Source organism: Streptomyces sp. NPDC031554, assembly GCF_055580685.1.
Map to the genome: position 1 here is coordinate 1 of NZ_JBVIKX010000014.1, position 56294 is coordinate 56294.

The following is a 56294-nucleotide window of genomic DNA, read 5'->3' on the forward strand; positions in this document are numbered from 1 at the left end:
GCCGGACGAACTCCCACTCAGCATCGGACAGTTCATGACGACGTATCACCCGACCATGATCCACCACGCAAGATCAATTGAAGACACCGCCTAGGGCCGCGACAGGCGACGTCCGCCCCGTCGCGCCGCTCCGGGGGCCCGGCCGGATGCGTCGGCGCGGCCGCCCGCGCGGTGGCGCGCGGGCGGCGGGCCCCGCCGCGGCGCCCCGGGCCGTCGGCGCGGCCCCGTAGAATCACCACGTGGCAGGACGGATCAACGACGAGGACGTGAAGGCGGTACGGGACGCGGTCCCGATCGACGCCGTCGTCTCCGAGTACCTCCAGCTGCGCAACGCGGGCGGCGGCAACCTCAAGGGCCTGTGCCCCTTCCACGACGAGAAGTCGCCGTCCTTCCAGGTCAGCCCGAGCAAGGGGCTCTTCCACTGCTTCGGCTGCCAGGAGGGCGGCGACACCCTCACGTTCGTGATGAAGGTCGACCACCTCACCTTCTCCGAGGCCGTCGAGCGCCTCGCCGCCCAGGCCGGCATCACCCTGCGTTACGAGGAGGGCGGCTACAACCCCTCCCACCAGCGCGGTGAACGCATCCGCCTGGTGGAGGCGCACAAGATCGCCGCCGAGTGGTACGCCGAACAGCTCGCCGTCGCCCCGGAGGCCGACGCCGGCCGGGTCTTCCTCGCCGAACGCGGCTTCGACCAGGCCGCCGCCGTCCACTTCGGCGTCGGCTACAGCCCCCAGGGCTGGGACCACCTCACCCGCTTCCTGCGCGGCAAGGGCTTCAGCGACAAGGAGCTGATCCTCTCCGGCCTCGCCCAGGACGGCCGCCGCGGCCCCATCGACCGCTTCCGCGGCCGGCTGATGTGGCCCATCCGCGACATCGGCGGCGAGGTCGTCGGCTTCGGCGCCCGCAAGCTCCACGAGAGCGACAACGGCCCCAAGTACCTGAACACGCCCGACACGGCCATCTACCGCAAGTCGCAGGTCCTCTACGGCATCGACCTCGCCAAGAAGGACATCGCCAAGTCCTCCCGCGCGGTCGTCGTCGAGGGCTACACCGACGTCATGGCCTGCCACCTGGCCGGCGTCACCACCGCCATCGCGACCTGCGGCACGGCCTTCGGCACCGACCACATCAAGATCCTCCGCAGGCTGCTGATGGACAACGGCTCCGCGCGCGTGATCTTCACCTTCGACGGCGACGCGGCCGGCCAGAAGGCGGCCCTGCGCGCCTTCGAGGACGACCAGAAGTTCGCCGCCGAGACGTACATCGCCGTCGCGCCGGACAACATGGACCCCTGCGACCTCAGGCTGGCCAAGGGCGACGAGGCGGTCGCCGACCTCGTCGAACCCCGCACCCCGCTCTTCGAGTTCGCCCTGCGCCAGATCGTCGCGCGCTACGACCTGGAGACCCCGGGCGGGCGGGCCGCGGCCCTCGACGAGGCCGCCCCGGTCGTGGCCCGCATCAAGAACAGCGGCGCCCAGCACGAGGTCGCCGTCCAGCTGGCCGGCATGCTCGGCATCCTCGACACCCAGTTCGTCGTCAAACGCGTGGCGCAGCTGGCCCGTTGGGCCCGCGACCGCGGCGGCCGGGGCCCGGCTCCGGCCCGCGGCGGCTCCGCCCCGTCCTACGAGGCCGCCCCCCGCCCCGCCGTCACCGGCCCCGCCCTGACCCTGCGCAATCCCGTCTACGCCACCGAGCGCGAGCTGCTCAAGCTCGCCCTCCAGCGCCCCGAGCTGGTCTCCCCGGCCTTCGACGCGTACGGCGTCGACGAGTTCACCGCCGCCCCCTACGCCGCCGTCCGCGCGGCGGTCCAGGACGCGGGCGGCGCCGAGTCCGGCGTATCGGACGGGCAGGAGTACCTGATGCGGGTGCGCGACGCCGCACCCGACGACACCGTCCGCGCCATGGTCACCGAGCTGGCCGTCGAGCCGATCATGCGGCGCACGGTCGACGAGGTGTACGCGGGCACCGTCCTGGTCCAGGTCCGCCGCCGCGCCGTGGAGCGCCGCGTCCGCGACGTCCAGTCCCAGCTGGCCCGGCTGTCCACCGGCGGCGACCCGGCCGAACTGGCCGCCGTCCAGAACGAGCTGTGGGTCCTTCAGCAGTACGACCAGGCGCTGCGCGGCCACGGAGCCGCGGCCCTGTGAGCACGTTCCGGCCCGCTTCCTGACCTCCGCGGTCGGCGGGCGGTCACGGCCCGGACGCAAAAAGTCATCGCACGCCCCTCGTGGCGGCGATGTGTCGTACCCCACACTGGGTGGCGGTGCCTGAGTCCTCGGAGCGCGGCCGGTCCGTCCCCAGCGGGTTGCCCACCCCCGCGGTCGTGCTCATCGCGTACGGGACGGACAGCGGCAAGGCCGCCGGCTCCGCCCTCGAAGCAGCGCTGCCGCACCTCTCGGCAGCGATCACCCTGGAGGTCGCCCCCCGTGCAGACCCAGACCCGGACCCCCACCCAGACCGACACGCGCACCGACGGCACGGAAGCGGACGGCGCGGAACCGGACGGCCGGACGGGCGTCCTGGTCGCGGTCCCGCCGCAGGACCGCGCCGCGCGCCACCCGGAGACGGCCATGGAACCGGAGCCCGAGCCGGCCGGCCCGGCACCCCAGGACCCGCCCGCCGGCGCCCTCACCGGGCCGCCCGGGCACGACCCCGACCAGGCCCTCGACGGCGCGGCCCTCGAGAGCGCGGCCCTCGACGGCGAGGCGCCCGCCCCGCGCGTCGTCGACGCCTTCGGCCCCTCCTCGGACCTGTTCCGCCAGTACCTGCGCGAGATCGGCCGGATCCCGCTGCTCACCGCCGCCGAGGAGGTCGAACTGGCCCGCCGCGTGGAGGCCGGCCTGTTCGCCGAGGCGAAGCTGGGCGGCACCCCCGACCTGGACGGCGACCTCGCCCTCGACCTGGACCGGCTGGTCGTCATGGGCCGGATGGCCAAGCGCCGCCTCATCGAGTCGAACCTGCGCCTGGTCGTGTCGGTCGCCAAGCGCTACGTCGGCCGCGGCCTGACCATGCTGGACCTCGTCCAGGAGGGGAACCTGGGCCTGATCAGGGCGGTCGAGAAGTTCGACTACGCCCGCGGCTACAAGTTCTCCACGTACGCCACCTGGTGGATCCGCCAGGCCATGTCCCGCGCGCTCGCCGACCAGGCCCGCACCATACGCGTCCCCGTGCACGTGGTGGAGCTGATCAACCGCGTGGTGCGCGTCCAGCGCCGGCTGCTGCAGGAACGCGGCTGCGAGCCCACCGCCGACGAGGTCGCCGCCCAGCTCGACCTCGCCCCCGAGCGCGTCGGGGAGGTGCTGCGGCTCGCCCAGGAACCGGTCTCCCTGCACGCCCCGGTGGGCGAGGAGGACGACGTGGCCCTCGGTGACCTCATCGAGGACGGCGACGCCGCCAGCCCCGTGGAGTCGGCGGCGTTCCTGCTGCTCAGGGAACACCTGGAGGTCGTGCTGTCGACGCTCGGCGAGCGCGAGCGCAAGGTCGTCCAGCTCCGCTACGGCCTGGTCGACGGCCGTCCCCGGACCCTGGAGGAGATAGGCCGCATCTTCGGCGTCACCCGCGAGCGGATCCGCCAGATCGAGTCCAAGACCCTCGGTAGACTCCGCGACCACGCCTTCGCGGACCAGCTCCGGGGCTACCTCGACTGACCCCGGCCGTGCGGGCACGGTGCCCGTGACCCCCCGTCCCACCGCGGCCGGTGACGCCGGCCCGGGCGGGGGCCACCGGCCGGGCCGCGGACGCGTGTGCCGCGGCCCGGGCCGACGGGCCCGCGCGCGGCACGCCGTCGCCGCGCGCGGCGGCCGGGACGCCTCGACGTGCTCCCGCCCGTCCTCCGACCGGCCACCGTGCGTAGTGCTTATACGCCTTTTCACTGACGCCGTCCCCGTCATGTCCTGTCATCGTCGTCGCATGCGTGACGTCGTCACCGATGTGCCGAGAACAGGCTTATGAGGAGTGGGAATGCGAGTGGACGGACTGCGCCGGGTCCCGGCGGCCGCGGCGGTGCTGACGGCGGCGGCACTGCTGGCGGGCTGCGGAGGCGGTGACGAGGAGTCCGCGGGCGGGGGCTCGGCGAAGGGAACGCCGCCGGCCGGCAGGGCGGGCGGCGGCCCGCTGGACGCGGCCGGCCTGGAGAGCGCGGCGATCGCGAAAGCGGACCTGCCCGACTACACCTTCACCGTCTTCAAGCAGGGCACCGTCCTCGGCAGCAAGGGCAGACCGGCCGCCCCGGCGGTCTGCCAGCCCATGGAGGACATCCGGCTGCGCACCCCGGACCCGGCCCCGGCCGCGGCGGCGGCCCGCTCCGTCCAGCCGAAGACGGACGTACGGGCCACCGAGGTCACGCTGTACGCCTACGACGAGGCGGCCGGCGCCGAGAGCCTCCTCACCCGCGTCCGCGACGCCGCGAAGGGCTGTACCGGGTACGAGGACGACATGGGCCTGAACCCGACCGTCACCGCCCTGCCCGACCCCGACCCCGGCCCCGGCGACGAGGCGGTCGCCTACAAGCGCGAGTCGTCGGGAACGGCGCACTGGTACCGGGTGGTGCGCAGCGGCTCCAACGTCGCCGTCTTCGGCTGGATGGGCCCGGCCGCGCAGAAGAACGCCGGTGAGGCGCCGGACGAGGTGATCACCGCCCAGCTGGAGAAGCTGGCGGGCACGGACTGACCGCGGGGGGCGCGTCCCCCGCGCCCCCCGCCCCCCTTCGGCCCCTCCGCCCCGTGCCCGGCAGCTCCCGGCCGCGGGGCGGAGCGGCCGGGCACGGGCTCAGTCCACCTCCGCGACCGCCTCGGCGAACTGCGCCTTGTACAGCCGCGCGTACGCCCCGTCCGCCGTCAGCAGATCCGTGTGCGTGCCCTGCTCGACGATCGACCCGTCCTCCATCACCAGGATGGTGTCGGCGTCCCGGATCGTCGACAGCCGGTGCGCGATGACGAACGACGTCCGCCCGTGCGCCAGTTTGGCCATCGCCTTCTGGATCAGCACCTCGGTACGGGTGTCGACGGAACTCGTCGCCTCGTCGAGCACCAGGATCACCGGGTCGGACAGGAACGCGCGGGCGATGGTGATCAGCTGCTTCTCACCGGCGCTCACCCCGCTGCCCTCACCGTCGATCACCGTGTCGTAGCCGTCGGGGAGCGTGCGGACGAACCGGTCCGCGTGCGCCGCCCGCGCCGCCTCCTCGATCTCCCCGCGCGTGACCTCGCGCGCGGCGCCGTACGCGATGTTCTCCGCGATGGTGCCGCCGAACAGCCAGGTGTCCTGGAGCACCATGCCGATCCCCGCGCGCAGTTCGTCGCGCGACATCCGCGTGATGTCGACGCCGTCGAGGGTGATGCGCCCGCCGGTGACGTCGTAGAACCGCATGAGGAGGTTGACCAGCGTGGTCTTGCCGGCGCCGGTGGGGCCGACGATGGCGACCGTGTGGCCGGGTTCGACGACCAGCGAGAGGTCCTCGATCAGCGGCTTGTCGGGGTCGTAGCGGAAGGACACGTGCTCCAGCGCCACCCGCCCGCGCAGCTCCTCGGGCCGCGTGCCCGGCACCGGATCGGCCCGCTGCTCCTCCGCGTCCAGCAGCTCGAAGACCCGCTCGGCCGAGGCGACGCCCGACTGGATCAGGTTCGCCATCGACGCCACCTGCGTCAGCGGCGTCGAGAACTGGCGCGAGTACTGGATGAACGCCTGCACGTCGCCGATCGACAGGGAGCCGGTGGCGACCCGCAGCCCGCCGACCACGGCCACCAGCACGTAGTTGAGGTTCGACACGAAGAACATCAGCGGCTGCATGACCCCGCTGTTGAACTGCGCCTTGAACCCGGCCTCGTACAGCGCCTCGTTCTGCTCGGCGAACTGCCGCGCCGACTCCTGCTGACGGCCGAAGACCTTCACCAGCGTGTGGCCGGTGTACATCTCCTCGATGTGCGCGTTCAGCTTGCCCGTGGTGCGCCACTGCTGCACGAAGTGCGGCTGCGACCGCTTGCCCACGCGCGCCGCGACGACCGCCGACAGCGGCACGGTGACCAGCGCGACCAGGGCGAGGAGCCACGACACCCAGAACATCATCGCCAGGACGCCGACGATGGTGAGCAGCGAGTTCACCAGCTGGCCCAGCGACTGCTGGAGCGTCTGCCCGATGTTGTCGATGTCGTTGGTCGCCCGGGACAGCACCTCGCCGCGCTGCCGCTTGTCGAAGTACGACAGCGGGAGCCGCGACAGCTTCTTCTGCACGTCCTCGCGCATCCGGTACATCGTGCGGTTGACCGCCCGGTTGACCAGCCGGGTCGCCACCGCCATCAGCAGGCCGGCGACGGTGAACACCGCGAGCGCGAGCAGCAGCACCCGGCCGACGGCGTCGAAGTCGATGCCCTGTCCGGGGGTGAAGTCGGTGCCGCGCAGCATGTCGGCGACCCCGTCCTCACCGCGCTCGCGCATCGCGTCGAGGACCTCGTCCTTCGACGCCCCGGCCGGCATCCCCCGTCCGACGATGCCGGCGAAGACCAGGTCGGTGGCCCGGCCGAGGATCTTCGGCCCGACCACGCTGAGGCCCACGCTCAGCACGACGCAGCACAGCATCGCGTAGAGGGTGAGCCGCTCCGGCGCGAACCGGGCGAGCAGCCGCCGGCCGGACGCCTTGAAGTCCAGCGTGCGGTTCTCCGGCCCCGCTCCGGCCATCATGCGCCCCATGGGCCCGGACATCAGGCGGCCTCCGCTTCCGTGAGCTGGGAGAGCACGATCTCCCGGTAGGTCTCGTTGTCCGCCATCAGTTCCCGATGGGTGCCCTCGCCGACGACCCGGCCCCCGTCCAGCACGACGATCCGGTCGGCGTCACGGATGGTGGCCACCCGCTGGGCGACGATGACGACGGTCGCCCCGGCGGTCTCCCGGCCCAGGGCCGCCCGCAGCGCCGCGTCGGTGGCGTAGTCGAGGGCGGAGAAGGAGTCGTCGAAGAGGTAGATCTCCGGGCGCTGCACGAGGGTGCGGGCGATGGCGAGCCGCTGCCGCTGACCGCCGGAGACGTTGGTCCCGCCCTGCGCGACGGGGGCGTCGAGACCGCCGTCCAGCTCGCGCACGAACGCCGCGGCCTGGGCCACCTCCAGCGCGTGCCACAGCTCCTCGTCCGTCGCGTCCGGGTTGCCGTACCGGAGGTTGGTGGCGACCGTGCCGGCGAACAGGTACGGCTTCTGCGGCACCAGCCCGACGGTCCTGGCGAGCAGCGCCGCGTCCAGGTCCGCGACCTCGACGCCGTCGACGAGGACCTGCCCGGCGGTGGCGTCGAACAGCCGGGGGACCAGCCCGAGCAGCGTGGACTTGCCGCTGCCCGTCGAGCCGATGACGGCGGTGGTCTCACCGGGCCGCGCCACCAGGTCGACGCCCTTGAGCACGGGCTCCTCGGCGCCCGGGTAGCCGAAGCCGGCGCCCCGGATCTCCAGATGACCGTGACGCCGCAGATCACGCACCGGCGCCGTCGGCAGGACGACGCTGGACTCGGTGTCCAGGACCTCCTGCACGCGCTCGGCGCACACCTCGGCGCGCGGCACCATCATGAACATGAAGGTGGCCATCATCACGGACATGACGATCTGCAGGAGGTAGGCGAGGAACGCGGTCAGGTCGCCGATCTGCATCCCGCCGCTGTCGATGCGGTGGGCGCCGAACCACACCACCGCGATCGACGACAGGTTCACCGTGGTCATGACCACCGGGAACATCAGCGCCATCAGGTTGCCGGCCTTCAGCGAGATGCCGGTGAGGTCGGCGTTGGCCTCGCGGAAACGCTGCTCCTCGTAGGCGTCGCGGACGAAGGCGCGGATGACGCGGTTGCCGGTGATCTGCTCGCGCAGCACCCGGTTCACCGTGTCCAGCCGCGTCTGCAGGGACCGGAACAGCGGCCGCAGCCGCCGCACGATCAGCGTCACGCAGACCACCAGCACCGGCACCACGGCGATCAGGACCGCCGACAGCGGCACGTCCAGGCCGAGCGCCATGACGATGCCGCCCACGCACATGATCGGCGCGGACACCATCAGGGTGAACGACATCAGGACCAGCATCTGGATCTGCTGGACGTCGTTCGTGGTCCGGGTGATCAGGGAGGGCGCGCCGAACTGGCCGACCTCGCGGGCGGAGAAGGACTGCACCCGGTCGAAGACGGCGGCCCGCACGTCCCGCCCGAGGGCCGACGCCGTCCGGGCGCCGTGGTACACGGCACCGATGTTGCAGACCACCTGCACCAGCGAGACGCCGATCATCAGGGCGCCGTGGGAAAGGATGTGACCGGTGTCGCCCTCGACCACGCCGTCGTCGATGATGTCGGCGTTGAGCGTGGGCAGGTAGAGCGTGGCGCAGGTCTGGAGGAGCTGGAGCAGCACCAGCAGGACGATGGGTTTCTTGTAGGGCCTGAGATAGGTCCGCAGAAGTCGTATGAGCACGCTACGTCTCTCGGAGTCGGCGGGGTGCGGGGCACTGGTTGCCCCTGGCCCCTATCGTCCGGTACTCCACCGGTGTTACCTCAACCGATTAAGCCGACAGCGTTGTGCTGGGGGCCGCCCCGGCCCCGGCCCTCCCGGCCTACGAGCGGAACGCGGTGGGGTGCGTCTGCTCCCGCACCGACACGTACTGCTGCCGCACGGCCTGTCCCACGGCCAGTTCCTCACCCGGGTCCAGCACCTGCGCCGCGGGGCCGGGCCAGGCCGGCGGGGTGCGCGGATCGAGCGTGCCCTGCGACACGCCGAGCGCCCAGGCGGCCTGCCGCGCCGCCCCGATCGCCGCGTAGTCCGCGGGCTGCGGTACGACGACCTGCGCCCCGAAGAGCGCGGGCGCCGCCGCCTGCACGGCCGGCAGCCCGGCCGCCGCACCGAGCAGGAAGACCCGCCGCACCTCGACGCCCCGGCCGCGCAGCACGTCCAGCGCGTCCGCCAGCCCGCACAGCATGCCCTCGAACGCCGCCCGCGCGAAGTGCTCCGGCTTCATCGACTCGCGCCGCAGCCCCGTCAGGGTGCCCGCGGCGTGCGGCAGGTTCGGCGTGCGCTCCCCCTCCAGATAGGGCAGCAGCACCAGCCCGTGCGCCCCCGGGGTCGACTTCGTCGCCAGATCGGACAGCGCCTCCAGATCGGCCGTACCGAGCAGCTCGGCGGCCCCGCGCAGGGTCCGTACGGCGTTCAGGGTGGTGACCACCGGCAGGTGCATGCCGGTCGCGTCCGCCAGCGAGGTGATCATGCCGCTCTGGTCGACGAGGGCCGCGGGGTGCACGGCCATCACGGACCCGGAGGCGCCCAGCGACACGACCGCGTCCCCGAGCCCGATGCCCAGCCCGAACGCGGCGGCCATGGTCTCGCCGGTGCCGGCCGAGATCAGCAGGCCCTCCGGGGTCGTGCCCGCCGCGTCGGAGGGGCCGATCACCTCGGGCAGCATGGCCTGGTGACCGAGCGCCAGTTCCACCAGCTCGGGCCGGTAGCCGCCGCCGGCCGCCGACCAGTACCCGGTGCCGGAGGCGCCGCCGCGGTCGGTGGTGCGGCGCACCGGCCGCCCCAGGAGCTGCCACACGAGCCAGTCGTGCGCCTGGAGCAGCACGGCGGTGCGCAGCGCGGCGTCCGGCTCGTTCTTGGCCAGCCAGCGCAGCTTGGTCACCGGATGCGCGGCCTGCGGCACGGAGCCGACCGCCTGCGCCCACGCCTCCCGGCCGCCGAGCGCGTCGATCAGGTCGGCCGCCGCGACCTGCGCGCGCTTGTCGCCGCCGACCATCGCGGGACGCACGGTGCCGCCCTGCGCGTCGAGCGGCACGACCGCGTTCTGCTGCGCCGACACGCCGATCGCCTGCACGCCCTCGAGCAGTCCGCCGCCGGCCGCCTCCCCGAGGGAGAGCAGCCACGCCTGCGGATCGACGTCGGAGGGACGGCCGGCACCGTCGGGCCCCTCCACCGGATGCGGTGCGTAGCCCTGCCTCAGCACGGCCCCTGTGTCCGCGTCGCAGACGACGATGCGAGTGAAATCGGGCGAACTGTCCAACCCGGCGACTATCCCCATACGCGAAATTCTGCCGCACCGCGGGGGGTGACCGCGTCGGCTCGGCACGCGTGGGGTCCTTCGTGCGGATCAGGCCGGGTCCGCGGCCTGATCCGGGGGACGAGGCCTCAGGGGCGGGCGGTGCCCCAGTCGTCCGAGCCGTCGCTGTGCGCGGTCCGGTCCCGCAGGGAACGGACCCGGCCCGCGACCGACTCGGGCATCCGGTCCCCGACCTTGTCACTGACCACGTGGTACGCCTTGCCCGCGAACTGGCGGCCCTGCTGCGCCGCCGACTCCGCCGTGTTGCGCACGGCGGGGTTCTGCGCGACCTGCCGCGCGGACTTCTTCAGCTGTTCGTAGCGCTCCCGCCCGGCCCGCGTGCCGAGCACGTAACCCAGGGCGAGTCCGACGACGAACGTGAGCCGGTAGCGCATGACGGCCACCCTTTCCTCGTGTAGGTCTGCGGTGCGACATCTCGGTGCCCGAGGGAACCGATTGGCGGAGCACCCCCCTGCTTGCGCTAATGTATGTGTCGCAGCGAGCGTCCGCCCCCTGGCGAATACCCAGGTAAGGGCGTTCGATGCGAACGAGGCATTCCTCCGTAGCTCAATTGGCAGAGCAGCCGGCTGTTAACCGGCAGGTTACTGGTTCGAGTCCAGTCGGGGGAGCTCGGTCCTCCGTAGCTCAATTGGCAGAGCAGCCGGCTGTTAACCGGCAGGTTACTGGTTCGAGTCCAGTCGGGGGAGCATCGTGATCGAGGACCCTTAGGGGTCCTTTTTCATGTCCCCGGGAACCGGGCAGGCCGCGGCGCGGTCCTCATGATCGTGCGGCGTCGGACCGGGCGGAGCGTGAGATCGTATGAGCGGCTATGCTGCGGCAGACGGCGCGCACACGTGTACGCGACACGCCGCTATGGGGCGGTAGCTCAGCCGGTTAGAGCAGCGGACTCATAATCCGCCGGCCGTGGGTTCGAGTCCCACCCGCCCCACCCAGGGATCACGCAGCGGAACTGTTCCTCCTTGCGGAAACGTGAGGACGGGGAGCATCACCCCGGGGTGGTGCCCCCTGTTCATTCGTTCAGGCCGAGATCCAGTGGACACGCGGCGGACGCGGGGTGTCCGAAATGCCACCCATGTCCAACGCGCCGTGCAGGGCATGAGAGGTGATCGTGGCGCAGGGAGCCTTGCGGCCAGGGGAAGGGCACATCGCCGCCGGTGTGTTCCGTGTCTGTGGGCCCACGAGGGCGGAGTTCCTCCACTCGGCCACCGGTCCGGCTCACCGGGACGAGCTCGCCGAGGAGTTGGACGCCCTGGGTCAGCTCTCGCCGGTCCCGAAGAACGCGTGGCGCCGGGTCGGCACCGCCCAGTACGAACTCACTCGGCGCGGGCGGCATCGTGCCGCCGGCGCCGTCGATCTCCTGGTGTGTGCGACAGCGGTCCGTCATGGGCACACCGTGCTCCATGGGGACAACGACTTCGCGACGGTGTCGGCGGTCCTGAAGGAAGTGCGGGAACGCGACGTGCGTGCCTGACTCGTGTCCACGGCACGACCGAGACGGTCCGTGCCCCGGTCCGCGTGGCAAGCGGTCAAGGGCTCGACGGCCAAGTACGGCACCGCGCTCTCGCACGGGAGCCGGCCCCCGCCAGGACATCGTGCGGGACGTTGAGGGGCAGCAGCGGACAGCGGCGACGGCACAAGACCCGGGACGACCGCCGCTTCGGCGGGGTCGGGCGGGGGAAGGATCGGAGCCCTGAACCCCATGGGGTGCTGGAAAGGTGGTGCGGCGAACGCTGCATCATTTCCGATCGAGCGGGATCGAGCAGGACGCGACCGGAGCGAAGCGGGGGTATGGATCGGTCGCTTCGGTAAAGCCCTGCCGGTGCCGCCGGGGCGGCGGCCGGGCCCGGGTGACGGTCACTCAGGCGGCGGAGCGCGGACCCGGCGGCGTCGGGGAGATCGACATCCGCATCCGGCGGCACGGCCGGAGGCGGGAGTGGTTCAATGCGGCCGGTTCCCGTGAACCGGACCGTCCTCCGCACACCGAAGGAAGCCGTTTCGATGACTGACTCTGGGCCCATGCCGCCGCCTCCCTCCACCCCGCCGCCGCCTCCCTCCACTCCGCCGGCTCCGCCCGCCGGCGGCCGTGCTCCGTCCCGGTGGGCCGTGCCGTCGGTGGCCGCCGTCGTCGCCGCCGGTGCGGGCATCGGTCTCGGCTGGCTCCTGTGGGCCGGACCGGACGGCGCGGCGGCCGGCACCGGCCTCGACGACGCCGCGGCCGACGCGGCGGGCGCCTGCCAGGCGTGGGAGCGGGTCCCGGCGCTGAGCAAGGTGCTCAGCGACGACGGGGTCTCCGAGGCCTACTACCAACGCGTCGGCGGTGCCGCCGGACTGGCCCGGTCCGCCGCCCTGCTGGACCCCCGCTACGACGCCCTGGACAAGGCCCTGCAGGACGTCATGGGGCGGCTGCAGGTGTTCGCCGTGAAGGGGGCGGAGGCGGTGGCGGCACACGAGAAGGTGAGCAGCGTCTGCGCGGGGCTGGACCGCTGAGAAGGGCGCTCCCGCCCTCGGCCGAACCGCGTCCGGCGTCAGGGCCCCGCGGCCGGTGACCCGGTCGGTCCTTCCGGTGCGGCGCGGGGCCGTCCGGGCGTGACGCGGTACGCCACCACGCCGGGGCCGGTGGCAGGACGCCCACGACCGGCATCGTGGGCCGCGGGCCGTCGGTGAGGTCCGGCCCGAGGCCGAGTCCGCACCGCCGGAGCAGGTCCGGGCCGTACCCGGCGGTGCCCGGGCTGTGGGCCGTCGCGCCGCGCGCGCCGGCCGGGGCCGGCCGCTCGCCGACCGGCGGTGACCGGGCATCCGCCGTCCGCCCGTCCAGCACGGCCGGCGGGTGCGGTCCGGCGCCTGTCCGGACCGTTCGCGCGGACCCGGGGGAGGACGGCGGGGCGGGGGGCCGTGGAACGGGGCCGCGGCCGTCGGCTCACGGGCGGGCCGGGAGCCAGCCCTGCTGGACGGCCCGGACGCCGGCCTCGAAGCGGCTGCGGGCGGCGAGGCGGTCCATCAGTTCGGAGGCGATCCGCCGGGCCGTGCGGTGGGAGACCCCGAGCCGCTTGGCGATCGTCTCGTCGGTGTGGCCCTCGGCCAGCAGGCGCAGGGCGGTCGCCTGCTGGCCGGTGAGACCGTGGGGATCGGTGGGGACGACCTCACCGAGCGGCCGGGCGGCCTCCCAGGTCGTCTCGAAGAGCGCGTACAGCGCGGTGAGCGTGCCCTGGCCGGTCAGCAGGACCGCTCCGGCGGCGGTGTCGTCGCTGCTGACCGGGATCATGGCGACCCGCCGGTCCATGAGGATCATGCGGGTCGGCAGGGAGGGGACCGTACGCACCAGGCCGCCCAGCCCGGAGAGCCAGTCGGCGTGTTCGACGGTCGGCCGGTGGGTGCGCACGCTGTCGAGGTAGATCGTCCGCATCCGGACCCCGCGGCCGAGGAGGTCCTGGTTCAGCGGCCTGGACGCGGCCATGTTCTCGGAGGTCTGCGGCCCGCCCGGCGCGAAGGTCAGGAACTCCTCCGTCACCTCGCGGGTGAGCACCGCCAGCCGGTCGCGGATCCGGTCCAGTCCGACGAGCTGCTCCACACCGGGATGGCTGGCGTCCGGACGGAGCTCGGCGTACTCGGATATGAGCTGGGCCGCGGCCGCCCGGGAGGCCTCCAGCCGCTGCTGGTGGGCCGCCAGCTGCGCCTGCTGGCGGGCCATCAGGATCTCCATGCCGATGTCGGGGGAGACCGCGCGGAGCCGTCCCGCGTCCCCGGCGGCGGGACGCACCAGGGCCAGTTCGCTCAGCATGTCCAGGGCGTCGCGCACCTCTTCCCCGGACAGCCTGACCTCGGCGGCGAGCGCCGCGACGCCTGCCGCCGGCTCTCTGAGCATGGCGCGGTACACCGTCTCCGCGACGGTGTCGAGTCCGAGTGCGGTCAGCATGAGGCCCCCATTTTCTGCACGGTACATCTCCGATCAGAGCAAGATCTTCGCAGAGAGGTGGGACGTCGTCACGGGGAGAGAGCGGGGGCCGGAACGGGCCCAGGCCTCAACCGGCCATGCCGGAAGGGTTCGGAGGGGTTCTCCGCTTGCGACCCTGGAGCGCATGTACCTTGTGCACACGCATCTGGAACTGCCGTGCGGAGGACGACTCCCGCACGACGTCAAGGTCCTGGTGCGATCAGCGATCCTCCCCGGTGACCGTGTCGAGCACGTCGCCGTGCACCCCCGCTCCTCGTCCGCGCTCACGCTCGGCTTCTACGTCGTGGCCGGTGCGCTCGACGAGGCGGAGGAGCGGGCCGTCAGGGTCTGCGGCCGACTGCTGCGCGCCGTACCGCAGTTGGCGGGGGCGCGGTTGACCGGGGCGGGGGTCCCGCTGCTGCCGTTGGCGTTCGTGCCGCAGCCGGTGGACTGAGACGGCCGCCGTGGACACATGAGTCCAAGGCCCCTTCCGTCCATCCTCGTTCCCTTCTCACGGCCTTGAGCTGCGGCGAAGCTATTGATCACCGGCCAGGGCGCGCGTCACCGCGGGACGCGGACACCGGACCGGGACACCGCAACCGACTCAGAAACGGGACCAGTCATGCTTCGCACTCGGATCGTCAAGGCCGTCGCGGTCGCCTCCCTCGTCGCCGCCGCGTCCGTCACCGCCCCGGCCCTCGCGTCCCCGTCCGAAGCCGACACCTCCTCCGTCGTCGCCGACGCCGGCTGGCAGTCCGTCACGGCCGACGCCGGCCGGCAGGTCACCCCGGCCGACGCCGGCTGGCAGTAGCCCGGCCGCCCGGCCGACACCGGCCGGCAGCGGATCGGCCGCCGCCCTCGCCGGGCGGCACGCACGTTGCGCACGGGTCGCACCGCCGACCCCCTTCCGACGCCCGACCCACCGATCGCACTCGCCCCAGGGGGACCGAAAAGTGAAGAACATCCGCACGACCGGCCGTAGAGTCGCGGGCCTGCTGACCGCCGGCGTCCTCACCACCGGACTTCTCACGGTCACCGCCTCCACCGCCGAAGCGGCCACCACCTGTTCGGGCGGGGTCAACATCTACGGTGTGCTCGACGACGGCAGGCTGACCTTCAGCAGCATCAACCCGGCCACCGGCAACCTCGCCAAGGTGCTCGTCGGTCCCGACCTCGGCTTCGAACCGAAGGCCATGGCGACCCTCAACTTCAACACCGTGCTGGTCACGTCGACCACCGGCGCCCTCTACCGCGTCGACATCAGGACCAACAACACCAGCCTGGCCCTGCTCAACGCGCCGGTGAGGATCGCCGACAGCGGCTGGACCCACGACAAGCTCACGTACGACGGTCACGGCCACCTCTACGGCACGACGGCCGCGGGCCTGTTGCTGCGCTACAACGTGACCGAGGACAAGCCCGCGGGCTCCCAGCACATCGGCGTGCGCACCGAGATCGACACCGGGTTCGTCCTGAAGACGCTCACCGCCACCGGCGACGACCGGCTCAGCGCCACCACCGAGGACGGGCGTCTGCTCGACTACGCGATCACCGGCGCCGGCTCCTGGAAGAGCAACGCCCTCAAGACGTCCGGCTGGTCCGGCTTCAACCAGCTCGTCTCACCCGGCGGCGGCCTCTACTACGGCCGGCTCGCGACCGGTGCCATGTACTGGTACAAGGACGCCAACCCCACCGACGGTTCCGGCTCCGACATCTCCTACCACCTGGACGACCCGGTCAACACCAGCGGCTGGACGCAGAAGCTGCTGTCCGCCCAGCCGGGCACCTACACCTGCACCACCACCACGGACACGGTCGACCGCGACGACATCACCGAGGTCAAGGCCGCCGGCCGGCAGATGATGAACGACAAGGACGCCGCCTGGGCCACTTCCGCCCACTGGTCCTGCCTGGAGCAGCTCTGGGACCACGAGAGCGGCTGGCGCTGGAACGCCACCAACCCGTCCTCCGGCGCCTACGGCATCCCGCAGTCGCTGCCCGCCTCCAAGATGGACGTCGCGGGCGACGACTGGAAGGAGAACCCCCTCACCCAGATCAAGTGGGGGCTGAGCTACATCGACGGCCGCTACGGCTCGCCGTGCGGCGCGTGGAACTTCTGGCAGGCCAACAACTGGTACTGAGCACCCGGACACAGACAAGGGCGGCGCCCCCTCGGACCGAGGGGGCGCCGCCCTTTCGCGTGCGCCGTCCGGACCGGGGCCGCCGGGGCCGCGGTGCCTCAGACGGGGATGCAGCCGGTCCTCGGTGAAACGGCCGACCCGGTCACGCCGTTCACGGTGAGCCGGGCGGCCCCGCCGTACGTCTGGTCGGCGGGGTCGGGGTGGCCGGCGCCGTACAGGCAGTCCGGCACGTGCGCGGTCGTACCGAAGCAGCCCCGGCGCTCCCCGGCCGCCAGGGTGTACGTCGAGCAGGCGGCGGAGGCCGCGAAGTCCGAGGTGACGGTCGCCGAGACCGTCACGGCCGAGCCGGAGTTGTTGACGACCACCAGGACGGTCTGCGCGTCGTCGTTCGCGTTGCGCACGAGGCAGGCCTGGAAGCCCACGCCGGCCTTGGCGGCGTGGCCGACGGTGGGGGCGCAGCTCCAGGTGGGGCCGGTGGACACCGTCTGCCAGTTCGGCGCCGCCCCGGCGGGTGCCGACGCGAGGAGCAGGCCGGTCAGCGCGGTTGCCGCGGTGGTCGTCGCGGTGGTGAGGAATCTGCCGGTCCGCCGCACGGTGGGGGCTCCTTCGGTCACGCGGGTTCGATCGGTTCCACGGAGCGTAGGCGATCTTGAGAGGGGGACGACAGCGTTCCGGAACGGCCGTTGCGGGGCTGCGGCCGGAGACGGGAGAGGGCCCCGCCGACCGGCGGGGCCCTCTCAGGGGGTGGAGCGGGGGCGGATCAGTCCACGGGGGAGATGAAGCCCGCGAGGTCACCCGCGTTCAGGGGGTTGTTGTTGGTCTTCCAGTTGTACGTGGTCCTGCGCACCGCGTCGCTCTCGTTGCCGCCGACCGTGGTGACGTAGTCGCCGTCGACCGCGACGACCAGGTTGACGTGGTTGGCGACACCGCCGCCGCTGTAGCCGTAGACGACGGCGTCGCCGACCTTCGGGGTGCTGTGGAGGGTGCCGTTGTTCTGCCCGTAGGTGTAGAGGCTGCCGGCGGCGGCGGTCACGCCGGAGGTCTTGATGCCGCCCACGTTGGCCCAGACGTAGCGGACGAACTCGGCGCACCAGGCGCTCGGGTAGTGGAAGTCGAAGTCGTTGAAGTCCTTGCCGACCTGGGCGTTGGCCACCTTGGCGATCTTCTCGCCGGTGGTGGCGGTGGGCGCCGGCGGCACGTAGGCGCAGTTGTTCGCGTAGGCCGACAGCAGGCTCTGGGTCCAGCCGGAGGCGTCCACGGGGTCGTTGGAGTGGTACGCGATGTCGGAGCCGTCGCCGTCCGTGGGGTCGACGTCGTGGTACCAGTACATGCCGCCGTTGGTGCGGCCGTAGTAGAGGCCGCCGCCCGGGGAGGTGAGCGAGTCGACCGCCGACCAGCCGTCGCTCTTGAGCGTGGCGCGCGTCCAGTCGCCCACGCCGTCGATCTTGTAGCTGTAGAGCTGACCGCCCGCCGTCGAGGCGAGGATGCGGTCGTCCCCGGCCGCGGCCAGCGTCTTCAGGACGAAGCCGGTGTCGATGACGACGTGCTGGCCGATGTGCGCCGAGCCCTGGGGCTTGTCCTGCGACACGAGGTACCGGTGGAGCTGGCCCTCGACCGTTCCGTAGAGGTGGCCGGCGCCGTCGTAGACCATCTTGTCGAAGGTCCAGCCGCCGTCCCAGATCTTCTCGACCCCGGCGAGGGAGAGCGAGGTGTTGTTCGTCTGCACGTCCACCCGGTAGAGATCGCCGGCGGTCGAGGTGACCAGGACGGTGTTGAAGTTGAGGGTCGCCATCGCCTTGGGCGTGAAGCCGAGGGCCGGTCCGATCAGCGTCTTGACCCGGTCGCCGGTGTTCGGCGCGATCTGCGTGTACGTCAGCTTGCCGTCCGACAGCGTGCCGTAGACCGACACGTCACCGGTGCACGAGGCGGCGGCCTGCGCGGCTCCGCCGGTGACCGTGACCAGTCCGAGGGACAGGGCGCCGACGGCCAGGGCGGCGGAGGCGCGACGAACGGTGTTGCCCAGCTTCATGGTGTTCTCCTGCGGCGTGGAAGTGAGCGGGCGACGGCACGTCGCTCCCCGGACAGCTGCCCTGCAGGTGCAGCTGTGAGGGTTCGAAGCGGGTGGTGCGCCCGGTGGCAGGAACTACTCTCGCCGCAGGTCACGGGGGTGAGAAGAGAGATCGGGTGGACGCAACCGGCCCTGGCCCGTTGCGTCCTGAGGGGGCGTCGGGCCGTCAGTCCGCGGCGCGCAGGGCCGTCCAGGTGCCGCGGCCGACGATGCCGTCGGCGGTCAGCCCCCTGTCGTCCTGGAAGGCGCGTACGGCGGTTTCGGTGCCGGAGCCGAAGTCGCCGGCGTCGTCGCCGGCGAGGCCGTAGCCGCGCTTCGTCAGCATGCACTGCACCTGCAGGACGCGTCTGCCGGTGTCGCCCCGGCGGGTGCGGCCGTTGCCGAGGTAGTGGGTGCAGTCGGTGTTCCAGGGCGCGGTGGCGGGTTCCGCGGCGGGGCTGCTCGGCGCCGGGGCCGACGTGGGGCCGGCGGCACCGGATCCGGTCGGCGGGGCGATGGGGACGGCCGTACGGCCGTCGGAGGAGGAGGGGGAAGGGGAGGGGGTGGCGAGGGGGCCGGAGGCCTCGTCGGTGGAGCCGTCGGGGCGGGCCGCGCTGCCGCCCCGGGCGGACGTGCCGCCGCGGGCGTCGCGGGAGGGGGAGGAGCCGGAGCCGCCGGAAGCCGCGCCGGGACCGCCGGGGCCGGTCGCGGCCGGTCCGGGGGAGTCGGCCGTGGCGGGGGAGTCCTGGCCGGTGAGGGCGTAGACGCCCGCGACGGTCAGACCGAGGACGAGGGCGGCGGCGCCGGCCAGCAGCGGCTTGCGGCGCCGACCGCCGGGCGGACCTGTCGCCGCGGACGGAGACGGCGTCGGCTCCGCGGGCGGAGAGGGAGGAGAGGGCGGAGAGGCTGGGGAGGAAGGGGAGGCTGGGGAGGCCGGCGGTGGGGCCGGGCGGCCTAAGCGGGCCCTGCGGTCGACCGGGAGGCGGAACAGCGTCTCGTACGCCCGCTGCCGGGCCAGGACCCTGCCGCCCAGCGGGTCGGGCCAGCCGGGCGGGCCGGCGTGCCGTGCGGCCGTCCGCAGGATCTCCGCCGGGGCGGGGCGCCGCTCGGGCTCCTTGGCCAGGCAGGCCGTCAGCAGCGAGCCGAGCGCCGGGTCCGCCGACGAGATCGCGTCGAGCAGCTCCCGGTCGGGTTCCTCGAAGGCGACCCGGTGCATGACGTCGACACCGGTGCCGTCGCCGAACGGGGCCCGCCCGGACGCGGCGAACACCAGCGTCCCCGCCAGCGAGAACACGTCCGACGCCGGGGTGGAGCGGCCCGTCCTGAGATGCTCCGGCGACATGTAGGCGGGGGTGCCGACCCGGTTGCCCGTGCCGGTGATCGCACTGGCCTCCGCCGCCCTGGAGATGCCGAAGTCGATGACGTGCGCGCCGCGGAGGGTGAGCAGGACGTTGGACGGTTTGAGGTCGCGGTGCACGATCCCGGCGGCGGCGAGTTCGCCCAGGGCCCGCGCGAGGTGCTCCGCCACCTGCCAGACCGTGGCGGGGGCGAGCGCGCCGTCCTCCCGCACGGCCTGCGCGAGGTCCGGACCGGGCAGGAACTCGGTGGCCATCCACAGCAGTTCGTCCCGGAAACCGGTGCCGCACAGCTTCGGCGCGTGCGGGGTGCGCAGCCTGGCGTGCACGGCCGCCTCCCGTTCGAACCGGCGCCGGAACCGGGGGTCCTCCGCGTACTCCGGCCGGATCACCTTCAGGGCGACCAGGCCGGGGCTGTCGTCGACGGGGCGTGCCAGATAGACGCGCCCCATGCCGCCGCTGCCCAGCCGTGCCAACGGCACGTAGGGGCCCACCTGTCCGGGATCGTCCGGACGCAGGGGGGAGGTGCCCGCCCGCCGCAGCGCGGCGGCCTCGCTCGCCGCCGGGTCCGATGGCGACGGCCGCTGATCCGACACGTGTGCTCCCCCCATGGGTGTTCGACGCAAGTCAGTTCGCCTTGACGGAAAGTGAAGAGGTTAATGCAGCGCGGGACGGGATTCGCCTTGTCCGGCACGACCCGCCGCCGTCGATCGCCGTCGACCGCGCGATCGTCTTCGGCGGCCGTTGTCCGCCGCCGCCGGCCGACGGCGACGGCCGCGGCCCGGACCGGTGCCGGACGGGGTGCCCTGCGCCGGCCGGCGGTGATGCCGTTCGGGGACGGTGACCGGCGGCGGCCGCGGCGTTCGGGCGGGCACGCCGCGGGGCACCGGTGCGGCTCCGGAGCACGACCGTGGCGGACACGGCGCGGTGGCCGCCCCGCCGGCCTCCCCGCGCGCGGCGCACGGCGGGAGTTGCAGCGGGTGCGGGAGGGGCGTTCCCTGGAAGGGTCAGCGGGAGTCAGAGCGCCCGGGGCTGCGCGACGGACCGAGGGGCCGCCGACGCGTGCCCGCGAGGGCCCGGTCGGGCGGTCCGCCGCCACCCGCCGCCACCCGGCGCTCGTCGCGGAGGTGAGCCAGGTGAAAGCCGTCGTCTACGAGAAGCCTTTCAGCGTCACCGTCAGGGACGTCGAGGACCCGCGGATCCAGCACCCGAACGACGTGCTGGTACGCGTCACGTCCTCCGCCATCTGCGGTTCCGACCTGCACATGTACGAGGGCCGGACCACGGCCGAGGCGGGCATCGTGTTCGGGCACGAGAACCTCGGCATCGTCGAGGAGGTCGGCTCGGGCGTGACCTCCCTGTCCGAGGGCGACCGGGTCGTCATGCCGTTCAACGTGGCCTGCGGATTCTGCAAGAACTGCCTCGCCGGGAAGACCGGCTTCTGCCTGACGGTCAATCCCGGCTTCGCCGGCGGCGCCTACGGCTACGTGGCCATGGGGCCGTACACCGGCGGGCAGGCCGAGCGGCTGCGGGTGCCGTACGCCGACTTCAACTGTCTGAAGCTGCCGCCGGGCGACGCGTTCGAGACCGATTTCGTGCTGCTCGCCGACATCTTCCCGACCGGCTACCACGGGTGTGAACTCGCCCGGGTGTCCCCCGGCGAGAGCGTGGCCGTCTTCGGCGCCGGCCCGGTCGGGCTGATGGCCGCGTACTCCGCGATGCTGCGCGGCGCGGCGAAGGTGTTCTGCGTCGACCGGGTGCCCGAGCGGCTCGCCAAGGCCGAGGAGATCGGGGTCGTCCCGATCGACTTCACCCAGGGCGATCCGGCCGAGCAGATCAAGGAGCAGACCGGCGGCGAGGGGACCGACAAGGGCGTCGACGCCGTCGGCTACCAGGCCCAGGCGCACGACGCGAGCCACGAGGAACCCGCCGTCGTCCTGAACACCCTGGTGGAGACGGTGCGGCCGACGGGCATGCTCGGCGTGCCGGGTCTGTACGTGCCGTCCGACCCGGGCGCGCCCGACGAGCACGCCAAGCGCGGCCAGCTGCTGGTCTCCATCGGCAGGATGTTCGAGAAGGGCCAGCAGGTGGGCACCGGCCAGTGCAACGTCAAGCAGTACAACCGCCAGCTGCGCGACATGATCGTCGCGGAGCGCGCCGAGCCCAGCTTCGTGGTCTCCCACGAGGTGCCGCTGGAGGAGGCGCCGAGGGCGTACGAGAAGTTCGACCAGCGGGTCGAGGGCTACACCAAGGTCGTCCTGCACCCCGGTCACACGCTCGCCGCGTAGCACCGGGCGGGACGCCGTACGGCTGACGCACGGCCGCAGGCCTGCCGGGGACGAGGGCGGACCGGCGGCCGCGCGCCGGCCGGGGGCCCGCGACGCGCTCCCGCGCGGGGACCGGCGGCCGCCTCAGGCGGTCGCGATGGGCCGCAGCGTGAGGGGCGCGATCCTGCCCTCCAGCATCGCGCCCAGACCCTGGGCGGCGCAGATGTCGGGCCGCTCGGCGATGTGCACCGGCATGCCGGTGGCCTCGCGGAGCATCTGGTCGAAGCCGGGCAGCAGGGCGGAGCCGCCGACCATCATGATCCCGCGGTCGGCCAGGTCGGCCACCAGGTCCGGGGGGCAGTCCCGCAGCACCCGCCCGATGCCGTCCAGGACGGCGGTCAGCGGGGTCTCGATGGCGTCCCGCACGGCCGCGGTGTCGACCCGCACGGACCGGGCCAGGCCGGTGGCCACGTCCCGGCCGTGGATCTCCGTGGAGGTGGGGCCGTCCGCGGTCAGACCGTTGCCGGACAGGGCCAGCTGGAGCGGCCGGACGGACTGGCTGGGGAGCATCAGCTCGTGCTCGTGGCGCAGGTGCTGGACGATCGCGTGGTCCACGGCCTCGCCGCCCACGGGGACGCGTTCGGCGGTCACGATCGAGCCGAGGGAGAGCACGGCCACCTGGGTGGCGGCCGCCCCGCACACCATGATCATGGTGGCTTCGGGCCGTTCCACCGGCAGCCCGCAGCCGACGGCGGCGGCGATGAGGGTGTCGACGAGCTCGACGCGCCGGGCGCCGAGCCCGACGAGCGTCTCGACGGCCGCGCGCTGGGCCAGCGGGTCGGCGTCGTGCGGGGTGCAGGCGGCGGCCCGCAGGAACGGCCTGCGGCGCAGCTGACGGCGGACCTTGTCGCCGATCAGGTGCCGCAACATGCGCTGTGCCATCTCGATGTCGACGACCGTGCCGCCGGAGACCGGGCGGGCGACGCGGATGTAGTGCGGGGTGCGGCCGATCATCCTCTCGGCGAACTCGCCGACCGCGATCAGCGCGCCGGTGCGGGTGTTCACGGCGGCGGCGGACGGCTGGTCGACGACGAGGCCGGCCCCCTTGACGTACACCCGCGTCCGCGCCGCACCGAGGTCGACGGCGAAGTGGCAGCGGCGCAACTGCTCCAGACTGGTGGTCATGGAAGGTCCTCCCGAGAGCACAGGCCGTGGCGGCCGGGCCTTCATGAGAAGGCCGCCGGGTGGTGACCCTCCTTCGCATCGTGCGGGGACGGGAGGGCGGACGCCCGCTGGAGGGGGCCGGGCGGGGAGGGGAGCCGCCGAACGGGGGGATCGCCTCCGCCGGGTGACGGGTGACGGGTGACGGGTGACGGGTGACGGGTGCCAGGTGCCGGGTTACGGGCGCCGGGCGACCGCCCGTTTCCCCGGCCCGGTCCGCACGGGAGGCCTACCGGGCGCGCGCCGCCTCCAGCAGCTCCGTCAGGGACCGGACGGTCGCCCGGCACCCGGCGGCCCGCAGCTCCTGCTCCACGGTCGGACTGCGCGCGAGGCCGACGAACCGCAGCCCCGCCCGCTGGGCGGCGGTCAGCTCCGCCACCGTGGCCCCGACCAGCACGCCGGCCGCCGCCCCGACGTCCAGGGCCCGCAGGGCCTCCAGCAGGCCCGCGGGGTCCGGCATCAGCGGCGCCGGACGCGGACCGCGCCCGTGGACGCCGTCCAGCGGCAGCCGGTACGGCTCCACGTAGCGGCGTACGGCCTCCTCGCACACGTCCGTCACCACGGCCACCCGGCGGCCCGACTCGTGCAGCGCGCGCACCAGGGCGACGAAGTGGTGGGTGGTCGGCGCGTGCGGGACGGCCGCCAGTTCGACTTCGTCCAGGCGGGCCCGCAGCAGGGGTTCGAGCGGGCCGCGGGCGTGCGCGCGCAGCACGTCCAGGGGGTGCGCCGGCGCGTCCCGCACCGCCGGGGCGGGGTCCGTCGGCGCGTCCCGCGGGCCCCGCCCGGCGGCGGCGACCGCCAGCAGCTCCAGCGCGGCCCCGCGCGCCGTCGGCGCCGTGAACAGCCGGGCCACCGGACCGTCGAAGCCGAGCAGCACGGCGTCGGCGCCGGCCAGGAGGCCGGCCGGTGAGGACGCGTCCGCCGGGGCCGGCCGCGGCGGGGCGGGCGGCGGCGCCCACTCCGGGGCCAGCCGCACCGCGCAGCGCACCGCGAGCCCCGGCACCGGCCACCCGCCCAGCTGCGCCTCCAGCGCGCGCTGCGCCCCGGCCGCACGGCGCGGCGAGTGGTGCCGGGTGATCTGCGGCGCGGCCCGGAGCAGGTGGGCGAGGAGCCGGTCCGCGACCCCCGTGGTCCCCGCCCGCACGAAGGCCACCGGGTCCTCCACCCGCCAGGTCAGTTCGGCGGTCCCCACGAACTCGCCCTTGCCGGAACCGGGCAGCGACACCGCGCGGGTGGCCTGCCGCGGCGTGAGGTCGACCTCGTAGTACGTCAACGGCCGCGGCAGGTGCGCGGCGTGCGGGTCGGCCGGGTCCAGGAGGGCGAGCGGGCGTCCGGGTGCCAGGTGCACGACGGCGGACCGGCCCGGCACGGGCGCGCCCGGCCGGTCGGCGTCCCCGGCGATGAAGGGGCCGCGCACCAGGTCCGGCTCCTCCTCGGCGCGCGGCGCGGGCAGCGGGCAGTACCAGGCGAGCGGCGGGGCGTCGGGGGCGTCCCCGTGCAGCGGGCGGAAGCGGTGCGGTCCGGCGGCGGCGGAGCTGCCGGCGAACGCCTCGTAGAGGGCGGGCGGGACGAGCACCAGCACCGGGGCGGACCCCTGCGGGGGCGGGGGCGGGGGCGCGGTCCGGCGCCCGTCCTCGAAGGTCACCCGAAGCCGCGGCGCCGCCGCCCGGCCGGTCAGGGGTCCGGGCAGCCAGCGAAGGGCCGCGGCCAGCACCGGCAGCAGGAAGACGCCGGGGGCGACGCGGACGCGGTAGCCGTCGGGCCGCACCAGCACCTCGTACTGCTGCGGGGCCAGGCCGCCGCGGGACAGGACCTGGTGCACGGCGTACTCGAGGCTGATCCGCGCCTCGGGGCGGGTGCCGAGGTCGGTGCCGGTCTCGAACAGCAGGGCCGGGCGGGCCGCCGCGCCCCGGCCGCCGTCCGGCCCGGCACCGGCGGGCTCCCGCCGCACGGCGTCGTCGGGGCCCGCGCCCAGTCGCCGTACGGTCTCCTCGGCGACCGTCGCGAACGCCGTCCCGCCGTCCCCGCCGCCGGTCCGGGCGCGGAACTCGCCCGCCGTGCGGCCCGCCCGCGCGTCGATGAGGCGGCCCGTCCGTTCCAGCAGGTCGCGGGTGCGGCCGCGCGCGGTGCGCGGGAGGGTCCGCGCGAGCAGTTCGCCGACGCCGGGGCGGAAGGCGTACGAGCCGGGCGGGCCCGGCGCCGCCGTGAGCAGGCCACTGAGGATCACCTCGGCGAGGTGCTGCGGGCGCGGGTCGCGCTCCACCGCGCGCTGGACCAGGCGCATCACCGGCACGGACGGGTCGGCCAGGGTCAGGTGACCGGCGAGGCGGAAGGCCTCCGGGGAGGCGGTGGCGCGGAACCGCAGGACCAGCTCCCGCGCGGGCAGGCGTGCCGGATCGGCCGCCGGGTCCCGCTCGGGCGGCGCCGGGGTCAGCCAGGCCGCCGCGCCCGGGACGCGCGCGCCGCCGGGGCCGGCCACCAGCGCCGCCCAGTGGGCGAGCCAGGGGGCGCCCGGCTCCAGGACCGGCAGGGCGACGGCGGCGGGGTGCGGCCGGCCGGCCTCGGGGTCGTACGGGGTGAAGGCCAGGGCGGTGGCCGGGGCCGCCGCGCCCGGGGAGGACAGCACGCCGGGCTCGGCCGGGAGGGCCGTGGTCGGCCACAGCCGCTCCGGCAGCGGCTGGACGACGGCCAGCGGCATTCGGGACGCCCAGTGCCGCAGCGCGGCGTACCAGCGGGTGCCCGCCGGGCCGGGCCGCCACTGCGGGCCCGTGCAGTCGCTGACGACCAGGGCGAGCGTCCGCCCGTCCGCCGGGTCGGGCACGTGCCGGGCCCGGCCGTCGGGACCGGCGGGGTGGAGCGTGACCGTGCGGAAGACGCCCGACTGGGCCAGCACCGTGTGCAGTTCCCGCACGAGCGGGCGCCAGACCGGCATGGTCGGACCGGTGTCGTGCACGAGGGCGAGGCGCAGCCAGCGCTCGCGCGCCGGGCGCAGCACGGGGAGCCAGACGTCCGGGTGCGCGCCGAGCCGGGCGATGCGGTCGGCCGTCGCCCGCTCGTCCAGGACGCGGGCGCGGGCCGCCGGCACCGTGCGTTTCAGCGGGCGCAGGGCGCGCTGGAGGGCGAGGGGGCGGGGGAGCATCGCCGGCGCGGGGGCGAGCAGGTGGGCGCCGCCGTCCCGCTCCCCGCCGTCCCGCTCGCCGGGGGGCGGCGGGGCCGCGGACGGCAGGTGCAGGGGGACGCGGGCGGCCGGGGCCGGGGGGTGCGGCGGGGGCGGCGGTGCGGCCGGGGGAGGGGCCGGGGCGGTGGCCCCGTCCCGGCGCGGCGGCGCGGGAGCGGGCGGCACGCCCTGCCCGGCGGGCCCCTTCCCCGGCCCCTCGCCGGCCGGACCGCCGTCCTGCGTCCGCGCGGCCAGCCACAGCAGTTCCGCCAGTTCGCGCGGGGTCGGCGGGGTCCCGGCGGCGGCCGTCAGGAGCGCGGCGAGCCGGCCGACGGCCGTGCCCCCGGGCCCCGGCGGGGCCCCGCCGGGCGCCGCCGGCGGGCCCTCAGAAGCCATCGCCGTCCGCCGTCGCGCTCAGGTACGGCATCAGCTCGTCCGCGAGGGCGTCGCGGGAGTCCGCGTCCAGGCCGGCGACGCCGGTGAGGTAGAGGGCGTTCAGCAGCTGGTCGGTGGCGAGTTCGCCGTCGGCGGCGCGGGCCAGGAAGCGGTCGATGAGGTGCTCCGCCTCGCCCGCCGGGGTGTCGAGGTGGGCACGGACGATCTCGGTGAGCTGCTCGTGGTCCGGGCGCCGCAGCCGCAGCCGGACACAGCGGCGCAGGAAGGCGGGCGGGAACTCGCGCTCGCCGTTGCTGGTCAGCACCACGAAGGGGAAGGCCCGGCAGCGCACCCGGCCACGGGTGACCGCGACCGGCTCGTCCGTGCCGTCGGCGAGGACCTCGGCGGTGGTGCCGGGGCCGGACCGGCGTGCGGCGCGCATCAGTTCGGGGATCTCGTACTGCCCCTCCTCCAGCACGTTCAGCAGGTCGTTGGGCAGGTCCAGGTCGCTCTTGTCGATCTCGTCGACGAGGAGCACGCGGGGGCGGGCGTGGGGGAGCAGGGCCGTGCCGAGGGGGCCGAGGCGCAGGTGCTCCTCGACGTCGGCGCCCGCGGGCGGACCGCCGCCCGGCCCGCCGGTCCCCCACGCCCCCGTTCCGGACGCCCCGGTCTCCGAGGCACCCGCCCCGGACACCTCCGCCCCGGACGCGCCCGCCCCGGCCCCGGGCGCTCCCGTCCCGGGCGCTCCCGTCTCGGGCGCCCTGGCCCCCGCCCACCACGGCACCGCCCGCCGCGCCGCGTACAGCCGGGACAGCGGGTCGTACTGGTAGAGGCCGTCGGACAGCGTGGAGCGGCTGGTGATGTTCCAGCGCAGGACCGGGCCCAGCCGCAGTTCCCGCGCCACCGCGTAGGCCAGCGAGGACTTGCCGGTGCCGGGCGGGCCCGTGACCAGCAGCGGCCGGCGCAGCACCAGCGCGGCGTTGACGAGCTGGACGGTCTCGGGGGCGGCCACGTAGGTGCGGGCGCGGTGCGCGCGGTCGGGGGAGACGGCCGCCCCGTCGTCGCCGTCCCGCGGCGCGGGCAGGACGGGCCCGCCGTCGAACGCCCGCCAGGGCGGCGGGGCGGGCAGGTCGTCGATGCCGTCGTGCGGTGCGCTGTTCCCGGTGTAGACGGACCAGTGGGGCATGCGGGATCTCTCCGTGCGGTGGACTCGGCGTGGGGGGCGGGCGGGTCAGGCCACGGGGGATCGGACGTGCGCCCCCGTCCCGGCGTGCGGGTCGGTGAAGACGCGCGGGTCGTCCCACAGCAACTGGATGTCGCGCGCCCAGTGCTCGTCCTCGGCGTCGGCCTCCTCCCGCAACTGGAGGATCCTGCGCGGGAGTTCGGCCGGCGGTACGCCGGACACGCAACTGTCGAGCTGGTCCAGGAAGGTCTTGCCCGTGCAGTCGGCACCGCCCGCGCAGGGCTCCTCGGGGCCGCTGTCGCAGCCCTCCCGGGACCAGACGACCACCGGGGCGGGCGCGGTGAGCGTGGTGTCGAAGTGGGCCCGGGTGCGGGGCGCGGCCGGCGCGGTGGCGAACCCGGCGAGACAGGCGTCGGACTGCCGCAGCCGCACCCGCAGCCGGCGCGGCTCCTCGGACGTGCCGCACTCCACCCGGTGCACCTGGGCGCCGGGCGCGGAGTCGAGCCGGTTCCAGGCACGGGTCAGCTGGTGCCGGGCGGCCGCCCGCCGCCGCGCCTGGTCGGTGACCACGACGGGGTGCGCGCAGCCGAGCGGGGTGTCGTCGTCGGGCGCGCTCGCCCAGCGGTCCACGGGCAGGTCGATCCAGTCGCGGGGCAGCGCGAACGCGATCAGCTCGTCGCAGCCCGGCGTCAGATACCCGAACGCCGCCTCGATCCGGTCCTGGACGTAGGCGTGCAGCCGGGACCGCGGCACGGTGTCGGACCCCACAGGATGCCGACGGCCCCCGCTGTACGCCGACACCTCGACGCTGACCCGGCCGTCGCCCGCGCCGCTGTGCCGCAGGTCGACGAGGATGGGCGACCAGCGCGGCGCGGCGGGCGTCTCCACGGGTGCCCGGAACAGCGCCTCCACGTGCTCGGTGAAGCGGGCGACGGTGCCGGCCGCGTCCTCGCCGTCGATCTCGCACAGCACGAACAGTGCGGCCGAACGCAGCGAGTCGAAGCCCTCGCGCGGCGGTTCGGGGTCCAGCGGCCCGGCGGCGGCCCGGTAGAGCCGTACGGGGTCGCAGTCCAGGCCGGCGCGGACGGCCCGCTCGACCAGTTCCCGCAGCCGGGCGCGGTCGGCGGTGCGGTGGTCGGAGGTGGGGACGAGCCCGGCGAGGGCGGACCAGTAGCGGGCCATCACCTCGGTGGGCATCATCCGCCCGTTGCGCACCCCCTGCGCGCCGGCGGCGGCCGTGACCATGCCGACCACCTCACCGGTGTCGACGAGGGTGACCGCGGCCCCGCTGAACCCCGGTTCGAGCGGCTGCCCGTCCGGCTGCCAGGCCTCCAGCTGCATCCACTCCCGGTTGAGCAACTGCGGTGCGGTGACCCGGTACTCGGCCAGGGTGCCCTCGTCGAAGCCGAGCGGGAAGCCGTACACGACGAGCTTGCGCGGCCGGCTGCCGTACGCGGTGTCCACGGGCGCCAGCGCCGCCGGGGCGATGTCCACCTCGTGGTCCAGCTCCAGGACGGCGAGGTCGCCGGGGTCGGTGCTGCCGCCGCCCCAGCCGCCCTCGGCCACCACCCGTGCCGCGACGGGCGCGGAGCCGGGCCGCTCCGTGAAGGTCACCGCCAGCTCCCCGGCCGGCCCCTCGTGGACGACGTGGGCACAGGTGAGGACCGTGCGCGGGGTGACCAGGAAACCCGCCCCGACGACCTGCCCGGCGCACTCGATCCGGGCCTGCCACTCGGCGCTCCTCATGAGGCGGGGAGGGACTCCGGCGGTGCGGCCGCCGGCACGACCGGCCGTGCGCCCTCGACCGGGTCCGGCCGCGCGGCCGTCGACGGGATCGGCCGCCCGGCCTCCGGCGCGCCCGGTCGCGCGCCCGCCGTTCCGACCGGCTCGGCGGTCCCCGGCGCGTCCTGTCGCGGCCGTTCCGCCGACGGGGACCAGGTCAGCCTGACGACCAGGTGCCCCTCCGCCGTGCCCTTGGCGATGATCGCGCCCGTCTCGGCCGCCAGCTTCACCCCGAACTCGATCTCCACGCCGTCGGGTCGCAGCGTGCCGTCGCGGAAGACCCGCAGCGCGGACGCCGCGGCCGAGCGCACGCCCTCCAGGGCGCCCTCGAAGGTGCGGGCCGCCTGCACGGTGCCGTCACCGCGGGCCACCAGCCGGGAACCGGGCCGCTGTTCCCCGACGGCCTCGACGGCGACCACGGCGCCGTCGTCCGTCGTGAACTCCACCACTGCTGCCATGACGCCCCCGTCGTGCTCGTCGAACCGCGGCTCCGTGCGGGGCCATTGTTACGGACGGTACGGGAGGTTGTCCCGTTCCCGCTCCCGCCGCCCGCCCGCCGCCGACGGAAACCCGCCACGCCGCCTCCGGCCTCCGCCACGCCGCCTCCGCCCCGCGGCCGGCACCCTCACGGCAGATCCGTGCGGACCACCCCCAGTTCCGCCAAGTCCTGTGGGCGGATGCGGAGTCGGCCGGCCGTCGCCTCGACCTCGCCGGGCGGCCGTTTCAGGATCGCGGCCGCCGCCTCCGGCGCGATGACCGAGAAGTAGCTGTCCGGGGCGGCCCAGGTCCGGCCGGGCGCGGCCAGGGCCAGCGCGCCCCCGGACCCGCCCTCGCCGATCACCAGCGTCGTGACGGGCGTCCGCGCGGTGGCCACCGCGCCGAACAGTTCGGCGATCGCCGCGCCCGCGCCCTGCCGCTCCGCCTCCGCGTCGTTGGCCGCGCCCGGCGTGTCCACCAGGGTCAGCACCGGGATGCCGAGCCGGTCCGCGAGGCGGACCAGCCGGGTGGCGGTGCGGTAGCCGGCGGGCCGGGTGGCGGTCCCGGTCTGGGCGGCGTAGGCGACGGTACGGCCCCGGTGCTCGCCGAAACCGCACAGCACGCCGTCCGGATCGGTGCCGCCGCAGCGGTCCCCGCCGATCGCGGCGCGCAGGGTGAAGTAGGCGTCCAGGTAGGCCTCGGCGCGCGGACGCTGGGGCGAGCGGGCGCGCCGGACGGCGTCCCAGCCGGTGGCCGGGAGGTCCTTCGCCCCCAGGGCGCGGGGGACCGGCGCGGGCTCCCCGGACGGGCGGGTCAGCAGCCGCAGCCACCGCGCCAGCGTCTCCCGCAGTGCCCCCGGCTCCACGACGGCGTCCGCGGAACCCGCCGCGACCTGCGCCTCGGCGGTGTACGCGGCGGGGTCGGCGTCCGGCGGCCGCACCCGCGACCCGGCGAAGCCGACCTGGGCGCCCGGCAGGGCGAGCACCACGTCGGCACCCGCGCCCAGGGTGGCCCAGCCGCCACCGGTCGTCGGATCGCGCAGCACGGCGATCTGCGCCAGCCCGGCCTGCCGGGTCAGCGCCGACTCCCTCGCCACGCGTTGGAGCTGGGTGAGGGCGATCATGCCCTCCTGCATCCGGGAGCCGCCGGTGGCGACCAGCGCGACGACCGGCAGCCGGTGGTCGCGGGCGTGGCGGTACGCCGCCTCCAGCCGGTCGCCGGTGCGTTCGCCCAGCGAGCCGCCCAGGAAGCCGAACTCGAAGGAGATCAGCACGGCCCGGGTGCCGCCGACGGCGCCGACGCCGCAGACCACGGACTCCGTCTCCCCGGTCCGCTCGGCGGCGCGGGCGCGCGAGGCGTCGTAGCCGGGCCAGCCCAGCGGCCCGTCGGGAGCGGACTCGCGCGCCGGGAGGGGGAGTTCGTCGAAGGAGCCGGAGGATTCCGGAGAGTCGGGGGCGTCGAGGACGAGGGCGAGGACCTCGCGTGCGGAGAGCCGGAGCGGGCCGCTCATGAGGGCAGCGCCCGCTTCATGATCTTCCCCATGTCGTTGCGGGGCAGCACGTCGAGGTAGCGCACCGTGCGGGGCCGCTTGTGCGGGGCGAGCCGCCGCGCCACATGGCCGGCCAACTCCTCCTCGCCGGGGGGCGACCGCCGGTCGACGGGCACGATCCACGCCACGATCCGCTCCCCGAGGTCGGCGTCCGGCTCCCCGGTGACGGCGGCCTCCCGCACGCCCGGATGTTCCAGCAGCGCGTTCTCGATCTCCCCGGCGCCGATCTTGTAACCGCCGCTCTTGATCAGGTCGGTGGCCTTGCGCCCCACGATCCGGACGTACCCGTCGGGGTCGCGCACCGCCATGTCCCCGGTCCGGAACCAGCCGTCGGCGGTGAACGCCGCGGCCGTGGCGTCCGGCCGGCCGAGGTAGCCGGTGAACAGGTTCGGCCCGCGCACCTGGATCTCCCCGACGCTCTCCCCGTCGTACGACGCGAGGGGCGTCCCGTCCTCCTCCACGAGCCGCAGCTCCACCCCCGGCAGCGGCACCCCGACCGTGCCCGCGCGGGGTGCGCCGTCGGCACGCACGGAGGTGTTCATCAGCGTCTCCGTCATGCCGTACCGCTCGATCACCCGCTGCCCGGTCGCGGCCGTGATGCGCTCGTGGTCGTGCACCGGCAGCGCGGCGGAGCCGGAGACGAGCAGCCGGGCCCGGCCGAGCGCCTCGGCGAGGCCGGGGTCGCCGGGGAGGGCCTCGGCGAGCCGGTGGTACATCGTCGGCACCCCGAACAGCATGGTGGCGCCGCTGTTCAGCTCCCGGGCCACCCCCTCCGGGGAGAACCGTCCCAGGTGCCGCACCGACCCCCCGCGCCGCAGCGGCCCCAGGACGCCCAGCACCAGCCCGTGCACGTGGAACAGCGGCAGCCCGTGCACCAGCACGTCCTCGCCGGTCCACCGCCAGGCGTCGGCGAGCGCGTCCAGCGTCGCCGCGACCGCCCGCCGGGGGACGACCGCGCCCTTGGGCGGGCCGGTGGTGCCGGAGGTGTAGACGACGAGCGCGGCGTCCTCGTCGTCCACGGACGCCCGGCCGGGGAGCCGGCCGCGCGCCCGCACGTCCACCTCGACACGCGGCACGTCGCCCACGACGGGGGGCAGTTCGTCCCCGGGCGCGGCCAGGAGGAGCGCGGGCGCGCTGTCGGACAGGATGTGCCCGAGCTCCCCCTCCCCGGACTTCGGGTTGAGCGGCACCACCGGCACCCCGGCCTCCAGCGCCGCCACGACGGCCACGGCCGTCTCCGCCGAGGGCGTCGCCCACACGGCGACCCGCGCGCCGCCGCCCGGCAGCCGCTCGGCCAGGGCACCCGCCGCACCGGCGAGTTCGGCGTACGTCAGGGACCGGTCGCCGAACCGCAGGGCCGCGCGGCCGGACGGCGGACCGGACGACGGGTCCGACAGGACCGGGAAGAGAGAGGACACCGGAACACTCCTCGGGCAGGGGACGACAGGCTTGTTCCTACCTCATGACCGGCCCGGCCAGTCGCCCCCGGAGGTTGACGCCCGTCACGTCCGCTTCCGGAGGACGGCACGGGCGGGCCCTCCACGCGGTCCCGGACGGCGTCGCGGGCCGCCGCTCCCCGGGCTCCGCTGCCGGGCTCCCCAGCGAGGGAGGACCGAACGGGTTGCGGTGATCGCAGGGGTGGTGGTTAGCCTGCGGGGCCGTGCCCGCCAGGAGAATGGAGTCCCGCCGTGCCCCGAGTCGCCCTCGTCACCTACGACCCCCGGCCGGAGCCCAGCAAGGACCGCGACCTGCCGGTCCTGGTACGGGCGCTGGAGGAGGCCGGGGCCGAGGCGGAGGCCGTGTGCTGGGACGACGCCGACGCCGACTGGGCCTCCTACGACCTCGCCCTGATCCGCTCCACCTGGGACTACAGCTGGCGCGCGGCCGAGTTCACGGCGTGGGCGGAGCGCTGCGCCGGGGTGACCCGGCTGGCCAACCCGGCCGCCGTCGTGCGCTGGAACACCGACAAGCGCTACCTCGGCGAGCTCGCGGCGGCCGGCACCCCCGTCGTCCCCACCCGCTACCTCGCCCCCGGCGACCCGGCCGACCTCCCCGGCGACCACGAGTACGTCGTCAAGCCCACCTCGGGCGCCGGCGCCCGCTACGCCGCCCGCTACACCCCCGACCAGCACGAGACCGCCGTACGCCAGCTCGCGCGCATGCACGAGGAGGGGCTGACGGCGATGGTGCAGCCGTACGCGCGCAGCATCGACACGGCGGGGGAGCGGGCCCTGCAGTTCTTCGGGGGACGCCTGCTGCACGCCAGCCGCAAGCGGGCCGTGCTCGCGCCCGGGACCGCGTTCGACGCGGTCAAGGTCGCGCATCCGGGGCTGGAGCGGTGGACCCCGACGGCGGCCGAACTCGACGTGGCCGAGCGGGCGCTGGCCGCCGTACCGGGCGCGCCCGAGCTGCTGTACGCGCGGGTCGACCTGGTGGACGGCGACGACGGCCGGCCGCGGGTGATGGAGCTGGAACTGGTGGAACCGAACCTCTTCCTGTTCCTGCACCCGGGGTCGGTGCCGCGCGTGGTGGAGGCGGTCCTCCAGGCGGCCGCCCCCGCCGCCGGCCGGGGCCCCCGCGGGGTCACCCCCGCACCGCCGTCCGCTGCAGCAGCCCCCAGGTGAACTCGGCGACCGCCTCCCGCCGCACCCCCTCCCCGTCCGGTGCCGTGAGGGCCAGGGCCCAGCGGGTGGGGGCCGAGCCCTCCAGGGGGCGGGCGGGGGCGAAGGCGCGGGCGGCCTCGTCGACGGTGCAGGACCAGGGAGCGAGGTCGTCGAGGGTGCGCAGGACGGGGGCCGGGGCGCCGGGCGCGCGGACGAGCCACTCGTTCCAGACGGCGCCGCCCGGGGCGAGGAGCACCTCGAAGCGCAGGGTGGGCCACAGGGGCAGCGGCCACCGCCACGCCTCGCAGTCCAGGTCGCCGATCCGGCGCGCCGAGCGCGACTCGGGGGCGCCGAGGACGGAGCGGTACCGGGCGGCGGCGCCCCCGCCGCGCGGCGAGCGGACCATCGCCTGCCAGCGCTTGTGGGCCTCCCGCAGGTCGGCTGAGGAGGCGCCCAGTTCGCGGCGGGCGTCGTCCACCAGCCCGGGGTTGTGGTCGGCCATGCGGCGCAGCAGCACCAGCGGGAAGTCGGCGGGGGTGAAGGGGCGGCCGGCGGGGCGCGTGTCGGACGGCATGCGGTCCATCGTCGCCCACGGGGCGGCGGGACCGCCCGCCCGCCGGGTCGCGGGACCGCCCGCGCACCGGCGGTGTTCGGTATCCCGGCCCCGGCCATTGCCGGGCGGCTCGCTGTGTGACTAGCCTGTGTTCGTCATGCCGATCGTCTGTTGAGATTTCGAACACAGGCCTGAGACGAACCAAGGGAGGGGGCCGGCCGTGGGACGACTCGTGCCCGCCGTTACCCGGGCTCTCGACATCCTCGAGCTCTTCCTCGACGGGGACGGCACGCTCTCCGCCCCCGACATCGTGCGCCGGCTCCAACTGCCGCGCACCACCGTGCACGAGCTGGTCACCACGCTCGCCGCCCGGTCGTACATCGTCACCGTCCCCGGGCAGCCCGGACGCTACCGCCTCGGCGTGCGGCCGTACCAGCTCGGCAGCCGGTACGCCGAGCAGCTCGACCTGGCCGCCGAGGGCCAGCTGGTGGCCCGGACCGTCGCCGAGACCTGCGACGAGACGGTCCACGTGGCGATCCTGGAGGGCACGGACGTCATCTACATCGCGAAGGTCGACTCCACCCACGCCGTGCGCATGGTGTCGGCGGCGGGCCGGCGCCTGCCCGCGCACTGCACCTCCGTCGGCAAGATGCTGCTCGCCTCCCTCCCCGACGCCGAGCTGACCGCGCGGATCCCCGACGACGCCGACCTGGCCGCCATGACGCCCAACAGCATCACCGATCCCGGCGCCCTGCGGGAGGCCCTGGCGGAGATCCGGGAGCGGGGCGTCGCGGTCGAGAGCCGCGAGTCGAACCCCGACGTCAGCTGCGTGGCGGCCCCGGTGCGCGACCGCACCGGCCGGGTGGTGGCCGCGCTGTCGATCTCCGTGCCCATGATCCGCTGGAGCGACGGGCGCCGCGTCGAACTGGAGCAGCTCGCCGCCAAGGGCGCGGCCGAACTGTCCGAGCAGCTCGGCTACCGGAGCGCGGCATGACGCACACGTTCGACGTCGCCGTCCGCGCGGAGGCCGCCCTCGGCGAGGGCCCGACCTGGGACCCGGCCGCCGGCCGCCTCCTGTGGCTCGACATCCTCGGCTCGCGCCTGCACACCTACGACCCCTCGACGGACCGCCGCACGGTGCGCGTCACCGACCAGCACGTGGGCGCGGCCAAGCCCCGCGCGGGCGGCGGTCTGGTCCTCAACCTCCGTGACGGCGTGGGCCTGCTGGACGAGGACGGCGGCTTCCGCTGGCTCCGCCGCGAGCCGGTCCCCGGCCGCCGCGCCAACGACGCGGCCGTCGCACCGGACGGCTCGCTCTGGGCCGGCACGATGCGCTACGACGAGGCGCCGGGCGGGGGGTCCCTGTCCCGGATCACCGGGGACGGCTCGGCCTCCGTGGTCCTCGACGACGTCGCGGTGAGCAACGGGACGGGCTGGAGCCCCTGCGGCACGCTGATGTACTACATCGACTCCCCGACCCGCCGCGTCGACGTCTTCGACCACGCCGAGGGCCGGGTGACGAACCGTCGCCCCTTCGCCGTGGTCGAGGAGGGCGCGGGCTTCCCCGACGGGCTGACGGTCGACGCGGACGGATGCGTGTGGGTGGCCCTGTGGGACGGCGCGGCGGTGCGCCGGTACACCCCGGCGGGCACGCTGGACCGGGAGATACGCTTCCCGGTCCCCCGCGTGACGGCCTGCGCGTTCGGCGGCCCCGGTCTGACCGACCTGTACGTCACCACGGCCCGCGTGGGCCTGACGTCGCCCCACCCCCTGGCGGGTTCGCTCCTGGTCGTCCCCGGCGCGGGCCAGGGCGTTCCCCTGCCGGCGTTCGACGGCTGAGACGGGGGGCGGACCCGGTCCCGCCCCACCCCCCGCCCCCGCCCCCGCCCCCGCCGCCGGTCGTCCCAGGAGGACCGGCGACGGGACCGGGGCCGAGACCGGGTCCTGGAGCGGGCCCGGCGACGGGGCCGGGACCGGGTCCGGGAGTCGTGCCGGGCCCGTCGGTCAGCCCTGTCGGTCAGCCCCGTCGGTCAGCCCTGTCGGTCAGCCCCGTCGGTCAGCCCCGTCGGTCGGCCCCGTCGGTCGGCCCCGTCGGGCCGGCCCCGTCGGTCGGACGGGCCCCGTTCCCGGTCCTCCCGCGGGTGGTCCGGGGTCACCCCGCCGCGGTACCGGCGGCCTCCAGCCCTCGCAGGATCTCCCGTTCCGCGTCGGTCAGCGGCGGCCCCGCCGCCGCCCGCAGGGCCGGACCGCTCAGGGTCGCCAGCAGCGCCGACGGGTGCAGCAGCCGCTGCGGCCCCGCCGTCAGGCTCGTGACGTCCCACAGGGCCGCCGCCGCGGCGTACGACCCCGTGGCCGTCCGCATCACCCGCCGGGTGAACCGGGTGACCAGCCGGTCCGCGAGGGTGGGGGACCCGCCCCGCGTCCCGGGGAACCACACGTCCTGGCTGACGGCCATCGTCCAGGCCGCCTCGACCGACGCCGCGGCCCCCCGCTGCACCCGCCGCGCGAGCCCCGCCGTGCCGGTGCCGCCGGCCTGCCGCAGCTCGCGGCTCAGCACCCGCGCGCCGAGCGCGGCCACGGACATGCCCTGGCCGTAGGCGGGGTTGAAGGTGGCGAGCGCGTCGCCGAGGACGACGAACCGCTCGGGCCACTCCCGCGCCTTCTCCAGGTACCGCCGGTGGTTGCTGGTGCTGCGGCTGACGTGGATGTCGGTGAGCGGCTCGGCGCCCGCGATCAGCCGTCCCACGAGGGGGTGCGGCAGATCGCGCGTGTACCGCAGGAACCCGTCGGGGTCGGACGGCGGTTCGCCCCCGCCCCGCGTCCCGGCGAGGCTCACCATCCACCGGTCGCCCTCGATGGGGAGCACCATGCCGCTGCGTCCGGGCAGCCCCCGGTAGGGGTCGGCCTGGATGATGGCGAGCGGGAACCGCCCGGCCCCTTCGGGGGTGCGGTAGATGCGCGTGGCGTTGACCAGGCCCGCGTCGACCGTCTTCTCCCGGATGCCGGAGATCCCCAGTTCCCCCAGCCAGGTGACGACCCGCGAACCGCGGCCGCCCGCCTCGACCACGAAGTCGGCGTCGATCACCTCGTCCCCGTCGGGAGCGGCGACCCGCACGCCGGTGACGCGCCGCGCGTCGCCCGTCAGGCCGAGCACCCGGCCCTTGCGGATCCGGGCCCCGGTGTGGGCCGGTACGGCGTCCCGGACCGCCCAGTCGAGCAGGGCCCGGCTGCAGGTGATCATCCGCGGCCCCTCGTGGCGCCAGCGCCGGAACCAGCCCTCGGGCGTGAGGGCGACCATGCCGGAGCTGAGGGATATCTCGCGGGCCCCGGCGGCCAGCAGGTGCTTGCGCATGTCGACGCCCGGCACGAGGTCCTCCATGGCGGCGAGTCCGCCGGCCATGAGGAGATGGGCGTGCCGGCCCTGCGGCAGGCCCCTGCGGTGTTCGGGTCCGTCGGGCAGGTCGTCCCGTTCCAGCACGATCACTTCGTCCACGACGGTGGACAGGGCCGCCGCGGCCAGCATGCCGGCCAGGCCGGCACCGATGACGACAGCTCTACTGGACATGGGGCTCCTCGTACTCGGCCGCGAAGGCACACAGGGCGGACGGGGCGGACAGGACGGACGGACCCGGCGCGGCGGGCGCGGCGGGCACGACGGGCACGGTGGGCGTCTTCGGTGGGGCAGGTCTCATGAAGGCGGACATTCGGCCACCGCGGGCCCGGCCGCGCGGCCCGTGCGCCGCGAAGGGACCCGCCCACCAGGCCGTTCGGCCGCGCGGGCTCGCCGCCGCGCCCGGCATTCAGCCATGGAAGGCTTTCACCGTACCTTCACCGGCCGTGTCCGGCACCGGAGTTCGGGCCAGTTCCCGCGCCAGCTCCACCAGTCCGGCGGCGCCGGAGACCTCGGTGGCGTGCAGCCGGTGGGTGCTCGGCGCCGCGCACGGCGCCTCGCGCGCGGCGGCCCGCCGGGCGGCCTCGGCGAGCATGGCCGCCTCCGAGGCGACCCGCGCCTCGTGCGGACCGCGGCCCTCGGCGAGGGCCGCGGCGAGCGCCCGTGTCCGCACCCCGTCGTCGAAGTAGGGGGCGAGGGCGAGGAGCGCGTCGTGGATGGCGACCTCCCGCCAGTGCAGCCGCTCCTCGGGCAGCCGCCACCAGGACACGGGCGGCTTGGGGGCCACCGACACGAATCCCACGCGGGCCCACAGCGGCCGCAGCCGCCGGTGGTCCCGCAGCCCGCGCCCGTGGGCGACGGCCGCCGGCAGCAGCCGGGGCAGCACGTAGCCGGCGGAGCAGAGCAGGGCGCCGAGGGCGGCCATCGGCGGGGCGACGTCGGTGGACAGGAAGTCGAGGTCGTGACCGGTCCAACGGGCGACGACGGCCGTGTACTTGGCCAGCTGGAAGCCGATCAGGTCCAGCAGCGCGCCGACGAGGATCAGCAGCAGCCCGGTGCGCAGCAGGCCGGTGACCTCCCGGGCCCACTTCACGCACACCACGGCCATCGCGACGATGGCGGCGGTGTGCCCGAGCAGGTAGAGCACGATCATCTCGCGCATGTACGGCGTGTTCGCGTAGTAGGTGTCGAGGTCGGTGAGCCGCTCGGCGGGCGCGTCGGCCAGCGCGAAGAGCACCACCACGGCCACGACCAGCGGCCCGTACACGGCGGTGCCGAGCAGCACCTGCCGCCGTACCCGCTCGGGCGGCCCGCCCCGCCAGTGGGCGAGCAGGACCAGCAGCGAGCAGCTGTACGCCGAGAGCATGCCGTACGTCAGCGGGGCGCCGAAGTTGGGGATGCCGGTGAGGTCGTTGACGGCGGCCAGGGTGACCGGCGCGGAGCAGACGAAGACGAACGCGCCCAGGGTGATGGCGACGCAGGTGGAGACGGTGAGGGGGCGGGGCGCGGCCGAACGGGGCCGGCGGAACAGCACGGCGGCGGCGAGCAGGAGGACGGCGCCGGCCAGGTAGACGACGAGACTCACGCGGCCGGCCCCCGTTCGGCGGACACCGGCCGCGCGTGCGCCACGGTTCCCGTCGCGGTTCCCGGCGTACGAGTGGTCACGGTCCCCGTCGCGGTTCCCGGCGTACGAGTGGTCACGGTCCCCGTCGCGGTTCCCGGCGCGCGAGTGGTCACGGTCCCGGCCACGCCCTCCGGCGCGGCGGTGCGGACGAGCGGTCCGCCGGCCAGCGCGTCGGCGATGCGCACCAGCGCGTCCGGGTCCGGCGCCCGATCCAGGAACCAGGCGGACTCCCCGGCGGGACGGCCGCCACCGCCGTCCGGCCCGGCGTGCGCCTCCTGCCGCACGGCCGCCGCGATGACGGTCGCCCAGGCCGTCGCGGCGGCCCGCCCGGCGTCGCCGGTACGGCGCAGGGCGGCCTCCAGCGTCGTGTCGTACAGCTCGCGGTCGACGTAGGCGTCCAGGTGGGTCAGCGCGTTGTGGATGCTGGTCCGGCGCCACACCAGCCGGGTGGCCGGCCGGGCCCAGCACGGCCGGGGCAGCCGCAGGGAGTGGCGGGTGAGGACGCCGTCCAGTTCGCGCTCCAGGGGTGCGAGACGGGCGTAGGTGCGCAGGGTCCGCCGCCGTTCCGTCAGCCGGGGCCCGGCGAGCGGGACGAGGACGCCGACGACCGTCATGACCGCGCCGAGTCCGGCCGCCGCCGGGGAGGCGTCGGTGACCAGGGCGGACCAGTCGTGGCCGGTCCAGCGGGCGGCCACGGCGGCGAGCCTGGCCAGGCTGTACACGACCCCGCACAGCGAGCCGAGGCCCAGCGTCACCAGGCCCGCTCGCAGCCAGCCCCGTACCTCGCGGGCCCAGCGCAGGGCGGACACGGTGGTGACGCCGACGGCGGCGAGGTGCCCGAGCAGGTAGAGCACGATCATCTCGCGGACGAAGGGGGTGTTCGCGTAGTAGGTGTCCAGGTCGACGCGCCGCTCCACCGGCGCGTCGCCCAGGACGAACATCGTGACGATGCCGAGGACGACCAGCGTGTACGCCAGGATCCAGCGGCGGGCCGTCCGGCGCACCCGCGGTCCGCCCCGCCAGTGCACGATCAGCACCTGGGAGGCGGCGCTGTACCCGGTGATCGCGGCGTACGTCAGCGGCGCGGCCAGGTTGGGGGTCGCGGCGGCCCGGTTGACGGCGCCGACCGTGGGCGGGGCCCCGAGGAGGAAGCAGAGCCCGGCCAGGCCGAGCACCGCGCAGATGGACCGCAGGTAGGGGTCGTGCCGGTGGCGCAGCAGGTCGGGGGCCCGCACGAGCAGGCCGGTCCACAGGGCGGCGGCGCTGACGTAGTGGGGCAGGCCGTTCATCCGCGGGTTCCGTTCATCCGCGCTTTCCGCTCATCTCCGGGTCCCGCGGTAGTTGAGGGCCGCGCCGATGCGTCCGGCGATGTCCTGGGTGTCGTCGCCGCGGTCGGCGTACACGGAGTCGGCGGACGCCTCCAGCCAGGTGCGCAGCCGACGGCCCATCAGCATGCCGAAGCGGTCGGCCTCCTGCTCGTCGGAGAGGGTGAAGTCGCTGCGCGCGGCGGCGGCCGGGGCGGCCCCGGGGACGGTGTCGGTGCGGCGCCGGTGCATGTGCCACACCTCGTGGCAGAAGATCACGATCTGGTGCCAGACGGCGGCCCGCTCGTCGACGACGACGTCGTCGTGGTGCGCGCCCTCCAGCCAGAGCCCGCTGGCGGTGTGCGGCGGGAACACCGCCCGGTGCACGACGATCTCGCGGCCCCGCCAGCGCGCGGCCGCCTCGACGACCGCGTCGAACAGGACCTCGGGTTCGGCCGGGACCGGCACCCGGATGGGAGCGATGAGGATGTCGGCGAGGCGACGCATCTCCCTGTTCGTACGCACGGTTCTCCCCGTGGCTGCGCGGGCTTTCGGTCCGTGCAATATGCCAAGACCTCCGCCGTTTCAGCTACCTCCGCCTTCGCGGGCGGGAGAATTCGGCGCGAACTCGGCCGGGAGGAAGCGGCTGTAACGGGTGAACGGGGTACGGCGCCCCGGAGCCGTTGGCCGAAAAGCTCCGGTGTCCGGCGCTCGCTCCCCCTGCCCCACCTGGGGCGGCTCGCCCTCCGACCGCGAGATCCGGCCTTTGTCGACGGGTGTGCGGGACCGGTGGAGACGGAGCGGAGAAGCCGCGCTCACCGGGCGCCTCCGGGCTCACCGGGCGCCTCCGCCCCGCCCGTGCCGGCCCCGCCCGCCCCGCCCGTGCCGCCCCGGGGCGGGTCCCTCCGGCCGGGGTGTCGGCCCGGCCGGCGTCCGTCGCGACGACATCCCCTCAGGCACCGCCCTCTCCGGCACCGCCCCGCGTGCCTCCGCCCCGCCCGTGCCGCCCCGGTCTACCGGAGGTCGCCCGTCGGGGCCCCGGGGCGGGTCCCTCCGGCCGGGGTGTCGGCCCGGCCGGCCTCCGCCGCGAGGACGCCCCCTTCCGCCGCCACCGCCCCTTCCGGCACCACCGCTTCCTCCCGTACCACCGCTTCCTCCCGTACCGCCCCCTCCGCCGTGGCCCGCTCCCGCACCGTCCGCTCCCGCTCCGCCGCCTCCCGTACCGCCCGTACCGTGTCCGGGTGCCGCAGCGCGCGCGACACCGCGCCGATGTCCCGCAGCAGGTCGGTCGTGTCGGCCTCGCCGCCGGTGTCGTGCTCCCGTCCGCGGCTCCTGGCGTCCGCCGCGTCCAGCACGGTCACCGCGGCGGCCAGCGCCTTCGCCCGCTCCGGCGGGAAGCCGAGGGAGAGCGCGGCGTCGTGGGACCGCCGTCGCAGGTCCTCGTCGACGAACCGGGCCAGTGACAGCAGCCCGTCGCGGATGAACGTCTCCCGGCGGATCAGCCGCAGTTCGGGCGCGGAGCGCAGGACGCGGGGGACACCGGTGCCGCCGACCGCCTTCATCAGCGCGTACAGCGGCCGCAGTTCGCGCACGGCGTCCCTGACCTGACGCCGGTCGTGCAGGTACTGGCCGGCGTGCGGAAGGATGAAGCCCACCGCGATCAGGATGGCGGACAGGCAGGCCAGCGGCGGCGCCACGGCCGTGCTCAGCCAGTCCAGGTTCCGCCCCGCCCAACGGCTCACCACGGCGGTCACCTTGGCCGCGTCGAAGACCAACTGCAGCGCGTAGCCCACGCCGAGGAACTTCAGCCCCCAGCGCAGCAGGGCGTCGAGTCCGTCGGCGCGCACCCAGTTCCAGATCAGCGCGTTGGTGACCAGCGTGGCCGTGGTGTGCGCGAGCAGGTAGAGCACGATCAGTTCGCGGGCGTACGGCGTGTTCGCGTAGTACGTGTCGAGGTCCCGCAGCCGCTCCTCGGGCATCTCCGCGAGGGCGAACAGCACCCACAGCGCGGCGATCACGGCGGCGTAGGTGCCCAGGACCCAGCGCATGGCGGAACGGGTGCGGGCGGAGCGGTCGGACAGGCCGTTGCGCCAGGTGATGATCAGCAGCAGGCACGAGCCGCAGAACGCGGTGAGCAGCGAGTACACCCAGGGTCCGGAGATGTTGGGCACGCCGGTGACCCGGTTGACCCAGGCGATCGTCGACGGCGCGACGAACACGAACACCGCGCAGGCCAGCAGCAGCAGGCCGCCGACCGCGCGCAGCAGCGGGTCGGTCCACAGCCGGATGATGCTGGGCAGTTTGATCGCCAGGGCGGCCGCGAGGATGCCGGCCGGGATCCACCAGAAGGAGGGGTAGAACTCGTTGACGAAGCTCGCCGGTGTCACGGCCGGCGGTTCGGCGAGCCGCGCCGCGGCGAGGAGCGGGCCGCTCACCGCCGCTCACCGCCCGCGCGCCCCCGGTAGCCCAGGGAGCGCTGCACGGGCTCCAGGGGGGCGGCGGTGCCGTCGCCGCCGAGCAGGGGCCGCAGGGTGGCGGCGAGCCGGTGCCCGAAGTCGTCGGCCTGGGACTCGTCCTGGGCGCGGGAACCGTCGCGGGCGGCGACCGTGAGGGCCGCGTCGCGCCACGCGGGCCGTACGGCGAGGGCGCGGGCGGCCGCCGGGCCGGCGGTGCGGTGGTCGTGTCCGGCGTGCAGGTGCCACAACTCGTGCCCGAGGATGACGAGTTGCTGCACCTCCTCGGCGCGTTCCTCCACGATGACGAGGTCGAAGTCCTCGAACTCGACCCACAGGCCGGTCACTTCGATCTCGTCGGGGAACCGCTCGAAGCGCAGTTCCACGGGCCGGCCGCCGCGCAGCGCGGCCATCTCCTCGCACAGCGCGCGGGCGATCTCGCGCACCCCGGCCGGCGTCCGGGGCCGGGCCCGCAGCGCGCCGGCCAGTTCGCCGGCCAGCCGGCGCATGGCGGTCCCGGTTCTCGCGCGCCGCAGCGCCGAGGCGATCCGGGCAGCCGCTCCGCGCACGCCCGCGTCGTCCATCCGCTCCCCTTTCCCACCGTCCCGCGGCAGCCGTTCCGAGGCTACGCGGCCGGACGTGTCCCCGTCACGGGGAACCGGGCACCGATCGGGCACGGCGCGGAAGGGGAGCGGGCGCGCGGCGGTACGGAAACGGGCGGAGGACGGGACCGGGGCGTCCCCTTGGCAGAAAGCGCTGTCATCCCTTCGCCCGGAGGTTGCCGTGAGTCCTGTCGGAACCATTGACGCGGGGGCGCATCGAACCTACGGTCCCGTTCGAAGTTACGGGCACAATTCGAAATGTCGAACAGTTAGGGCAGGGTATGGGACGACCTGGCCTGAGTCGCAGGCAACTTCTGGCCGCCGCCGGCGGGCTGACCGTCGCGGGCAGCTTCGGCTTCGCGGCGCTCGGCACCGGCGCCGACGCGCTCGCCTCCGGAGCCGACACCCGGGTGCGGTACTGGCACCTCTTCAGCGGCGGCGACGGGTACAACATGATCGCGATGCTGGACGCCTTCCGCGCGGACCACCCCGGCATCGACGTGAAGGACTCCACCCTCCAGTGGGGCAGCCCCTTCTACACCAAGCTCGCCATGGCCGCGGCGGGCAGCCGCGCACCGGACCTCGGCGTCATGCACATGGGCCGGGTCACCGGCTTCTCGCCCGGCCGCCTCCTGGACCCCTGGGACGTCGGGCTGCTCGCCGAGTACGGCGTGAAGGAGGCCGACTTCAACCCCGAGCTGTGGAAGCGCGCCGTCGTCGGCGGAAAGCTCTACGCCCTCCCGCTCGACATCCACGTCCAGCTCTGCTTCTACCGCAAGGACGTGCTGAGGAAGGCGGGCCTGCTCGGCACCGACGGGCGGATGGTGCCCGTGACGTCCACCGACGAGTGGTTCGACGTGCTGAAGGAGGCCAGGAAGGCCACGAAGAAGGGGCTGCAGACCATCGGCCTGTGGCTCAACGACCAGAACTTCCAGTGGTGGTTCTTCGTCGCCTTCTACACCCAGCTCGGCGGCACCTGGTTCGACGACGCCCGTACCGAGGTCACCTTCGACACCGACAAGGCCACGCGGGTCCTGGAGTTCCTGCGCCGCCACATCACCGACGGGTACGCCGACCCCGGCTTCGGCGGCGGCGCGGGCGCCGAACAGTTCGTCAACGGCGCCCCCTTCGCCTGGGAGGGCAACTGGTCGGTGCCGGTCTTCGACGCCGCGAAGATCGAGTACGGCGCCACCCCGCTGCCCCCCGTCTTCGGCAGGCCCGCCACCCACGCCGAGTCGCACGCCTTCGTCCTGCCGCACCAGTCGGGCCGCGGCGGCGCCACGAACGCGGCCGCCCACCGGCTCGCCGCCTACGTCGTCCGGCACGCCCGGCAGTGGGCGGCCGGCGGACACATCCCCGCCCACACCCCGACCCTCTCCACGGCCGCCTACCGAGAGCTGAGCCCGCAGAACGAGTACGTCTCCGCGATGGACCACCAGGCCACCGAACCGAAGGTGTGGTTCGCCGGGTCCACCGGCATCCTCGCCCAGCGCGTCGGCCCGGTCGTCGTCTCCTCGACGGTGGGCTCCGCCGGGCCGGCCGCCGCCGCCCGCCGCATGAGGAGCACGCTCGCCGAACTCCTCGCCTCGAAGAACCCCATGGACGGCCGCACCGCCGCGCAAGGAGGTGCCGTCGCATGACGACCAGCGCCGAGACCGCCGTCCGCCCGGCACGCGCGACCACCGTCGCCGCCGGCGCCGGTGTCCGCCGCAAGCAGGGCTTCCAGCACGGCGGCTGGTTCGTCGCCCCGTTCCTCGTGCTGTTCGCGCTCTTCGTGATCTGGCCGCTGCTGCGCGGCCTCCACCTCAGTCTCACCGACGCCAACATCTCCGGCGACGGCGCGGGCTTCGTCGGCCTCGACAACTACCGCGAGGCCCTCGACGACCCGCTGATGTGGGACGCGCTCGGCCACAGCGCCTGGTTCACGCTGCTCGTGGTGCCGTGCATCACCCTGCTCGCCTTCCTCCTCGCGATGCTCGCCCACCACATCGAGCACGCCCGGTGGCTGTGGCGGCTGTGCTTCTTCGCCCCCTTCCTGCTGCCGTCCACGGTCGCCGCCAACCTCTGGCAGTGGCTGTTCAACCCCGGCACCGGCATGGTCAACCACGTCCTCGGCATCGGGACGCCCTGGCTGACCGACAAGTCGTACGCCATGCTCGCCGTCGTCATCACCACCCTGTGGTGGACCGTCGGCTTCAGCTTCCTGCTCTACCTCGCCGCCCTCCAGGGCATCCCCGCGCACCTGTACGAGGCCGCCGAGCTGGACGGCGCGAACGCCTGGCACCGCACGGTCCGCATCACCCTGCCGATGCTGCGCCACATCACGGGCCTGGTCGTCGCCCTCCAGGTCCTCGCCTCGCTCCAGGTCTTCGACCAGGCCGTCGTGATCCAGGACTTCGGCCCGGGGCCGGAGGGCTCGACCCGCACCTTCGTGCAGTACACCCTCGAACAGGGCTTCACCAGCTACCGCGTGGGCTACGCCTCCGCCGTCTCCATCATCTTCTTCGTGATCATCGCGGCCGTCGCCCTCGTACGGATGTGGCTGCTGCGCAACCGTGAGGAGGGCGGCCGATGACCACCGCCGCACCGCAGGAACGGGTCGGGCCCCGCCGGGGCTGGACCCCCGCACAGATCGTCCTCACCCTCCTCGGCACCGCCGTCTCCGCGGTGTTCCTCGCCCCCCTGGCCTGGGCGCTGTTCACCTCGCTCAAGTCCGAGACCGAGGCCGTCGAGGTGCCGCCGCACTGGCTGCCGGAGGAGTGGACCGGCCAGGCGTGGACGGCCCTCCTCGAGACCGGCAACATCACCGACTGGTTCGTCAACTCCCTGGTGGTGTCCGTGTGCGTGACGGCGATCGTGCTGGTGGTCGGCGCGCTCGCCGGGTACGGCTTCGCCCGCACCGAGTTCCGCGGCAAGAACGTCCTGATGGGCGTGGTGATGGCGGGCCTCATGGTGTCCCCGGCCGTCCTCGGCGTGCCGCTGTTCACCACCGTCCAGCAGATGGGCATGGTCGACACCTACTGGGGCATGATCCTGCCGCAGTGCGCGCCCGCCGCCATGGTCTACATCCTCTACAAGTTCTTCCAGGGCGTCCCGCGCGAACTGGAGGAGGCGGCGTTCATCGACGGCGCCGGCCGCTGGCGGGTCTTCCTCACCATCGTGGTCCCGCTCTCCCGCCCCGCGCTCGCGGCGGTCGGCATCTTCACCTTCATCGCCTCCTGGAACAACTTCCTGTGGCCGTACATGGTGACCAACAACCCCGACCTGATGACGATGCCCAACGGCATCGCGACCGTCATGAACTCCTACGGCATCCAGTGGGCGCAGCTCATGGCGGGCGGTCTCATGGCGGGCCTGCCGCTGATCGTCGTCTTCGTCTTCTTCCAGCGCCAGATCGTGGCCGGTGTGGCGCACACCGGACTCGCGGGCCAGTGACCGCCTCCCGGACGAAACCGAACCCCTCCGAAAGGAAAAGATGAGCACCGCCCGCTTCACCCTCGACCCCGCCTTCACCGTCGGCCCGGTCAGCCCCCGTCTCTTCGGCTCCTTCGTGGAACACCTGGGCCGCTGCGTCTACACCGGCATCCACGAGCCCGGCCACCCCACCGCCGACGAGGCCGGCCTGCGGCAGGACGTCCTGGACCTCGTCCGCGAACTCGGCGTCACCACGATCCGCTACCCCGGCGGCAACTTCGTCTCCGGCTACAAGTGGGAGGACTCCGTCGGCCCGGTCGAGGACCGCCCCCGCCGCCTGGACCTGGCCTGGCACTCGACGGAGACCAACCGCTTCGGCCTCTCCGAGTACATCGCCTTCCTGAGGAAGGTCGGCCCCCAGGCCGAGCCGATGATGGCGGTCAACCTCGGCACCCGGGGCGTCGCCGAGGCCCTCGAACTCCAGGAGTACGCCAACCACCCCTCCGGCACGGCCCTGTCCGACCTGCGCGCCGCCCACGGCGACAAGGACCCCTTCGGCATCCGGCTGTGGTGCCTGGGCAACGAGATGGACGGCCCCTGGCAGACCGGCCACAAGACGGCCGAGGAGTACGGCCGGATCGCCGCCGAGACCGCCCGCGCCATGCGCCAGCAGGACCCCGGCGTCGAACTCGTCGCCTGCGGCAGCTCGGCCCAGTCGATGCCGACGTTCGCCGAGTGGGAGGCGACGGTCCTGCGGGAGACGTACGACCTGGTCGACCACGTCTCCCTGCACGCCTACTACGAGCCGCACGACGGCGACGTGGACTCCTTCCTCGCGTCCGCCGTCGACATGGAGTCCTTCATCGAGAACGTGGTGGCCACCTGCGACCACGTGGGCGCGCGGCTGAAGTCGAAGAAGAGGATCAACCTCTCCTTCGACGAGTGGAACGTCTGGTACATGTCCCGCTGGCAGGAGCAGGCGACGACGTTCGCGCAGGACGACTGGCCCGAGGCACCCCGCCTCCTGGAGGACAACTACAGCGTCCTGGACGCCGTCGTCCTCGGCTCCCTCCTCGTCGCCCTGCTGCGGCACGCCGACCGCGTCACCGTCGCCTGCCTGGCCCAGTTGGTCAACGTCATCGCGCCGATCATGACCGAGCCCGGCGGCCCGGCCTGGCGCCAGACGACGTTCTTCCCGTTCGCCCAGGCGTCGCGCCACGGGCGGGGCGAGGTGCTCGACGTCCGGGTGGACTCGCCCACGTACACGACGCAGAAGTACGGCGAGACGGACCTGCTGCACGCGACCGCCGTCCGCGCGGACGACGGCTCGGTGACGGTCTTCGCGGTCAACCGCGACCGCACCGGGGAGCTCCCGCTGGAGGTGACCCTGAACGGCCTCGGCGTCTCCCGGCTCGTCGAGCACAGCGCGCTCGCCGACGCCGACCCGGACGCCCGCAACACGCTCGACGACCCCGAGCGGGTCGTCCCGCACGCGGTGGACGGCACGACGGTCACGGACGGGACGCTGAGGGCGGTGCTGGAGCCGCTGTCCTGGAACGTGATCCGGCTGGCCTGACCGGCACGGCGCCGCCTGCCCCACAATGGCGGTATGAGGATCTCGGCACGCGCGGACTACGCGGTACGGGCGGTACTGGAGCTGGCCGTGCGGCAGGGCGGCGACCCGGTGAAGGCGGAGACGATCTCCGCCGAGCAGGGCATCCCGCACAAGTTCCTGGAGGGGATCCTCGGCGACCTCCGGCGCGGCGGCATCGTCGAGAGCCGGCGCGGCGGAGGCGGCGGCTACCGGCTCGCCCGCGAGAGCGCGCGGATCACGGTGGCGGACGTGATCCGCGCGGTCGACGGCCCGATCGTCTCCGTCCGCGGCGAACGCCCCACCGGCCTGACCTACACGGGCAGCGCACAGCCCCTGCTGCCCCTGTGGATCGCCCTGCGCGCCAACGTCCGCAAGATCCTGGAGGGCGTCACGGTGGCCGACATCGCCGCGGACGCCCTCCCCGGCCAGGTCCGCGACCTGGCGGCCGAACCGGCGGCCTGGGAGAACCCGTGACCGCCGTCCGGCCCGGCCCGCCCGGGACCGCCGTCCGGACCCGTCCGCCCGGGACCGTCTACTTCAGTTCGTCGGCGGTGTAGTAACCGGCCAGGACGGCGGCGTAGTTGCTCCTGTCGACGCTCGCCGGCTGGAGCAGGTAGGCGGGCACGGCCTTCACGCCGTTCTGGTAGCCCCGGCGGTTGTTGATCCTCGGCGTCCTGCCCTTGAGGATGTCGTCGGCCATGTTCGCGGCGACCGTGGCCAGTTCGCGGAGGTCCTTGTAGACGGTCTGCGACTGCTCGCCCGCGATGATCGACCGCACCGAGGCCAGTTCGGCGTCCTGGCCGGTGACGATGGGCAGGTCCTTGCCGTCGGAGCCGTAGCCGTACGACTTGAGCGCGGCCAGCACCCCCAGGGAGATGCCGTCGTACGGCGACAGGACCGCGTCGACCGTCCTGCCGTTGTACGACTTGGACAGGATGCGCTTCATGCGGGACTCCGCGGTCGTCCCGTCCCAGCGCAGCGTGGTGATCTTCTCCAGCTTGGTCTCGCCGGACCGGACGACCAGCTGCCCGCTGTCCAGGTACGGCTGGAGGAGGTACATCGCGCCCTCGTAGAAGTACCGGGTGTTGTTGTCGTCGGGCGACCCGGCGAACAGCTCGATGGTGAACGGCCCCTTGTCGTCCTCCAGTCCGAGCCGGTCGATGATGTAGCGGGCCTGCTGCCGGCCGACCTGCTCGTTGTCGAAGGAGACGTAGTAGTCGACGTTCCCGCTGTCCAGGATGAGCCGGTCGTAGGAGATCACCGGGATGTCGGCGGCGGCGGCCTGCTTGAGGACGTCGGTCAGCGACTTGTTGTCGATGGCCGCGATGATCAGCGCGTCGACGCGCTCCTCGACCAGGTCCGAGATCTGCGTGACCTGGGCCTGCGGGTCGTCGTCCCCGTAGACCAGCTTGGTCTTGTACCCCTTGGCCTCGAGGTCCTTGACGACGCTCCTGCCGTCCGTGAGCCAGCGCTCGGAGGACTTGGTCGGCATGGCGATCCCGATGGTGCCGCCTTCGGAGCCGGAGCCGGCCGCGCTCTGCTCGCCGCAGGCGGACAGGGCGAGGGCGAGGGAGGCGCCGGTGATGATGCCGAGAGCGGCTCTTCGAGTGCGCATGGTGATCGTTCCTTGTTCTTCTCGTCGTTGAGGGAGCAGGTACGCCGGCGTCCTGCGGGATCCGGGCGCGCTGGACGGACCGGACCGCGGGGAGAGGACGCGGCGTGAGATCGACAGAGGTGCGGCGGTACGGCCGGCATCCGGGTCGCGTCGACGCGCGTGATGCCTCTGCCGGGCTGCACCGGTGGGTACGTGGGGCCGCCGCGCTACGGCACTCCGGTCACGTGGGTGTTGATTCCGGTGGTGCTCAGGGTGCTTCCCTTCCGCCGTTCGAAATCTCGACACGTGGTCGGAAATGTTTGCGTGACCCTAGGAGCGGGTGGGGGGAGTGTCAACGGTTTGAACAGGAACGGTCACAGAGAAGAAGGAGCGACGGGGGTGTCGCGGGAGCGGTGTGAACGGTTCCGGGTGAATGGCCGGAGTTCCACCTGGGCGCGTCCCACACGGCTCCCTACGATGCGAACGCCCCGCCCCTTCACGGCAACTCCATTGACTGTTCACAGAGTTGACGTGGCGGCAGGGGCACAGCCACCCCCCGACCCCAGGGAGAGACCATGACAGGTGGGCTCCTTCTGAGCGGCGCCGTCGCCGCTCTCGTCACCTCCGCGCTTCCCGCGCACACCTCGTCCCCCGTGTTCGACGACCCGCCCCCGGACAAGATCGTCATCGATGTCGCCACGGTCAACGGCTCCGGCTGTCCCGCGGGCACCGCGGCCGTCGCCGTCTCGGAGGACAACACCGCCTTCACGGTGACCTACAGCGACTACCTCGCCCAGGCCGGCGGCACCTCCGACCCCACGGCGTTCCGCAAGAACTGCCAGCTCAGCCTGGTCGTCCACGTCCCGCAGGGCTTCACGTACGCCATCGCCGGCGCGGACTACCGGGGCTTCGCCTCGCTCCAGCCCGGTGCGAGCGCCGTCCAGCGGGCCTCGTACTACTTCCAGGGCTCGTCCGGCACGGTGTTCAAGAACCACACCTTCAACGGCGCCTACAACGACAACTGGCAGGCCACTGACGTCACCGACTGGGCCCAGCTCGTCTATGCGCCCTGCGGGATCCAGCGCAACTTCAACATCAACACCGAGCTGCGGGTCAACGCGGGCACCTCCGCGCCGGGCAAGGTCAGTTTCATGACGATGGACTCGACCGACGGCGACATCAGCACGGTGTACCACATGGCCTGGAAGGAGTGCCCCGGCAGGTGAGGTGAGCCGAGGGGGCCGCCCGCGCGGGTGCGGGCGGCCCCCTCCCTCACCTGCCCGCGTGGGCGACGAACTCCGCCCAGGCGACGGGGGAGAGGGCGAGCCGGGGCCCGTCCTTGTCCTTGGAGTCACGGACGTGGACGTGGTGGGGGAGAGCGGCGACCTCGACGCAGTCGCCGTCGCCGCTGCTGCTGTAGCTGGACTTGCGCCAGGAGAGGGCAATCTCGACGCAGTCGTCGCCTGAGCCGCCGCTGTAAGTGCTCTTGAACCAGGTCAGTTCAGTGGTGCTCATAGGTGTCCTCGCATCCGCTGCAACAGGCTCATTGAGTCCCTGAGAGTGAGAGCCTGTGAGCGCATCCTGGCATACCGCATCTGAAGCATGCTCACCACTTGTCGGTCAGCGATGAGCTGGCCGCTTTCCTGTCCTTCGCAGTAGGCGAAGCACTTGTTCTCCGGGGTCTCCAACAGTCGCATCGGACCGTCCAGCCCCGCATGTGCCTCTTGCTCGGTCGGCATGACCTGGATCTCGACATTCCTCAGTCGGCCGATCCTCACCACGTGGTCGATCAATTCGCGCGTGACATCGACGCCGCCGGTACCGCGCCGGAAAAGGTGCTCCTCCAGGATGAAGCCGAAGGCGGTGTTCGGCCGCTCCGTGAGCAGTTGTTGCCGCCTGGCCCGCTCGACCCACTGGGCCTCGATCTGCCTGTCGTCGAGAGGCGGTAACTGGTTGCGGAAGAGGGTCCGGGCGTAGGCCTCGGTCTGCAACAAGCCGGGGATCAGACGGCATTCGTACGTGTAGAGCGTGATCGCTTTGCTTTCCAATCGGGCCCACTGCCGGAACCAGGCTGCCAGCCCGGGCCTCCGGATCAGATAGGGGGCCGCCGCGCGCAGCGCCCCCGTGTTCCCCAGCGCCCTCTCCGCCGCCTCGACGAAGTCGACGTCCGGCATGCGCCTGCCCAGCTCCACCGAGGCCACCGTGTGTCTGGAGAAGCCCACCAGTGCGCCGAACTCCTCCCGGCTCAGCCCGTTGAACTCGCGCAGGGCCTGGACCACCGCGCCGAACGTCCGCAGACTGTCCGACGACTCCGGCTCGCCGCTGCCCGTGCCCGCCTGCCCGTCGACCGCCATGGTCACCTCCCGCGCCCATGGTCACGCCCCGTCACCAGTACTGTCCACCCCGTGACCGCGTACGCTCGCGCAGCGTACGCGGCTCTGACCTGGTGAACGCCCTTCGGGACCCGTCACATTGGCGGCATGACAGTACGTCCCACCCCCCAACCCTTGGTAACCGTACGTGTGTTCACGCAGCGGCTGAGCGCGACCCCGAGGGGCGCCCGCCTGGCCAGGCACCTCGCGCTGCACCAGCTGGAACGCTGGGGCGTCCCGCACGGCACGGACGTCTCCGACGCGGTCGCGGTGATCGTGGCGGAGCTCGCGGCGAACGCGGTGACGCACGGCCGCGTACCGGGAAGGGACTTCGAGCTGCGGCTCCTGCTGATCCCGGGAAGCGTCAGGGTCGAGGTCACCGACACCCGCACGGGCCCGCCCCCGCCGGGCCCCGGCGCCGTACGCCCGCCGTGCCCGCTCGACGAGGCGGGGCGCGGGCTGCTGCTCGTGGACGCGGTCGCCGCCCGCTGGGAGGTGGTGGACCGCGTGCCCGCGCCGGGCAAGACGGTCCGTGCGGAGGTGGACGTACCGGGCTGGCTCGGCATCGCACGGAGGGCGGGCGCCTGACCGCACGCGACGGCCGAGGCCCCGCGGGGCCGCACCCGCCGCGTGCGGCCCCGGGTCACGGGCGCGGGAAGCGGGCGCGCACGGCGTCGACACAGGTGTCCCGGGACGTGGGGCCGCCGAACCGGAGACGGTCGTAGGCCGTGAACGCCGGTTCCAGGGCGTCGAGTTCGTCGACCAGGGCGTGCAGCCGACCGGACCACCGCGCCGAACCGGGGTCCGCCCCGTCCACGGCGGCCTCGATCGCGGCCGTCAGCTGGTCCTTGCGCCGGATGGCGACCGGGGTCACCGAGCGCAGACAGACGTACTGTCCGCTGAGGTACGCCTCCCATTCCGCCTTCCCGGCCACCGGGTCGGCCCAGTGGGCGGTGAACCACGCTTCGAGGAGGTCCACGCCGCCGGCCTCGTCGGCGAGGGCGAACAGGTCGGCCGGCACCATCTCGGCACCGTCGGAGCGCAGATACCCCGGAAGCGGCAGACGCCGCCCCAGCATCAGCCGGCGGACCGCGTCGGCGTCACGGCCGTGGACCGCGCACAGCTCCTCCAGGACGACGAACTGCGTACTGACGTACGCGTCGTCCGCACCGGTCATCGGATGGTCGCCGTTGACCTCCCGGAACCGCTCGGCGAGTCGCTGCTTCAGGTCCGTCTCCGGCACGGGGGCCTCCCACGTCATCGGCGCGGGCCTCTCCCGCGCGGCACTCCGGACGCTACGACCCGGACGGTTCGGCCCTCACCGAACCGTCGACGCGCACCCCCGCGCCGGCGTGGAACGGCCCTCCGTCAGGCGAGATCGGAGAGGTCCTCCGGGGTGAGAACGATCGCCCCGGCGGCGATGTTCTCCTCCAGGTGGGCGGGAGAGCCGGTGCCGGGGATGGCCAGGGTGACCGGAGAACGGGCGAGCAGCCAGGCCAGGGCGATCTGCGGGACCGTGGCACCGTGCCGGTCCGCGACCGCGGCGATGCGGTCGCCGGTGAGGTCGTCGACGCCGCCGCCCAGGGGGAAGAACGGCACGTAGGCGATGCCGTCCTTCTCGCAGACGGCCAGGAGTTCGGTGTCGTCGCGCCTGGCGGCGTGGAAGCGGTTCTGGACGGCCGCGACGGGCGCGATCGCACGGGCCTCGGCGAGGTGTCCGGTGTCCACGTTGCTCAGGCCCAGATGGCGGATCAGGCCCTCCTCGCGCAGCGCGGCCAGTGCCTCGAAGCGCGCGGCGACGGACTCGCCCCGCGGCGGTGGCGCGATGCCGCCGATGCGCAGATACACCAGATCCAGGCGGTCCACGCCGAGGGTCTCGAGGTTCTCCTCGACCAGCGGCCGCAGGTCCGCGGGATCCGTGGTCTCGGCCATGCCCCCGTCAGGGGTGCGGACGGGGCCGACCTTGGTGGCGACGACCAGACCGGCCGGGTAGGGGTGAAGGGCCTCCCGGATCAGGGCGTTGGCGCGAACGGTGCCGTCACCGCTGGTGTAGAAGGCGGCGGTGTCGATGTGGTCGACGCCGAGTTCCACGGCGCGGCGCAGGACACCGCGGCCGCTCTCGGGATCGCGGGCCGGACCGCGGAGGCTGCCGGTGGGCAGGCGCATGGCCCCGAAGCCGATCCGGCCTGTCGGAAGGTCGCCACCGAGGCGGAAGACGTTGCTCATGAACTCAGCCTGCGGGGAGGGGCGTTAGGAGGTCGAACCGGTGGCATCTTGCTGCCACCGGGCAGAATGGGGGAGTGACGGAGACGGTGACGGTCCGCGGTGACCTGGAACTCCTGGCGCGTACCGCGCGCCTGTTCTCCTCCGTCAGCGAGGAGTTCGTCTGCGCCGCCCGCGACCTCGACACCTGGTCCCACCTCGGTGCCCGGCGGGCCGCCCGCGAGCGGATGCGGAACAACAGCGGTGCCCGGCGGATCCGCAAGCTGTACAGCGTCGCCGCGCTGGCCGACGAGCGCGGCCGCGAGCACCTGGGTGAGCTTGCCGACGGGGGCGCCCGGGTGCGGATCGCCGCCACGGCTCTTCCCCACGAGACGATCGTCATCGACCGGCGGCTGGCGATCCTCGCCGACACCGACGTGGCCGGCAGCCGTGAGTACACCCTGACCACCGCCCCCACCCTGGTCGGCGGGGTGTACGCGCTGTTCGAGGCCGCCTGGGAGACCGCGACCGACCTCGAGGTCTTCCTGCGCGGCGAGCGGCCCCGGCTCGACGCCGAGAGCCGAAAGGTGCTGCGCGCGCTGGGATCGGGCGCCACCGACGAGGCGGCCGCGCGGGAGCTCGGCATGTCCCTGCGAACCTACCGCCGGCGGGTCGCCGGCATACTCGACGCCCTCGAAGCGGGCTCACGGTTCCAGGCCGGGATACGCGCCGGCGAGCTGGGCCTGAACGGATGAGGGGCCGGCCGGCCGTTTCGGGCGGCTCGGCGGTCGGCGGGACGGCGGCCGCGGCGTTCGTCCCGCCGACCGTGAGGCGGCACTCACGGCTCCACGACCGGCCGGGCAGGTCCCGGGTGTTCCGTCCCGGGGCCCCCTCTCCTCGCACGGCGGCCCCACGGCGCGGGGCGGCATACGACCGGCGTCCGGCGTCCGGCAGGACTCAGCCTTCCGTGACCGCCGGTTCGATCAGGGACAGCGTCCGGTTGTCGGCGTCCAGGTGTGCGCGGACGCCGAGGGGCAGCGGCAG

Annotated in this window: 49 protein-coding genes and 3 tRNA genes (1 of these 52 running past the window's edge); 23 read left to right on the plus strand and 29 right to left on the minus strand. The window is 74.2% G+C overall.

From position 1 onward, the window contains the following. Positions 1-239 precede the first annotated feature (239 nt). The 3 genes from dnaG to ACZ5FU_RS29420 all read left to right on the plus strand — a co-directional run bounded on the left by dnaG (position 240) and on the right by ACZ5FU_RS29420 (position 4665). A complete protein-coding gene (gene dnaG, locus ACZ5FU_RS29410; RefSeq protein ID WP_451776263.1) occupies positions 240-2144 on the plus strand; it encodes a DNA primase in 1905 nt (634 codons plus the stop codon). A gap of 279 nt (positions 2145-2423) precedes the next feature. Then, positions 2424-3644, plus strand: coding sequence for an RNA polymerase sigma factor (locus ACZ5FU_RS29415; protein ID WP_469047417.1), 1221 nt, complete (start codon positions 2424-2426; stop codon positions 3642-3644). A gap of 313 nt (positions 3645-3957) precedes the next feature. Continuing rightward, positions 3958-4665, plus strand: a complete 708-nt coding sequence (locus ACZ5FU_RS29420) for a hypothetical protein (protein WP_451776265.1) — start codon at positions 3958-3960, stop codon at positions 4663-4665. Between the two features lie 99 nt (positions 4666-4764). Here the strand turns inward: ACZ5FU_RS29420 and ACZ5FU_RS29425 are convergent, their stop codons facing one another. From ACZ5FU_RS29425 to ACZ5FU_RS29440, 4 genes are all read right to left on the minus strand, one after another. Continuing rightward, entirely contained in the window at positions 4765-6693 is a 1929-nt protein-coding gene (locus ACZ5FU_RS29425) for an ABC transporter ATP-binding protein (RefSeq protein WP_468642756.1), read from the minus strand. After that, entirely contained in the window at positions 6693-8426 is a 1734-nt protein-coding gene (locus tag ACZ5FU_RS29430; RefSeq protein WP_451776271.1) for an ABC transporter ATP-binding protein, read from the minus strand. The genes ACZ5FU_RS29425 and ACZ5FU_RS29430 overlap by 1 nt, the downstream gene beginning before the upstream one ends. A gap of 139 nt (positions 8427-8565) precedes the next feature. Continuing rightward, positions 8566-10020: an FGGY family carbohydrate kinase gene (locus ACZ5FU_RS29435; protein ID WP_451530354.1), complete on the minus strand. Its 1455-nt coding sequence runs from the start codon at positions 10018-10020 to the stop codon at positions 8566-8568. A 107-nt stretch (positions 10021-10127) separates the two neighbouring features. Further along, positions 10128-10433, minus strand: a complete 306-nt coding sequence (locus ACZ5FU_RS29440; RefSeq protein WP_451530353.1) for a YtxH domain-containing protein — start codon at positions 10431-10433, stop codon at positions 10128-10130. A gap of 161 nt (positions 10434-10594) precedes the next feature. On the opposite strand from ACZ5FU_RS29440, the gene ACZ5FU_RS29445 reads away from it, so the two are divergent. From ACZ5FU_RS29445 to ACZ5FU_RS29465, 5 genes are all read left to right on the plus strand, one after another. Then, positions 10595-10667 (plus strand) — tRNA-Asn (locus ACZ5FU_RS29445). Positions 10668-10672: 5 nt separating this feature from the next. Then, positions 10673-10745, plus strand: a tRNA-Asn gene (locus tag ACZ5FU_RS29450). Between the two features lie 168 nt (positions 10746-10913). After that, positions 10914-10987, plus strand: a tRNA-Ile gene (locus tag ACZ5FU_RS29455). A gap of 174 nt (positions 10988-11161) precedes the next feature. Beyond that, positions 11162-11530 carry a PIN domain-containing protein gene (locus ACZ5FU_RS29460; RefSeq protein WP_469047419.1) on the plus strand — a complete coding sequence of 123 codons (369 nt, stop codon included), beginning with the start codon at positions 11162-11164 and terminating at the stop codon, positions 11528-11530. Positions 11531-12057: 527 nt separating this feature from the next. Continuing rightward, a complete protein-coding gene (locus ACZ5FU_RS29465; protein WP_469047421.1) occupies positions 12058-12546 on the plus strand; it encodes a hypothetical protein in 489 nt (162 codons plus the stop codon). 430 nt (positions 12547-12976) lie between these two features. On the opposite strand, the gene ACZ5FU_RS29470 is transcribed toward ACZ5FU_RS29465, so the two are convergent. Beyond that, on the minus strand, positions 12977-13972 hold the full coding sequence (locus ACZ5FU_RS29470; RefSeq protein WP_468642749.1) for a helix-turn-helix domain-containing protein: 996 nt from the start codon (positions 13970-13972) through the stop codon (positions 12977-12979). 163 nt (positions 13973-14135) lie between these two features. Here ACZ5FU_RS29470 and ACZ5FU_RS29475 point away from each other — a divergent pair, with 163 nt between their 5' ends. The 3 genes from ACZ5FU_RS29475 to ACZ5FU_RS29485 all read left to right on the plus strand — a co-directional run bounded on the left by ACZ5FU_RS29475 (position 14136) and on the right by ACZ5FU_RS29485 (position 16131). Next, complete coding sequence (locus ACZ5FU_RS29475) at positions 14136-14444, plus strand: hypothetical protein (RefSeq protein WP_451530348.1); 309 nt, start codon at positions 14136-14138, stop codon at positions 14442-14444. Positions 14445-14612: 168 nt separating this feature from the next. Next, positions 14613-14801: a hypothetical protein gene (locus ACZ5FU_RS29480; RefSeq protein WP_451776279.1), complete on the plus strand. Its 189-nt coding sequence runs from the start codon at positions 14613-14615 to the stop codon at positions 14799-14801. 142 nt (positions 14802-14943) lie between these two features. Then, on the plus strand, positions 14944-16131 hold the full coding sequence (locus ACZ5FU_RS29485; RefSeq protein ID WP_451530346.1) for an aggregation-promoting factor C-terminal-like domain-containing protein: 1188 nt from the start codon (positions 14944-14946) through the stop codon (positions 16129-16131). Between the two features lie 98 nt (positions 16132-16229). Here ACZ5FU_RS29485 and ACZ5FU_RS29490 read toward each other — a convergent pair whose 3' ends face one another. The 3 genes from ACZ5FU_RS29490 to ACZ5FU_RS29500 all read right to left on the minus strand — a co-directional run bounded on the left by ACZ5FU_RS29490 (position 16230) and on the right by ACZ5FU_RS29500 (position 20129). Continuing rightward, positions 16230-16745, minus strand: coding sequence for a hypothetical protein (locus ACZ5FU_RS29490; RefSeq protein WP_451530345.1), 516 nt, complete (start codon positions 16743-16745; stop codon positions 16230-16232). A 146-nt stretch (positions 16746-16891) separates the two neighbouring features. Next, on the minus strand, positions 16892-18160 hold the full coding sequence (locus ACZ5FU_RS29495) for a CHAP domain-containing protein (RefSeq protein ID WP_451776283.1): 1269 nt from the start codon (positions 18158-18160) through the stop codon (positions 16892-16894). Positions 18161-18365: 205 nt separating this feature from the next. Further along, the gene (locus ACZ5FU_RS29500; RefSeq protein WP_469047423.1) at positions 18366-20129 is read right to left on the minus strand and encodes a protein kinase domain-containing protein; all 1764 of its coding nucleotides are present in this window, start codon (positions 20127-20129) and stop codon (positions 18366-18368) included. A 540-nt stretch (positions 20130-20669) separates the two neighbouring features. Here ACZ5FU_RS29500 and ACZ5FU_RS29505 point away from each other — a divergent pair. Continuing rightward, the gene (locus ACZ5FU_RS29505) at positions 20670-21821 is read left to right on the plus strand and encodes a glutathione-independent formaldehyde dehydrogenase (RefSeq protein ID WP_451530360.1); all 1152 of its coding nucleotides are present in this window, start codon (positions 20670-20672) and stop codon (positions 21819-21821) included. Positions 21822-21944: 123 nt separating this feature from the next. Here ACZ5FU_RS29505 and ACZ5FU_RS29510 read toward each other — a convergent pair whose 3' ends face one another. The 7 genes from ACZ5FU_RS29510 to ACZ5FU_RS29540 all read right to left on the minus strand — a co-directional run bounded on the left by ACZ5FU_RS29510 (position 21945) and on the right by ACZ5FU_RS29540 (position 32962). Next, on the minus strand, positions 21945-22985 hold the full coding sequence (locus tag ACZ5FU_RS29510; protein WP_451530342.1) for a rod shape-determining protein: 1041 nt from the start codon (positions 22983-22985) through the stop codon (positions 21945-21947). Between the two features lie 265 nt (positions 22986-23250). Then, on the minus strand, positions 23251-26574 hold the full coding sequence (locus tag ACZ5FU_RS29515; RefSeq protein ID WP_468835961.1) for an SAV_2336 N-terminal domain-related protein: 3324 nt from the start codon (positions 26572-26574) through the stop codon (positions 23251-23253). Next, positions 26564-27739 carry an AAA family ATPase gene (locus ACZ5FU_RS29520; protein ID WP_469047425.1) on the minus strand — a complete coding sequence of 392 codons (1176 nt, stop codon included), beginning with the start codon at positions 27737-27739 and terminating at the stop codon, positions 26564-26566. Before ACZ5FU_RS29520 ends, ACZ5FU_RS29515 begins: the two co-directional genes overlap by 11 nt. Positions 27740-27784: 45 nt before the next feature. Continuing rightward, entirely contained in the window at positions 27785-29482 is a 1698-nt protein-coding gene (locus tag ACZ5FU_RS29525) for a VMAP-C domain-containing protein (protein WP_468835957.1), read from the minus strand. Beyond that, on the minus strand, positions 29479-29976 hold the full coding sequence (locus ACZ5FU_RS29530; protein WP_469047427.1) for a CU044_2847 family protein: 498 nt from the start codon (positions 29974-29976) through the stop codon (positions 29479-29481). The genes ACZ5FU_RS29525 and ACZ5FU_RS29530 overlap by 4 nt, the downstream gene beginning before the upstream one ends. A gap of 167 nt (positions 29977-30143) precedes the next feature. After that, positions 30144-31505 (minus strand): carboxyl transferase domain-containing protein, encoded by a 1362-nt coding sequence (locus ACZ5FU_RS29535; protein ID WP_469047428.1) that lies wholly within the window; start codon positions 31503-31505, stop codon positions 30144-30146. Further along, positions 31502-32962 (minus strand): acyl-CoA synthetase, encoded by a 1461-nt coding sequence (locus ACZ5FU_RS29540; RefSeq protein WP_468642733.1) that lies wholly within the window; start codon positions 32960-32962, stop codon positions 31502-31504. Before ACZ5FU_RS29540 ends, ACZ5FU_RS29535 begins: the two co-directional genes overlap by 4 nt. A 270-nt stretch (positions 32963-33232) precedes the next feature. Between ACZ5FU_RS29540 and ACZ5FU_RS29545 the strand changes: the two genes are divergently transcribed. Continuing rightward, positions 33233-34168, plus strand: coding sequence for an ATP-grasp domain-containing protein (locus ACZ5FU_RS29545; RefSeq protein WP_451776302.1), 936 nt, complete (start codon positions 33233-33235; stop codon positions 34166-34168). On the opposite strand, the gene ACZ5FU_RS29550 is transcribed toward ACZ5FU_RS29545, so the two are convergent. Next, the gene (locus tag ACZ5FU_RS29550) at positions 34128-34730 is read right to left on the minus strand and encodes a hypothetical protein (protein WP_451530334.1); all 603 of its coding nucleotides are present in this window, start codon (positions 34728-34730) and stop codon (positions 34128-34130) included. The genes ACZ5FU_RS29545 and ACZ5FU_RS29550 overlap by 41 nt on opposite strands. Positions 34731-34920: 190 nt before the next feature. Between ACZ5FU_RS29550 and ACZ5FU_RS29555 the strand changes: the two genes are divergently transcribed. Beyond that, entirely contained in the window at positions 34921-35694 is a 774-nt protein-coding gene (locus ACZ5FU_RS29555; RefSeq protein WP_451530333.1) for an IclR family transcriptional regulator, read from the plus strand. Continuing rightward, positions 35691-36539, plus strand: coding sequence for an SMP-30/gluconolactonase/LRE family protein (locus tag ACZ5FU_RS29560; RefSeq protein WP_451530332.1), 849 nt, complete (start codon positions 35691-35693; stop codon positions 36537-36539). The genes ACZ5FU_RS29555 and ACZ5FU_RS29560 overlap by 4 nt, the downstream gene beginning before the upstream one ends. A 313-nt stretch (positions 36540-36852) precedes the next feature. Here ACZ5FU_RS29560 and ACZ5FU_RS29565 read toward each other — a convergent pair whose 3' ends face one another. From ACZ5FU_RS29565 to ACZ5FU_RS29595, 7 genes are all read right to left on the minus strand, one after another. Then, positions 36853-38265 (minus strand): FAD-dependent oxidoreductase, encoded by a 1413-nt coding sequence (locus ACZ5FU_RS29565; protein ID WP_451530331.1) that lies wholly within the window; start codon positions 38263-38265, stop codon positions 36853-36855. Next, positions 38255-38392, minus strand: a complete 138-nt coding sequence (locus ACZ5FU_RS29570; RefSeq protein WP_468835942.1) for a hypothetical protein — start codon at positions 38390-38392, stop codon at positions 38255-38257. The genes ACZ5FU_RS29565 and ACZ5FU_RS29570 overlap by 11 nt, the downstream gene beginning before the upstream one ends. A gap of 108 nt (positions 38393-38500) precedes the next feature. Beyond that, positions 38501-39676, minus strand: a complete 1176-nt coding sequence (locus ACZ5FU_RS29575; RefSeq protein ID WP_451530329.1) for an MAB_1171c family putative transporter — start codon at positions 39674-39676, stop codon at positions 38501-38503. Next, positions 39673-41004 carry an MAB_1171c family putative transporter gene (locus tag ACZ5FU_RS29580; protein WP_469047430.1) on the minus strand — a complete coding sequence of 444 codons (1332 nt, stop codon included), beginning with the start codon at positions 41002-41004 and terminating at the stop codon, positions 39673-39675. The genes ACZ5FU_RS29575 and ACZ5FU_RS29580 overlap by 4 nt, the downstream gene beginning before the upstream one ends. A 30-nt stretch (positions 41005-41034) precedes the next feature. After that, positions 41035-41544 carry a toxin gene (locus ACZ5FU_RS29585; RefSeq protein ID WP_469047431.1) on the minus strand — a complete coding sequence of 170 codons (510 nt, stop codon included), beginning with the start codon at positions 41542-41544 and terminating at the stop codon, positions 41035-41037. A 488-nt stretch (positions 41545-42032) separates the two neighbouring features. Further along, complete coding sequence (locus tag ACZ5FU_RS29590) at positions 42033-43454, minus strand: MAB_1171c family putative transporter (RefSeq protein WP_451530326.1); 1422 nt, start codon at positions 43452-43454, stop codon at positions 42033-42035. Continuing rightward, complete coding sequence (locus tag ACZ5FU_RS29595) at positions 43451-44056, minus strand: toxin-antitoxin system, toxin component family protein (RefSeq protein ID WP_451530325.1); 606 nt, start codon at positions 44054-44056, stop codon at positions 43451-43453. The genes ACZ5FU_RS29590 and ACZ5FU_RS29595 overlap by 4 nt, the downstream gene beginning before the upstream one ends. Positions 44057-44355: 299 nt before the next feature. On the opposite strand from ACZ5FU_RS29595, the gene ACZ5FU_RS29600 reads away from it, so the two are divergent. Genes ACZ5FU_RS29600 through ACZ5FU_RS29620 form a run of 5 tightly spaced genes read left to right on the plus strand, consistent with a single transcriptional unit; the run spans position 44356 to position 49556 of the window. After that, positions 44356-45714, plus strand: a complete 1359-nt coding sequence (locus tag ACZ5FU_RS29600) for an extracellular solute-binding protein (protein ID WP_469047433.1) — start codon at positions 44356-44358, stop codon at positions 45712-45714. Continuing rightward, positions 45711-46649 carry a carbohydrate ABC transporter permease gene (locus ACZ5FU_RS29605; RefSeq protein ID WP_469047434.1) on the plus strand — a complete coding sequence of 313 codons (939 nt, stop codon included), beginning with the start codon at positions 45711-45713 and terminating at the stop codon, positions 46647-46649. The genes ACZ5FU_RS29600 and ACZ5FU_RS29605 overlap by 4 nt, the downstream gene beginning before the upstream one ends. Continuing rightward, positions 46646-47509: a carbohydrate ABC transporter permease gene (locus tag ACZ5FU_RS29610; RefSeq protein ID WP_451530322.1), complete on the plus strand. Its 864-nt coding sequence runs from the start codon at positions 46646-46648 to the stop codon at positions 47507-47509. The genes ACZ5FU_RS29605 and ACZ5FU_RS29610 overlap by 4 nt, the downstream gene beginning before the upstream one ends. Positions 47510-47549: 40 nt before the next feature. Continuing rightward, complete coding sequence (gene arfA, locus ACZ5FU_RS29615; RefSeq protein ID WP_451530321.1) at positions 47550-49064, plus strand: arabinosylfuranosidase ArfA; 1515 nt, start codon at positions 47550-47552, stop codon at positions 49062-49064. A 33-nt stretch (positions 49065-49097) separates the two neighbouring features. Further along, positions 49098-49556 (plus strand): RrF2 family transcriptional regulator, encoded by a 459-nt coding sequence (locus ACZ5FU_RS29620; RefSeq protein WP_451530320.1) that lies wholly within the window; start codon positions 49098-49100, stop codon positions 49554-49556. A 58-nt stretch (positions 49557-49614) separates the two neighbouring features. On the opposite strand, the gene chvE is transcribed toward ACZ5FU_RS29620, so the two are convergent. After that, positions 49615-50697, minus strand: a complete 1083-nt coding sequence (gene chvE, locus ACZ5FU_RS29625) for a multiple monosaccharide ABC transporter substrate-binding protein (protein ID WP_469047436.1) — start codon at positions 50695-50697, stop codon at positions 49615-49617. Positions 50698-51251: 554 nt separating this feature from the next. Here chvE and ACZ5FU_RS29630 point away from each other — a divergent pair. Continuing rightward, complete coding sequence (locus tag ACZ5FU_RS29630; RefSeq protein ID WP_451776322.1) at positions 51252-51902, plus strand: DUF4360 domain-containing protein; 651 nt, start codon at positions 51252-51254, stop codon at positions 51900-51902. A gap of 46 nt (positions 51903-51948) precedes the next feature. Here ACZ5FU_RS29630 and ACZ5FU_RS29635 read toward each other — a convergent pair whose 3' ends face one another. After that, positions 51949-52191 carry a DUF397 domain-containing protein gene (locus ACZ5FU_RS29635; RefSeq protein WP_451776324.1) on the minus strand — a complete coding sequence of 81 codons (243 nt, stop codon included), beginning with the start codon at positions 52189-52191 and terminating at the stop codon, positions 51949-51951. Next, a complete protein-coding gene (locus tag ACZ5FU_RS29640) occupies positions 52188-53030 on the minus strand; it encodes a helix-turn-helix domain-containing protein (RefSeq protein WP_451776325.1) in 843 nt (280 codons plus the stop codon). The genes ACZ5FU_RS29635 and ACZ5FU_RS29640 overlap by 4 nt, the downstream gene beginning before the upstream one ends. A 126-nt stretch (positions 53031-53156) precedes the next feature. On the opposite strand from ACZ5FU_RS29640, the gene ACZ5FU_RS29645 reads away from it, so the two are divergent. Then, complete coding sequence (locus tag ACZ5FU_RS29645; RefSeq protein WP_451529736.1) at positions 53157-53636, plus strand: ATP-binding protein; 480 nt, start codon at positions 53157-53159, stop codon at positions 53634-53636. 55 nt (positions 53637-53691) lie between these two features. Here the strand turns inward: ACZ5FU_RS29645 and ACZ5FU_RS29650 are convergent, their stop codons facing one another. Together ACZ5FU_RS29650 and ACZ5FU_RS29655 are read right to left on the minus strand one after the other, a co-directional pair. Next, the gene (locus ACZ5FU_RS29650) at positions 53692-54309 is read right to left on the minus strand and encodes a DUF6058 family natural product biosynthesis protein (RefSeq protein WP_451529735.1); all 618 of its coding nucleotides are present in this window, start codon (positions 54307-54309) and stop codon (positions 53692-53694) included. A 107-nt stretch (positions 54310-54416) separates the two neighbouring features. Then, positions 54417-55274 (minus strand): oxidoreductase, encoded by an 858-nt coding sequence (locus tag ACZ5FU_RS29655; RefSeq protein WP_451776330.1) that lies wholly within the window; start codon positions 55272-55274, stop codon positions 54417-54419. 74 nt (positions 55275-55348) lie between these two features. Between ACZ5FU_RS29655 and ACZ5FU_RS29660 the strand changes: the two genes are divergently transcribed. Then, positions 55349-56005 (plus strand): DNA-binding response regulator, encoded by a 657-nt coding sequence (locus tag ACZ5FU_RS29660; RefSeq protein WP_451529733.1) that lies wholly within the window; start codon positions 55349-55351, stop codon positions 56003-56005. Positions 56006-56207: 202 nt separating this feature from the next. Here ACZ5FU_RS29660 and ACZ5FU_RS29665 read toward each other — a convergent pair whose 3' ends face one another. After that, positions 56208-56294 carry the 3' portion of a S66 peptidase family protein gene (locus ACZ5FU_RS29665; protein ID WP_451529732.1) on the minus strand. It continues 903 nt past the right edge of the window, so only the last 87 of its 990 coding nucleotides appear in the window; the start codon falls outside the window, past its right edge; it ends in the stop codon at positions 56208-56210.

Excerpts from the sequence above, each read along its gene's own strand:
- ACZ5FU_RS29525 (WP_468835957.1), bottom strand. The coding sequence starts at position 29,482 with ATGAGGAGCGCCGAGTGGCAGGCCCGGATCGAGTGCGCCGGGCAGGTC.
- ACZ5FU_RS29630 (WP_451776322.1), top strand. The coding sequence starts at position 51,252 with ATGACAGGTGGGCTCCTTCTGAGCGGCGCCGTCGCCGCTCTCGTCACC.
- ACZ5FU_RS29605 (WP_469047434.1), top strand. The coding sequence starts at position 45,711 with ATGACGACCAGCGCCGAGACCGCCGTCCGCCCGGCACGCGCGACCACC.
- ACZ5FU_RS29620 (WP_451530320.1), top strand. The coding sequence starts at position 49,098 with ATGAGGATCTCGGCACGCGCGGACTACGCGGTACGGGCGGTACTGGAG.
- ACZ5FU_RS29635 (WP_451776324.1), bottom strand. The coding sequence starts at position 52,191 with ATGAGCACCACTGAACTGACCTGGTTCAAGAGCACTTACAGCGGCGGC.
- ACZ5FU_RS29570 (WP_468835942.1), bottom strand. The coding sequence starts at position 38,392 with ATGAGACCTGCCCCACCGAAGACGCCCACCGTGCCCGTCGTGCCCGCC.
- ACZ5FU_RS29535 (WP_469047428.1), bottom strand. The coding sequence starts at position 31,505 with ATGAGCGGCCCGCTCCGGCTCTCCGCACGCGAGGTCCTCGCCCTCGTC.
- ACZ5FU_RS29640 (WP_451776325.1), bottom strand. The coding sequence starts at position 53,030 with ATGGCGGTCGACGGGCAGGCGGGCACGGGCAGCGGCGAGCCGGAGTCG.
- ACZ5FU_RS29645 (WP_451529736.1), top strand. The coding sequence starts at position 53,157 with ATGACAGTACGTCCCACCCCCCAACCCTTGGTAACCGTACGTGTGTTC.
- ACZ5FU_RS29560 (WP_451530332.1), top strand. The coding sequence starts at position 35,691 with ATGACGCACACGTTCGACGTCGCCGTCCGCGCGGAGGCCGCCCTCGGC.
- ACZ5FU_RS29650 (WP_451529735.1), bottom strand. The coding sequence starts at position 54,309 with ATGACGTGGGAGGCCCCCGTGCCGGAGACGGACCTGAAGCAGCGACTC.
- ACZ5FU_RS29480 (WP_451776279.1), top strand. The coding sequence starts at position 14,613 with ATGCTTCGCACTCGGATCGTCAAGGCCGTCGCGGTCGCCTCCCTCGTC.
- ACZ5FU_RS29425 (WP_468642756.1), bottom strand. The coding sequence starts at position 6,693 with ATGTCCGGGCCCATGGGGCGCATGATGGCCGGAGCGGGGCCGGAGAAC.
- ACZ5FU_RS29565 (WP_451530331.1), bottom strand. The coding sequence starts at position 38,265 with ATGTCCAGTAGAGCTGTCGTCATCGGTGCCGGCCTGGCCGGCATGCTG.
- ACZ5FU_RS29470 (WP_468642749.1), bottom strand. The coding sequence starts at position 13,972 with ATGCTGACCGCACTCGGACTCGACACCGTCGCGGAGACGGTGTACCGC.
- ACZ5FU_RS29530 (WP_469047427.1), bottom strand. The coding sequence starts at position 29,976 with ATGGCAGCAGTGGTGGAGTTCACGACGGACGACGGCGCCGTGGTCGCC.
- ACZ5FU_RS29510 (WP_451530342.1), bottom strand. The coding sequence starts at position 22,985 with ATGACCACCAGTCTGGAGCAGTTGCGCCGCTGCCACTTCGCCGTCGAC.
- ACZ5FU_RS29520 (WP_469047425.1), bottom strand. The coding sequence starts at position 27,739 with ATGCCCCACTGGTCCGTCTACACCGGGAACAGCGCACCGCACGACGGC.
- ACZ5FU_RS29600 (WP_469047433.1), top strand. The coding sequence starts at position 44,356 with ATGGGACGACCTGGCCTGAGTCGCAGGCAACTTCTGGCCGCCGCCGGC.
- chvE (WP_469047436.1), bottom strand. The coding sequence starts at position 50,697 with ATGCGCACTCGAAGAGCCGCTCTCGGCATCATCACCGGCGCCTCCCTC.
- ACZ5FU_RS29595 (WP_451530325.1), bottom strand. The coding sequence starts at position 44,056 with ATGGACGACGCGGGCGTGCGCGGAGCGGCTGCCCGGATCGCCTCGGCG.
- ACZ5FU_RS29465 (WP_469047421.1), top strand. The coding sequence starts at position 12,058 with ATGACTGACTCTGGGCCCATGCCGCCGCCTCCCTCCACCCCGCCGCCG.
- ACZ5FU_RS29610 (WP_451530322.1), top strand. The coding sequence starts at position 46,646 with ATGACCACCGCCGCACCGCAGGAACGGGTCGGGCCCCGCCGGGGCTGG.
- ACZ5FU_RS29515 (WP_468835961.1), bottom strand. The coding sequence starts at position 26,574 with ATGGCTTCTGAGGGCCCGCCGGCGGCGCCCGGCGGGGCCCCGCCGGGG.
- ACZ5FU_RS29550 (WP_451530334.1), bottom strand. The coding sequence starts at position 34,730 with ATGGACCGCATGCCGTCCGACACGCGCCCCGCCGGCCGCCCCTTCACC.
- ACZ5FU_RS29435 (WP_451530354.1), bottom strand. The coding sequence starts at position 10,020 with ATGGGGATAGTCGCCGGGTTGGACAGTTCGCCCGATTTCACTCGCATC.
- ACZ5FU_RS29580 (WP_469047430.1), bottom strand. The coding sequence starts at position 41,004 with ATGAACGGCCTGCCCCACTACGTCAGCGCCGCCGCCCTGTGGACCGGC.
- arfA (WP_451530321.1), top strand. The coding sequence starts at position 47,550 with ATGAGCACCGCCCGCTTCACCCTCGACCCCGCCTTCACCGTCGGCCCG.
- ACZ5FU_RS29440 (WP_451530353.1), bottom strand. The coding sequence starts at position 10,433 with ATGCGCTACCGGCTCACGTTCGTCGTCGGACTCGCCCTGGGTTACGTG.
- ACZ5FU_RS29655 (WP_451776330.1), bottom strand. The coding sequence starts at position 55,274 with ATGAGCAACGTCTTCCGCCTCGGTGGCGACCTTCCGACAGGCCGGATC.
- ACZ5FU_RS29495 (WP_451776283.1), bottom strand. The coding sequence starts at position 18,160 with ATGAAGCTGGGCAACACCGTTCGTCGCGCCTCCGCCGCCCTGGCCGTC.
- ACZ5FU_RS29475 (WP_451530348.1), top strand. The coding sequence starts at position 14,136 with ATGTACCTTGTGCACACGCATCTGGAACTGCCGTGCGGAGGACGACTC.
- ACZ5FU_RS29420 (WP_451776265.1), top strand. The coding sequence starts at position 3,958 with ATGCGAGTGGACGGACTGCGCCGGGTCCCGGCGGCCGCGGCGGTGCTG.